The following is a 56350-nucleotide window of genomic DNA, read 5'->3' as shown; positions in this document are numbered from 1 at the left end:
GCGCGGCCGATAGCCAACGCGGCGCCGATACCGCCCCCCAGCGGAGCCATGATTAACGAACTCAGGATATCAAGCATCTTAAAGAATCCGCCGCCTTTGACTTTTTTGGCATCGGGCTGCGTTTCCTGACCAACATCCATATCCTGCTTCGCGGCCTGCGCGAGAGGATCGCTGGAGTGGGTCGGAGCGAGTCTGGCCGGCGGGGCAATCTGATTCGAGCCCTTACTGATAAAGGCGTCCAGATCCCCTTTGCTGATGCTGCGATCGTTCGCTTTGTTAAAGAAGTTCCCGCCCGCGCCATGCTTACCGTTATCCAGCATCGAAAACAGCATGGAATTTGGCTGACTCAGCAAGCTGGCTGCCTCGCGCACGTCCTGACTGTTACTGGAATCGTTGGCAATTTTCTGCAATTTATCGGGCTTAATACTGCCGCCCTTAAAGAAAACGTCCTTATTATTCTTTAAGGTTTCCAGCGCTTTGCTCTCCTGCGGCGAGAGCTTAACGTTGTACGAGGCCAGATCGCATAGCCGGTCGCGTGATACTGAGGCTTTCGGATCATCTTTCCCGGTGAGCTGCTGCCATTTATCCGGGTTATCGACAAAATATTTCGCGGCGGCGGCTACCTGCGGCGGGCATTTCCCCATATCCTGCGTGCCATTGGCGATTTTTTGCAGAGTTTCCATATTGATGTTTTTGGGCAGGCTTTCGGAATAGAGGTAGAGTTCGCGCATGGCGTCATTGTCGGTCATTTCGCGCGCGGGCGATCCCGGTTTAGCATCGGACGGGACATAAGCGTGGGTATAGCTTTCTGCTTTGATATTCGCATACTCCATGATTTCTGGTTTTTTCTGCAGCTCCCGAATATCTTTAGCGCTGATTTTCCCGTCTGACTTGCCATTTTTGGCGCTGTCGACTTCTGCCATCATCTCAGGATTATTTAACAACGCCTGCAGCGCCTGTTGCGCATCGGTTGGCGTGGCCGGGTCGTTGATCAGCTTTTCTATCCCCTTCTGGTCAAGCGGCTTTTTCAGCAGACCTTCATGCCGCCCGAGGGTAGTGACGACCTGCTCAAAAGACATATTGTCGCCGTTCGCCCCCGATGCATCGGCGACCGCCTGTTGATAAGCCGGGCTGGTGAAGGGGGAAGTCGGAGGCGTTAGCGGTTGGCCCGGAGGCAGACTGACAGCCGAAGGCGTAGAGGAAGAGAAGGTGTTGTCGGTATTGATCGTATTGTCAGTGCTGCCGGTAAGGAATTTGCTGATGATGTCGAAAAGCGAGTCATTTTGCGTCAAGCTCAGGGTATCCGTCCGATCCGATGGTCGCCGCAGCCTGTCTGCGCCGCCTGCGCCATCAGAACGGCTGTCGGGTCGCGAGGAAATGGTAAATGAGTCCTGTTGCACTCCCCCTTTACGGATGGTGTAGTGTGGCTGACGGCCCGACTCGGGAGCGTTGCCGGCCAGTTTTTTATGATTCTCGGGCACGGGCACGTTTGACAAGGGTGAACCAGAAACACGCATAAAGGCTCCTCAGTGAATGGATGATAATTAAGCACTGAGTATGCTGAGCGCCTCTGCGGTTCCGCGCGGCGATGAAAAACAGCCTTGCGGCCGTCAGACAGCGACCTTCATCGGCGCGACCACCACATTCACCCCTAACTCCTTCATCCGGCGCAGCGCAGGCACCGGCGTGCCCTGATTCACAATCACCACATCAAACTCGCTCAGATGGGCGAAACGGTGCAGCGCGCGGCGCTCAAATTTGGTGTGATCCATCAGCAGAATACGCTGTTGCGCCGCTTCAAACATCGCCCGCTTGGTTTCCACCATCTCGGCAGACTGATGGAAGACGCTGTCATCCATAATCGCTGACATACTGACAAAAAAGCGATCCGCACGCAGCCCGCCAATCTCATGGCGCGTCATATGCCCCATAAAGGCGTTGCACCAGTTGTGAAACTGGCCGCCAAGCCCAAGCAGCGTAATATCATGCATATCTTTCAGCTCGCTCATTAACGTCAGCGAGTTGGTGATCACCGTCAGCGGCGCCCGGGCGGGCAGCAAACGCGCCATTTGAAACACAGTGGTAGAGTCATCGAGAAAGATCGCCTGGCCAGGCTCCAGATAGCTCGCCGCTTCCGCCGCGATTGCCTGCTTCTCTTCCAGCTGGCGCGTTGCGCGGTAGATATCGCTGGACTCCACCAGGCTGGTAGGGGTCGCTGACACCACTCCCCGGGTTTTATGCAGCAGGCCGCGCTCGGCCAGTTCATCAATATCGCGGTGCGCGGTCATCAGGCTGATACCGAATCGTTCGGTAATATCCTCAATGCGGATCGCGCCCTCGGTCATTACCGCTTCGACAATCAGCTGCCGGCGTGCCAGCTGACGCGCCTGGCGGCTGTCACTGGGCAGCGTTTCGGCCATAAACAGATTAAGAGAGTGATCCTGCGTCGTTTGCGTCATAGTTCGTCCATAAGGAGATCAAAGAGGAGCCGCCATCTATTACACTGCTGAAATGCCGGTTTAGCAAATCGAAGAATCAGTAAAGGGCGCTGACGCGCCCTGGTGTTCTGTAAGCGATTATTCAGACAGAATAAACGGCTGGGTCATTTTGTCGGCATTCTCTTTGGTAATTAATACACAGTCAAACAGCTGTTTTTCTGCGTCTGCGCCGGTCTTACCGGTTTTCAGGAAATTGTCCGCCTGCTCCACCGCTTTCTGCGCAAAGGTAGCGACAGGCTGCATCACGGTATAGGCCAGCGTGCCCTCTTTCACCGCATCAACCGCGTCCGGAGAGCCATCAAACCCGCCGACCGTAACCTGCTTCAGCTTGCCCGCTTCTTTCAGCGCTGCAATCGCGCCCAACGCCATTTCGTCGTTACCGCTGATCACGCCTTTGATATTGGGGTTCGCCTGCAGCATGGACTGCATTTTGTTATAACCCTGAGTACGGTCCCAACTCGCCACTTCAGAACCGACTTTTTTCAGATCGGGATACTGGCTCAGCACGGTTTCAAAACCGTTAGCGCGGGTGGCGGCGTTGTTATCTGACGGCGGGCCTTTCAGTTCAACGTAATCGCCGGCATCCCCGACCTGCTGCACCCACTGCTGTGCGCCCAGCGCAGCGCCCTGCGCGTTATTGGAAACCAGCTGCGCTTTGGCCAGGCCGCTCTGATTCAGTTCGGCGTTAATGACAAACACCGGAATATTGGCGGCGATAGCTTTCTTCACCGAGCCCACAGAGCCGTCAGCGTTCGCCGGGTCGAGGATAATCGCTTTCGACTTATTGGTGATTGCGGTATCAATCAGCTGGCTTTCGGTATTGGTATCCCCTTTATGGGCGCTGACCTTGGCGGTATAGCCGAGCTTCTCGGCGGTTTTTTGCGCCACCTGCCCTTCTGTTAACCAGTAAGGATTCGACGGGTCGTTGACAATAATGGTCATCAATCCCTCGGCCCATGTCGGCGTGGCGCAGACAGCCAGCGCTGCGGCCAGGATAAAACCTTTGCTGTTCTGAAACTTCATGTTATTGCTCCGTTATGTTGGGGGTACAGGTTACGTATAAACATCAGAACGGATACGACCCGGCCTCCGCCCCGGACAAAATAAGCGTTAGCGTGCCCGTCGTCCGTACTGCAGCGTATTAAGCAGTACCGCCAGCACGATCACCGCGCCGGTGAACACCGTCTGCCAGTAGGCGGAGACGCCAATAATCACCAGACCATCAGACAGGAAGCCGATGACGAAAGCGCCCAGCAAGGTGCCGCGTACGTTGCCGCGTCCGCCGGTCAGCGCCGCGCCGCCAATCACCACCGCCGCGATCGCCGTCAGTTCATAAGTGGTGCCGGCCGTCGGGCCTGCGGAGGTCAGCTGTGAAGAGAGCACCAGCCCGGCCAGCGCTGCGCAGACGCCAGACAGAACATAGACGGTGATTTTGACGCGTTTAACCGGTACGCCAGAGAGGTCTGCCGCACGCTCATTGCCGCCGGAGGCATACAGCCAGCGGCCAAAGGCGCTGCGGCTCAGCAAAAACCCGCAGGCCAGCGCGACAACGCCCAGCACCAGCACGCCGACCGGAATATTGAAAATGCGGTTAAAGCCCAGCCAGTCAAAACCGGTGTTGCCCAGCGCGGGATTGCCGGACAGCTTGTTATAGGTCAGTCCATTGGTCATCAGCAGTGCGATGCCGCGCGCCACATACATGGTGCCGAGGGTGGCGACAAAGGCCGGTACGCGACACCAGGCAATCAAAATGCCGTTCACCAGCCCGACCAGCGCCCCGACCACCAGCGTCAGAATCGCTACCGCCCACACCGGCAGATAGAGCACTACGCCGAGTGCTTCAAGATTAATGCCCTGCATCATGAAACCGGCGCAGACACCAGCCAGTCCCAGGGTGGAGCCCACCGACAGATCGATACCGCCGTTAAGGATCACCAGTAACATGCCGATGGCGGGCAGGCCGAAAATCGCCACGTGTGAGGCCATAGTCAGGAAGTTCGCGCCGGAAAAATAGTGGGGCGACAGGGAAGAGAACACCGCAATAATCACCAGCAAGGCGAAGAACGCGCGCCCTTCCAGCAGAATGCGGGTCAGGCTTATCCCTTTGCCGCTACGGCTTTTACCCGCTGGTACCGGGGTGGTACCCAGCGACTGGGTTCTGTCAGTCATGGTTTTCGCTCCAATTTTCATCGTCATGCCACCAGGGACTCGCCAGAGGCCGCCATGATGCGCTCTTTAGTTACGCTGGAATCAAACACTGCCGCAATGCGGCCTTTGCTCATCACCACAATGCGATGGGCGATGCTCAGACACTCGCCCACTTCAGAGGTGGAGTAGATGACCGCCAGCCCTTTGCGCGCGTTATCCGCCAGCAAGCGGAACACCTCCGCTTTGGCGCCGATATCGATGCCGCGGCTCGGTTCATCCAGCAAGATCACTTTCGGCCCGGTGGCCAGCATTTTGCCAATCACCACTTTTTGCTGATTGCCGCCTGACAGCGAGCCGATCTCCGCCTCGCCACCGGCGGTTTTCACCGTGACGTTACGGATACTGTCAGCGACCAGCTGTTTTTCCCGGCGAATGGAAAGCATCAGACCGCGCACAAACTGGCTGATACTGGCCAGGCTGAGGTTTTCCCCCACCGACATGGTTTGCACCAGCCCGTCGCGCTGCCGATCCTCCGGCACCAGCGCCAGTCCGCTGTCAATGCGCTGCGAAATGCTCAGTCCGGAGACATCCTGATCGCCCAGCAAAATCACGCCCGATGCCTGACGCAGGCGTCCGGCCACACACTCCATCAGCTCCGTACGTCCGGCCCCCATCAGGCCATAGATGCAGACAATCTCCCCGGCGCGGACATCCAGCGACAGGTTATCCACCAGTCGGATGCCGGTTTTGCTTTTCACCGTGAGATCTTTAATCGCCAGCGCCGTGTCACCAAAGTCATAGCCCTGCGGCGGCGAGCCGAGATCAAAGTGATCGCCCACCATATTGCGTACAATCCAGGCAAGGTCGATCTCATCGCGACGCGCCCAGGCGGTCATCACCCCATCACGCAGCACCACGGCGCGATCGGTGATCTCCAGCGCCTCTTCCAGATGGTGGGAGATATAGACGATTGCCACCCCCTGACTGGTGAGATCGCGGATCACCTGAAACAGCACTTCGACTTCCGCCGCGCTCAGGGCAGAGGTAGGTTCATCCATAATCAGGATTTGCGAATTCACTGACAGTGCGCGGGCGATCTCGACAATCTGCTGCTGGCCCAGACGCAGATTCTCCACCGGAGTCAGCGGATCGATATCCTCTTCCAGCGCCTGCATCAGATGCGCCGTGATGCGCGCCTCTTCGGCATAATCCACCCCGCCGGGTTTCATGATTTCGCGGCCAATAAAGATGTTGTCGCGCACATTCATGTTCGGGGCGAGGTTCAGCTCCTGATGAATAATCGAGATACCGTGGTCGCGCGCATCGGTAGCCGAGCTGAACACTTTTACCTGGCCGTTCAGCACAATTTCCCCGCTGGTGGGAGTAATCACCCCGGAAAGAATTTTCATCAATGTGGATTTGCCTGCGCCGTTTTCACCAAACAGCGTGGTGACTTCTCCGCGCCGGATATCAAAGTTCACCTCTTTCAGTGCATGGGTCGATCCATACACTTTGCTGATATTTCGGGCGGAGAGCACCACCTCGCCTTTCAGCAACGTCGGATGCAGCGTGGTCTGACTCATTTCACCTCCAGCGTGACCGGTGTGACTAACCAGTTATTGGGCGTCAGTAAGCGGAACACCCCCACCACCATGACCTGTTTGCCCGGCAGGGTGTCACGATCGAGTTTATCCAGCAGTGCAGTTTTCAGCGCCCGGTTGATGGCCGATCCTGCGTTCTGGTATTCAATCTGATTGGTAAAATCGCCGAATTTAATGGTGCCGGTGGCATCACGCAGCTCGGTGCTGGTGAGAACCGGGCCGGTCTGCAGACGTACTTTCATACCCTCCGGCAAACCTTCCACCTGGACGCTATAGATCCCGGACTTCCCTTCTCCCACTACCCCCTGAAAGCGTACCGGTATCACCGGCATCGGCGTGCCCACGCCATATTTTTTTGCCGCTTCCTGCTGGTTCGCCTTTAACGCGGCAGCCAGTTCCGTTGCTTCAACAGCATGGGATTCCACATAGCTTTTGATTGCCGGAAAGGTTTTCTCGCCATAGCTGTCGGCAGAGAAGCCCTGCGTCTGCAGGGCCTGGTCGGCGTCGGTGCTGACCACTTTGCTATCCAGGGCCATGGCGATCAGCACCGCCAGCACGGTAAGTCCGATCAGGGTATAACGCCGTAGCGAACGGCGCGGGTGTCGGGATGAGAGTACGGAAACACCAGACATAAGGTTGACCTCACAGAGAGTTAGCGCTGGCGGCAACAGTCCGCCTTGATGTTATAAATACGATAAATATATGCGATGAGAATTGTGCGTTTGTTATCTTGTTGTCAACGGGGACGGCAGTTTTTTGTGCAGAGCGCGATCTGGATCGCCATTTTCAACCGGAGGGGAGAATTGTGTTAACTCATTATAAAAATAGGTAATAACATGAGTGAATGAGTAGTTTTGGTTAACAACCGCCGCGGCAAAGCGTGATCGCATTCGCGCTGTGAAATGAAATTTATTCCAGGTATAGAAAAATAATACAGAACTGATGTTAACTATGTGAGAGATAGTGTATGACATTAGTCAACAAACCAGACACATACCATTAACACCAGTGGCGGACGGTCAATGAACAGTTTCTCTCTTAGCCAACAAGCAGGCCAGGTCAGCGGAGGTATCGATGGATAGCGGTGACATTATTCTGGGGCTGGATTCCGGCACCTCGGTGGTCAAGGCGGTCGCCTTCAGCCTGACAGGCGAGCAGCTTGACTGCGCCTCAGCTCGTAACCGTTATGTGCGCGGCAAAGATGGATCCGCGCAGCAATCCATGAGCCAGACCTGGCAGGATGCCGCCGCGGCGATTCGCCAGCTTGCGGAACGTGTCGAAAATCTGGCGGCGCGCGTAGTGGCGGTGGCGGTAACAGCCCAGGGCGATGGCACCTGGCTGGTAGGTGCCGGCAACCAGCCGACAGGCGATGCCTGGATTTGGCTGGACGCCCGGGCAGCCCCCACAGTAGAACGGCTGGCGGCGTCACCGCTGGCGCGTGCCCGTTTTGAGGCCACCGGCACTGGGCTGAATACCTGCCAGCAAGGCGCGCAAATGGCGCATATGGATCGCTTTCATCCTGAACTGCTCGATAACAGTGAAGTCGCCCTGCACTGTAAGGACTGGCTCTATCTGAACCTGACCGGCGTGCGCGCCACTGACCCGTCGGAAGCGAGTTTTACCTTTGGCAACTTCCGCCACCAGCGTTATGACGAGCAGGTAATCGCCGCGCTGGGCCTGAACCATCGTCGCCATCTGCTGCCGGAGATCATTGACGGCACGCAAACCACCCACCCTCTGACTGCCGAAGCCGCGCGCATGACCGGTCTGCGTGCCGGAACCCCGGTCAGCCTCGGCTATGTGGATATGGCGATGACTGCGCTGGGCGCGGGCGTCCATACCGGCGAAGCCAATACCGCCTGCTCGATCGTGGGCTCCACCGGCGTACATTTACGCACGCTGCCCACGGAGGCGGTCTGGCTTAACCCGGCGCAAACCGGCTATGTCATCCCGTTGCCCTGGCCGGGCTATGTCACCCAGGTGCAGACCAATATGGCCTCGACCCTGAATCTCGACTGGCTGCTCAAAATGGCCAGCGATCTGCTGAACAGTTTCGGCTGCGATGTTGACCACGCCACGCTGGTACAGCACATCGACCGCTGGCTGAGCGCCGCCAGCCCCGGGGAACTTCTTTACCACCCTTACATTTCCGAAGCGGGCGAGCGTGGTCCCTTTGTTAATGCGGAAGCGCGAGCCAGCTTTATCGGCCTGAGCTACCGCCACGAATTTGGCGACATGGTGCGTGCGGTGATTGAAGGCATTGGCATGGCCGCGCGCGATTGCTATCTGGCAATGGGTAATAACCTGCCCGGCGAACTACGCCTGACCGGTGGCGCCATTCGCTCCCCTCAGCTGCGCCAGATCCTGGCGGCCTGCACCGGCGTGCCGGTGCGCTGCAGTCGTCGTGAAGAAGCGGGGGCGGCCGGTGCCGCCATGATGGCCGCCGTCGCCATCGGAGCTTATCCCTCGATGGCCGACTGCGTGCAAACCTGGGTGACGCCGCTACTGGCAGAGGCGGAAGCGCCCCCGGCGGCGTTAACCGCGCGCTATCAGCAGCTGTTTGGCAGCTATCAGCAGATCCGCAGCGAACTGCCGTCGGTCTGGCACACCTTAAAACAGCCCGTCACAGACCGTTAACCGATTTATGGAGTCGATCATGAGCGAAAATATTCTGGATCTGTTTGTTATTGGCGGAGGGATTAATGGCGCGGGCATTGCACGCGACGCGGCGGGCCGCGGCTTATCTGTCATGATGTGCGAAAAAGATGACCTGGCACAGGGCACCTCCTCCCGCTCCGGCAAGCTGGTTCATGGCGGTCTGCGCTATCTGGAATATTATGAGTTTCGTCTGGTGCGCGAGGCGCTGATTGAGCGTGAAGTATTGCTAAGGGCTGCGCCGCATATCATCTGGCCGATGCGCTTTGTGCTGCCGCACAGCCCCAGTGACCGCCCCGCCTGGCTGGTGCGCCTGGGCTTGTTTCTCTACGATCATCTTGGCGGGCGAAATAAACTGCCCGGCACCCGCTCGCTGGACTTGTTGCGTGATCCGGAAGGCGCGCCGATTCTTGATCGCTATCAGAAAGGATTCGAGTATTCCGACTGCTGGGTGGACGATGCCCGCCTGGTCGCCCTGAACGCACTGGACGCCGCCGAACGCGGCGCAACCATCCTGACGCGTACTCGCTGCGTGGCGGCGAAACGCACGCCGGGCGCCTGGGAGATCACGCTGGAGAATACCCGCAGCGGCGAACAGCGCCAGGTTCGCGCCCGGGTACTGGTCAACGCCGCCGGGCCCTGGGTGCTGGATATCGTCAATCAGGTCACCCACAGTCAGAGTCACCGCAGCGTGCGGCTGGTAAAAGGCTCGCACATTATCGTGCCCAAATTCTGGGAGGGGCAGCAGGCCTATCTGGTGCAGAACCACGATAAGCGCGTCATCTTTATTAACCCTTACGAGGGCGATAAAGCGCTGATCGGCACCACCGATATCGCCTGGCAAGGAGATGCGGACTCCGTCTGCGCCGATGAAGGAGAGCAGCAGTATCTGATTGACGCCGTGAACCGCTATTTCAAAGTTAAGCTCACCGCAGAGGATGTGATTACCCGCTTCTCCGGCGTGCGTCCGCTGTTTGACGACGGTAAAGGCAACCCCTCCGCCGTGACCCGCGACTATGTGTTCGATCTCGATGAGCAGCAGCAGCTACCCTTGCTACATGTATTTGGCGGCAAGATCACCACCTTTCGTAAGCTGGCGGAACATGCGCTGCAAAAACTCGCGCCCTTCTTTCCGCAAATGGGGCCGGACTGGACGCGTGATGCCACGCTGCCCGGCGGCGAGATCCCGGATGCTGATTTTGAAACCTTTCTGCAGTCGCTGAAGGAACAATATCCCTGGCTGCCCGCGCCGCTGCGCAAGCACTATGCGCGCCTGTATGGCGCGCGTCTGCCGCAACTGCTGGGCGAGGCGCAAACGCTGGACGACCTGGGTCAACATTTTGGCGGTCTGTTATATGAAGCGGAAGCCCGCTATCTGGTGGAAAAAGAGTGGGCGCAGCAGACAGATGACATTCTTTATCGTCGCACCAAACACTATCTGCATCTGACACCCGCCCAGCAGCAGGGATTTGATCACTGGTTCAGCCGGACTTACGTGACACTGTCACCTGAGCCGCTGCGCGCACTGGCCCGTTAAGGAGGTTAATGATGGCGCTGACCCTGTCACTGAACACCAACCCGCTGGTTAACCGTTTTGCCGAACCAGAGGATCTGATTTACACCGTGGCGCAACAGATCCGCATTCGCGATTTGCAGCTCACCCATGAATTTATTAATCCCGGCTGGCCTGCTGCGACCATTAATCAGATGACGCGACGCATGAGAAAAGCGTTACAGGCGACCGGGGTGCGCGTCACCTCCGGCATGACCGGTCCCTACGGGCGGCTGAATCACTTTGGTCATCCCGATGCCAGCGTACGCCGCTACTATATCGACTGGTTTAAAACCTTTGCCGATATCACCGCGGAACTGGGCGGTAAGGCAGTGGGTTCGCAGTTCGCGATTTTTACCCAAAAGGATTACAACGACCCGGCGCGCCGCGAGAATCTGATCGCCATTGCTATCGATTGCTGGGCAGAAGTGGCGGAGCATGCGCGCGCCGCGGGACTGGAATACCTGTTCTGGGAGCCGATGAGCGTGGGACGTGAATTTGGCGAAACCATTCCTGCCTGCCTCGCGCTGCAGGAACGCCTGAGTGCCGCTGGCATGGCGATTCCCATGTGGATGATGGCCGATATCGATCATGGCGATATCACCTCTGCCGATCCGCGCGATTATGATCCCTACGCCTGGGCGGAAGCCGTCCCGCCCTATTCGCCGATCATTCATATCAAACAAAGTATGCAGGATAAAGGCGGACACAGACCTTTCACCTTAGCCTATAATGCTGAAGGCCGTATCCAGCCTGCGCCCTTGCTGGAGGCCCTGACCCGTGGCGGCGCGCAGGACAATGAAATCTGCCTGGAGCTCAGCTTTAAAGAACGCGAGCCGACCGATAGCCAGGCGATTGTCGATATTGCGGAAAGTGTCGCCTTCTGGGCGCCGCACATTGATTCCGGGGTTGAGGATTTAACGCTCTGATCCTCTGTGGCCTGCGCGGCTGCGCGGGCCACCTCCCCCGAATCAGCCATGCCATGCTGCTGTTCTGCTGAAAAAGCGGCGCAGGGGTGCCGCTGCTGATATCTCTGTCTGCCCGGAAAGGGTAAAGGCAAGCCAGCGCTGCGCAACGATCTTTTTTCTGCCTGAAACCTGATGAACTGATGAAACTACCCTCTCCCACAGATAATGATGATTCGCTTGGCCTGCGTGCGGCCTGGCTGCACTATGTTGGCGGACTGACGCAGGCCGAGGTCGCCAGACGTCTGGGCCTGCCCTCGGTAAAAACCCATCGCCTGATCGCCCGCGTGGTGGCGGAAGGCGCGGTTAAGGTCACCATTGACGGCGACATTGTCGCCTGTGTGGAACTGGAGGCGCAGTTATGCGCGCGCTACGGCCTGAATTTTTGCCGCGTGGCGCCCGACCTGGCGGAAGAAGGCTTGCCGGTACGCGCGCTGGGCATGGCGGGTGCCGATTACCTGCGCACCGTACTGGTCAACGATCCGGATATCACCATCGGTTTAGGTCATGGCCGTACTCTCTCCGCGGCTATCCATCAGCTGCCGCGCATGGATGCCCATCGGGTACGTTTCGTCTCGCTGCTCGGCTGCCTCACACGCAATTACGCGCTTAATCCCCATGATGTGATGCATCGTATCGCGGAAAAAACCGGGGCACGCGCCTATATGATGCCGGTGCCGTTCTTCGCCAACACGGTGGAAGATCGCGAAGTGCTGTTAGCGCAGCGTGGCGTCAGCGAAGTGTTTAAAATGGCGGCGGAGAGCGCCCTGAAACTGGTGGGTATCGGCACGGTGGAGCCTGCCGCCCAGCTGGTGGAAGCGGGTATGATAGAAGCGCAGGAAATTAAGGATATCTCCGCCTCCGGGGCGGTCGGCGAGCTGTTGGGCCACTTTTTTGATGCCCGCGGTCAACGCATCGAGAATGGCTTAACCGCACGCACCACCGCGGTTTCGCTGGCGAGTGCACGCCGGGATAATATCGTGGCGCTGGTGGGTGGGCGCAGCAAAGTCGCTGCGCTGCGTGCGGTGCTGGCCAGCGGTCTGCTCAGTGGCCTGATCACCGATGAACTTACGGCGCAGGCGCTGCTCAGCGAACCGGACTGAGGCCCTTACTGACTCATACTTAACAGGGTGCGGATATTTCTGGCGCTGGTGGCGATGACATCGATCGCGCCGGTACGCAATGCGCCCATAATGGCCATCGCCTTGGTATTTTCCGCCGCGACCGCAATAACACAGGGAATCTGCCGTAACTCTTCGACGCTCAGGCCAATCACGCGATTATCCATCACGGTGTTCACATGCTCGCCACGCGCGTTAAAAAAGTCATAGCCAGCGATGTCACCGATCACCCCCTGATTCAGGCTGGCATCGTTAATCTCCTGCGGCGTGAACCAGCCCAGCTTCACCATATAGCTCTCTTCGTTCATGTCGCCGATGCCTACCAGCGCAACATCCGCTTTGCGCGCGCGATCCAGAGTCTGCTTGATGGTGCCATTCTGCAGCAGCATCTCTTTCAGATGGATATTTTCCACATAGGCAGGAGCGTAGAGCGATTCGCTGCTGCCGCCAAATTTCTTCGCCAGCAGACGGCTGATATGGTCAGCGTTGATCACATCGCCTGGACGATGCGTGCCGCCGATGCCGCAGATAAAGCGGCAGTTTCTTGGCTGGATTGTCCCGGAAAATTCCGCGACTGCCGCCACGTTACGTCCCTGGCCCACCGCTACCACCATCTCATCTTTAAGAATGTTGTTGAGATAGCCAGAGACCAGCGCCGCAATCTGACGGCGCTGTTCATCTTCGTCGCTGTGATCCAGCGCGATAAGCGCCCGGCTCACCGGAAAACGTTCTGTTAACTGTTTTTCAAGCTGGGTACTGAAAACCGGGTGATAGCGCACATTGATCTCAACGATGCCCTCTTCTTTGGCCCGTTTCAGCAGACGCCCCACTTTAATGCGCGAAAAGCCAAACTTGTTGGCGATCTCTTCCTGCGTCACCTCGTCGCAGTAGTAGGCAACAGCAATCTCAGTAAGTAACTCATAATCCTGGGACGATCTGGATTTATCCATTCAGACTGACTCTCCTCGCGATTGAAGCCCGGTAATGCGTGAAATGTTGGCAACAGCGGGATTCCTGCAACCGGATAACCACGAGGGAGCAAGCCCTCCTGGCGATCAATCCGTCCCGATAATCTGCTGGGCCTCATGAAGAATAGAAGCCATGGCCTCGCTCTGATGCGCAAAGCGCCCAAGAAAAATGCCATCCACATCCGGGTACAGACGGCTCAACAAACCAGGACCGGCGCTGCCGCCATAAATCACCCGCATCTGCGCGCCGTAATGGCTGTGCAAATAAGCGCGCAACGTCGCGCAAACGTCGCGAATGTAATCATCGCTGGCGGGCTGCGGCGCACCGATCGCCCACTGCGGTTCCCAGGCAAAGATCACTGGCGGCAGCGGCTGCGGTGTACGATGGGCGAGCAGCTCCTGCACCTGACCCACCGCAAAGGCGGCGGCCTGCGCCGCGCTCATCTGCTGGTCTTCGCCGATGCAAACCACCGGCGTCAGGCCGTGGGCAAACGCCATATCGATCTTCTGATTGATAACCTCCACCGTTTCACCAAAATGGCGACGGCGTTCAGCATGGCCAATCTCAACGTAACGGCAGCCCATCTCCTGCAGCATTGCGGCGCTGGTTTCGCCGGTCCAGGCGCCTGGCGGCGCGGCGCTGACATTCTGCGCCCCGGTCGCCATCACCGTACCGTTAAAATGGTGTAACGACAGGGCCACGGCAGGCATGGCGGGAAAGGTAAACAGCTCCAGATTTGATGTCAAGCTTTCGGGCAGCCCCTGCAACAGGCCGGCTACCTGCTGGCACCACACCTGAGTCTGCTGGTAACCAAAGTAGGTTTTATGGCTGACGCCAATAATCACTTTTGCGGACATATTTTCTCCTGTGTCCCTGCTGCTACGTCGCCGCCTGCCATCACCTCAGCCACGGCAGTAATGATCATCGCCAGCGAGAGCGCCCCGGCGTCAGGGGTGCCAAGGCTGCGTTCCGCCAGCGGTCGGGCGCGACCGATTTTCGGCAGGAGTTGTGCGGTGCTGTCAGCGCTCTGCCGGGCAACCCTGGCCGCCTGCTGCCAGGCTGCACTCAGGGAGAGACCCGCGTCGGCAGCGGCACGCAGCGCCTGGCTGAAGGGTAACAGCACATCTACCAGCGTTTTATCGCCGGGTCTGGCCTTACCAAAATGCATCACGCCATCATTCGCCTGTTCGATGGCGGCTGCCACCGCAACGGCATCCGGGGTTGCACTGTTGCCGAGCGCCGTGCCCAGGGTATTGAGAATCACCCCCCAGATAGCGCCTGAGGTGCCGCCCCCTTCATCTGACCAGCCATCGGCAGCCATTTGCAGCAGCGTACCCACACCGCCGCCCTGCGCTAACGCCGCCTGCGCCGCCTGACGGGCGGCCGTAACGCCACGCGTCATGCCGATGCCGTGATCGCCATCGCCGGCAATAGCATCGATACGCCCCAGCTCATCTGCATTATTTATCACTGTTTGTGCTATGGCGTCGATCATCTTCATTACCCTGGCCGCCGCCTGTTGTGATGCGGGGCTGCCCTGCGGCACCGGTACGACACTGTTCTGCTCCAGCTGCACCGCATCCAGCGGTAGCTGCGCCAGTACGGAGCCGCGGGTAAACGCGGGCGTCACCGCCGGGGCCAGCCACAGGCTTTCCAGTTCATCATCGAACCAGACAAAGGTCATTGACATCCCCGCCATATTGAAACTGGTGACAAACTCACCGATCTGCACATCCGCCACCACCACATCGGCCGCAGACAACAGCGCCTCAACGTTATGCCAGAAGACAAACAGCTCCTCATATTTGACAGCGCCCAGACCGTTGATAATCACGCCAAGGCGTGCGCCTTTGCTTGCGCCAGTGGCCTGCGGACGCTCCTGCAGCAGCCCGTCAGTGAGCAGGCGCGCAAGCGCTTCTGAGGTAGTAAGCGGCAGTTCATGAATACCGGGTTCGCCATGGATGCCGAGACCAAAGCCAATTTTACCCTCCGGTACGGTGAACAGCGGATCCTGCGCACCGGGTAAGGTGCAGCCGCCAAACGCCAGTCCCAGGGTACGCGTATGCTCATTAGCACGCCGCGCAATGGCCAGCACCTCGGCAAGAGAGTCGCCACGTTCAGCGGCAGCGGCGGCAATCTTGAAGACCACCAGATCGCCTGCCACTCCCCGGCGCTTCTCTTTTTCCGCCAGCGGCGCGCTGGAGACATCATCGGTAATCGCCAGGGTTTCGCAGGGGATGCCTTCCGCACGCAGCCGCTCACAGGCGAGGCCAAAATGCAGCACGTCACCGGCATAGTTGCCAAAGGTCAGCAGCACGCCGCCGCCATTGTGCGCGGCGCGTGCCACAGAGCAGATTTGCTGCGCTGAAGGTGACGCAAACAGGTTGCCCATGGCCGCGCCATGTGCCAGTCCCTGTCCCACCAGACCGGCAAACGCCGGATAGTGGCCGCTGCCGCCGCCAATCACCACGGCGACGCTGCCAGGTTTACTTTGGGTATTACGCACTACGCCGCCCGGTACCTGACGCACCATTGATTTATGGGCGCTGACAAAACCCGCCACCATTTCATTTTTGAAATCAGACGGTTGGTTAAATATCCAGGTCATGTTCTTTTCTCCAGACTGTTTGCACGGTTTCTCCAGCCGCCAGCTGGGACTCACCCTTTCAAATGAACGCTATCAGACCAGATGAGCAAAGCAAACAGCCCCCCGTAAAAATGTGAACAGTGTCAGATTTGTACGATTTCACCGTATAAGTACCCTTTCGCCTCTTTTTATTGGCTTTTTTTCCTGCTATTTATCTAACATAAGTACATCATGTGTTCTTATGTTCAATGAGAGCGGTATAACCAGCGACCTGATAGTGATCATGTGCGATCGTCAGATGAACATAAGTTCAATCCAGACCAGTCAGCCTTAAGGGGATGAACATGTTAAAAGTGGCTATCGGTGCGGATGATGCCGCAACCGCAATGAAAAACCGGGTGAAACAACATCTGCAGGATCAGGGCATTGAGGTGGTCGATTTCAGTCACGACGTGGCAGGGAACGATCAAATGTATCCGGATATCGCCTTCCATCTCGCCTGCGCCATCCGTGACGGCCAGTTTGAGCGCGGCATTCTGGTTTGTGGAACCGGTATCGGCATGGCGATTGTGGCAAATAAAGTGCCGGGGGTACGTGCGGCGCAGTGTCATGACGTCTACTCTGCTGAACGCGCTCGCAAAAGTAATAATGCGCAAATCATGACGATGGGTGCCCGGGTGATCGGTGAAGAGCTGGCGCTGATGCTGGTAGATAGCTTTATGGCGTCTGAATTTGAAGCGGGACGCTCAGGCCCGAAAGTCAGCCGTATTGATCATTATGAAGCGCAGATCCGCGCTGAAACAGCCTCCGGGACGGCACAGTAAATCTCTTCCCTCGCTGCGTGACAGAAGGAACGCCGCGTCTTACTGTTAAGCAGCAAACGGCCTGCGTTCTGACTACGCAGGCCAACCTGTGACCGCTTTTTACCCGCGTGCCATCGCTCTGACGCTTCTTATTCTCAATCTCACCGCCGGACGAAGCTGACAGCACGCCGCTGATTAATCTCTTTTCCTGATAAGTTAATAGTGGTGATTATCGCTAAAGTGTTTCATTAACAGGCCGATAACGTTTGTGGCTAACGCCTTGTTCAATAAAAAGGTATAACAATGAAACTTCGATCCCACATTCTTTTACTCTGCATTATGGCATTGATTGGTGTCACAGCAATCGCGGCAGTTTCACTATCCACGTTAAAGCAGACCATGCTGGAAGAGCGTTCCCGACAAATCACTACGCTGGTTGAACTGGCACGCTCATCACTGAACAAGCTCTACACTCAGGAACAGGCGGGAGAAATTACCCGTGAACAGGCGCAGGCAGAAGCCCGGCGTGTGCTCGGCAGTTTGCGTCACGAACAGCTCTATTTTTGGGCGCGCGGATACGCAAACGATATCAACTACATTCACCCGGATCCCAAACGTATCGGCAGCGTCGATGCGAAAGGCGGTAAAGAGGCAGGCGAACGCTATCGCGCTGCGCTTGAAGGCCATGACGTTGGCTTGTTGACCGCTCAGGGCACCAAACCCGGCGTTACCGGTCCGGTGGAGAAGCTGTATGGCGTTATCTGGTTTAAGCCCTGGGACTGGATTGTCGGCACCGGGGATTATATTGACGATATCGAAACCGAATTCTGGCGCAGCGCTAACGCCCTGCTGGCGATTGGCGTGATCCTGATGCTGGTCATTGGCTTCCTGGGCTGGTCACTGGCGCGTAATCTTTATCGTAAACTGGGTGGCGAGCCCGATTATGCCGTGTCGATTGCGGCTAAGGTCGCCAGCGGCGATTTAAGCTCCTCAGTCGAGTTGCATCGTAAAGATAACAGCAGCCTGCTGTTCCAGCTGAAAGAGATGCAGCTGCAGCTGGCCGGTATTGTCAGCGGCATCAAGCAATCTGCCGACGCCGTTGCCACCGCCTCCAGTGAGATTGTCATTGGCAACTCCGATCTGGCGGCGCGCACCGAAGAGCAGGCTGCAGCCATTGAAGAGACCGCCGCCAATATGACGCAGCTGACGGAAACCGTCAGACAGAATGTGGAAAGCGCGCACGAGGCCAATATCCTCGCCAAAGATGCTGACTCGATGGCGGTGAACAGCGATAAAGCGGTGCAGAAGATGGTACATACCATTAACGACATTCGCGCCGGCTCGACAAAAATTTCTGAGATCACCACTATTATCGAGGGCATTGCGTTCCAGACCAATATCCTGGCGCTGAATGCCGCGGTAGAAGCGGCGCGCGCTGGCGAACAGGGACGCGGTTTTGCCGTCGTAGCGGGCGAAGTGCGTACCCTGGCACAACGCTCCTCCTCCGCGGCGAAAGAGATCAAAGAACTGATCAATACGTCTGTTTCTTTAATCGAGAGCGGCTCTTCACAAGCAACTGAAGTGAGCCAGACGATCGGCGATGTGAAGATGGTGATTAAGAGCGTCTCCGATCTGGTCAGCGAAATCGCGCTGGCGTCGAAGGAACAGAGCAAAGGCATTGAGCAGGTGAGCCAGGCGGTGAATCAGATTGATGAAATGACCCAGCATAACGCCGCGCTGGTCGAGCAGTCGGCGGCAGCTGGCGACTCGCTGCAGGAGCAGGCAACCCAGCTGAACACCTCAGTATCCACCTTTGTGCTGCAGAACAGCCCTTCCCCGGCCTGAGCAGCAATGCACTAAACTGCCCGGGCTGGCGGCACCCTGATGCTGTCAGCCCGGACGCCTGCAAACTGCAGCGCCTCCCTTCCGATCAGCCTTTCTCGCCGCCAATCACGACGCGAATACGTCTGGCGATATGCTCCGCATGGGTTTCCAGCGCAAAGTGTCCGGTATCCAGCATTTCCACCACCGCGTTAGCGTTATCGTGCTGGTAAGCCTGCGCGCCTGCTGGAATAAAGAAAGGATCCTGTTCTCCCCAGATAATCAGGGCGGGCAACTGTGTGCGGCGGAAGAAAGCCTGAAAGTCCGGATAGCGCTTCAGGTTGTTGGCATAGTCAAGGAACAGATCCAGCTGAATCTCTTTGTTGCCGGGACGCTCAAGCAGTAAGGCGTCCAGATAGTAACCTTCCGGTGCGACTTTTTCCGGTTCCTTCACCCCATGCAGATACTGCCAGCGCGTCCCTTCCAGATGGAGGATAGCGTCATGCACCGCCTGGCGGTTTTCCGCCGAGGGGTCTGCCCAGTAAGCCTGTACCGGTGCCCAGGCCTCGCCTAATCCTTCCCGATAAGCGTTGCCGTTCTGGGAAATCAGGCCGGTTACCCGCTCCGGATAGTTCAGCGCCAGACGCAATCCGGCGGGTGCGCCGTAATCGAAAACATAGAGCGCATACTGTTCCAGCCCCAGCACATCAACGAAATCAGTCAGGGTTTTACCCAGCGCATCAAAGCTGTAGCGATACTGACGCGCCGCCGGAACCTCGGTAAAACCGAAGCCGGGCATATCTGGCGCAACCAGATGGAATTTATCCGCCAGCAGCGGAATCAGCTGCCGAAACTGGTGCGAGGAGCTGGGATAGCCATGCAGCAGCAGCAGGGTCGGATTACCAGGTTCGCCCGCTTCACGATAGAAAATGCGCACGCCATCTGCGTCGGCGAAACGATAGTGCACAGGGTAAGTGGGGATCATGCTCATAAGGGCACCTTTTGTAACTGGTTAATTAAGATTTTAAGGGTTACTTGCTTTTCAGTATGCAGGATTCATGTAACCATTCAAGATAATTTTTAATAGTTACATAGCGGATGAGCGCTTAGACAGGTAACTGTCTATCTGTTGTTTTATCGGTTACAATGGCGGCCTGTATTTCAGTTTTTGGGGTGATCCGTGCCGCAGAAGAGTTCTTCTCATACCAGCGATGCGCCGTTGTTTCTTGCCGATCACGGTGCGCTCGATTTCATCAACACGGTGGCGCAAGTGGATGGCGCAGCGCATGACAGCTGGCAAGGCGATGAAGATGTACAAGCCTGGCTGCACGCGGCGCGGCTGCCGCTCCAGCCGCCAGCGCTGACCGCTCAACCGGGCGAGTTACTGTGTGAAGCGCGCGCGCTGCGCGAAACGATCAGGCGTCTGGTAGAGCAGAAAAAGGCGGGTGAAGCTGTGGATGCCGCGGCGCTTAACCGCTATCTGGCGCAGGCCAACAGCTATCAACAGCTGGTCAGGAATCAGCAGGGGGCACTGCAGCTCAGGCGCATCTATGGGGCTGAAACGCCACTACAGTTGCTGGCACCTGTGGCTGAACTCGCTGCAACGTTGCTTACTGATGAAGCCTTTGATCGGGTGCGCGAGTGTGAACATCCGCAGTGTACGCTGTGGTTTTATGATCGCACCAAAGCCCATCGCCGTCGCTGGTGCAGTATGGCGTTATGCGGTAACCGGGCCAAAGTGGCGCGTTTCCGGCAGCAGAAATAACCCTGCCGGAGGGGGAAGTTTCCCGCCGGAAAAGATATACAAATCTTATGCGTTGAGCTACGCTTTTGCGCCCGCAATAACAGAGAGCATGACCCATGAGGAAAGTACTGATTTCAGCGTTAATGGCAACCTCGGTATTCGTGTTATCCGCCTGTTCGCCTGATAACGATAATAAAGTTAAAGTGGCCATTAATACCGGGCCTGATGAAGCCATCTGGCAGGAAGTGCAGCGCGTCGCGAAAGATAACTACCAGCTCGATGTGGAAGTGATTTCATTTAACGATTATGTTCTGCCGAACGAAGCGTTAAGAAATAAAGACGTGGATGCCAATGCGTTCCAGAGTCTGCCCTATCTGGAAGATCAGTCGAAAGAGCGCGGCTATCAATTTGCCGTGGTCAGTAAAACCTTTATTTTCCCTATCGCAGCCTATTCCCATAAGCTGAAGAAGATCGATGAACTCGAAGATGGCGCGACTATTACCCTCTCCAATGAAGCGACCACACTGGGACGCAGCCTGCTGTTGCTGCAGGCGCAGGGACTCATCAAACTGAAAGAGGGCGTAGGCTATTTACCCACTACGCTGGATATCGTCGCCAACCCGAAAAACCTGAAGCTGGTAGAAGTTGATACCCCACAGTTGACACGTACTCTTGACGATCCCAACGTTTCGCTCTCGATTATCAACACCAACTTCTCCGCCCAGGCTGGCTTATCGGCCACGCGCGATGGCTTGTTCATGGAAGGAGCGGCTTCACCTTACGTGAATGCCCTGGTAACGCGGCAGGAAAATAAAGATGATGAGAAAATCAGGAAATTAATTCAGGTGTTCCAGTCAGATGCCGTGCTGAAAAAAGCGCAGGAAGTTTATAAAGGCGATGCCATTAAAGGCTGGTGATGCGCACTGCCGCAGCGTCAGGTTTATTGCTGATGTGCAAAATCCACGCTGCGGCGTGGATTTTTTTGCGTAAATTTCCGCGATGGCGGTGAGCAGAACCAGGCAGCACGCCTTCTGCCGCTTACCAGGCGCTATGGCGCGCTTCCAGCTGACGCACCGCTTCCTGCTGCTGCGTCCAGTGAGCCTGATGGGCTTGCAATGTCAGTGCGCTGTTACGATCGTTCTGCGATTCCGGCAGATTCACCGCGATGATGCTCTCTTCTACCGCATCCAGTACTTCATCGTGCAGTTTTATATTGTCGTAAAATGGGCGCATTTTCAGTCTCCTTTTTTCGAAGGTCACTGCAGTGTAGAAGTCAGGAAGTCTGCCCGAAATAAGATGTGCCTTATTTCACTGCAGGAAATATCCTCATTTCCGCTGGCGCGCTACCCGATCCGTCATTTGTGTATTGATGGCAATCTTAACACCTCCGTAGTCGATGAGATCGCCCGAATAAGGCACAATTTTAGGCCTTTTCCCGGCAGAATGTGAAATCGCCTGGTTAAATCAGTGGCTAAGAATGATCACAGGTGCGCATGCCGACCCGATGCACAGACCCGGCCCGACAGCCAGGTCTGTGGCATTATTACCGCACTCAGAAGAAACCGAGCGGTTGCGTACTGTAACTCACCAGCAGGTTTTTGGTCTGCTGATAGTGGTCGAGCATCATTTTATGCGTTTCACGGCCAATGCCCGATTTTTTATAACCGCCAAAGGCAGCGTGTGCAGGATAGAGATGATAGCAGTTGGTCCAGACGCGACCGGCTTTGATCGCCCGGCCCACGCGATAAGCGCGGTTGATATCCCGCGTCCAGACGCCTGCGCCCAGGCCATAGATGGAGTCGTTCGCGATGGCGATCGCCTCCGCCTCATCTTTAAAGGTGGTAATTCCCACCACCGGCCCGAAAATTTCTTCCTGGAAAACACGCATATTGTTGGTGCCTTTCAGCAGCGTTGGCTGGATGTAGTAGCCGCTGGCAAGCGCGCCCTCCAGTTTTTCTACCTCGCCGCCGTGCAGCACTTCCGCGCCCTCCTGCCGGGCAATGTCCAGATAGGAGAGAATCTTATCGAACTGCTGCTGTGATGCCTGGGCGCCCACCATGGTTTCCGTATCCATAGGATTGCCGCGCTTAATGGTTTTCAAACGCTTCATCACGGCAGCCATGAAAGGCTCATAGATCGACGCCTGCACCAGTGCGCGGGACGGACAGGTACAAATTTCCCCCTGGTTCAGGAAGCCCAGCACTACCCCTTCGGCCGCTTTTTCAATAAAGCTCTCTTCCGCCTGCATAATATCTTCAAAGAAGATGTTGGGTGATTTGCCGCCCAGCTCGACGGTTGAAGGGATGAGGTTTTTGGCCGCCAGCTCAAGAATATGCCCGCCGGTCGCGGTGGAGCCGGTAAAGGCCACTTTGGCAATCCGCGGATGGGAAGCCAGCGCTTCACCCGCCTCTTTGCCGTAGCCATGAATCACGTTCAGTACCCCTGGCGGCAGCAGGTCTTTAACCAGTTCGGCAAACAGCGTAATGGAGAGCGGCGTCTGCTCCGCCGGTTTCAGCACCACGCAGTTGCCTGCGGCAAGCGCCGGTGCCAGCTTCCAGGCAGCCATCAGCAGCGGGAAGTTCCACGGGATAATCTGCGCGACGACCCCGAGCGGTTCATGAAAATGGTAAGCGGCGGTAAATTCATCAATTTCCGCGGCGCTCCCCTCCTGTGCGCGTATGCAACCCGCAAAGTAGCGGAAATGATCGACAGCCAGCGGCAAATCCGCGGCCAGGGTTTCACGTACCGGCTTGCCGTTATCCCAGGTTTCGTTAACGGCAATGTATTCCAGATTTTCTTCCAGACGATCGGCGATTTTCAGCAGCGCCAGTGAGCGCGCCTGCACGGAAGTTTTGCCCCAGGCCTCAGCAGCAGCATGCGCGGCATCAAGCGCTTTTTCCACATCCGCCAGATCGGAGCGCGGAAACTCGCCAGCTGGCGATCCGTCAACCGGCGAGGTATTCACAAAATATTGCCCGTTGACCGGCGGCACAAATTCACCGTTAATAAAATTGCCATATTGCTGTTGCAGCGTAATCAGAGAACCGGATTCTCCGGGAGCAGCGTAACGCATGGGAAATCTCCTTGCTGAGGGATATTGTTTTAACAAACATGAAACCAGTTATTAACATGACTGAAAGATGTCAGCCTGTCAGATCGCAGCGCGTGAAACTGTGACCGCCTCGAAGGAAAATATTGTCAGGCTAAGGGAAAGGAAATATTCAGTTTTCTGCCAGACAAGGGAATAAAGCGTTACAACCTGCCGCCTGCGGCGGCAGTAAAGGATTCAGGCGCCCCGGGCGCACATTGTCTGCTGGCGCGTCTGCTGCCAGAAACGCATCAGCAGCGAACGTGCCCAGTCAACGTCCGCCATCTCCGCCCCATCGTCCGTACTGCCTGCCGGCAAACAGACATTCATAATGTGGTGGGTAAATTCCGGATGGAACTGCACCGGGTAAGCCTGGGGCGTATAACGCAGGATCTGGCAGCCATCCTGGCGTGAGGTGGCCAGCACCTTCGCCTGCGGCGGTGGGGCGATAACCGTCTGGCGATGCGAGAGCCAGGCGTTGAACTGCGCCGGAAAAGCGCTCAGCAGCGGATCGTTTTCTCCCTGTGACGTGCGTTGCAACAGGGTTAAACCGCGCTCCCAGCCGTGCGGATTATCGCCCACCTTACCACCCAGCGCACAGGCCATCAGCTGGTGCCCATAGCAGACGCCAGGCAGCGGCAGTGCGTGTTCGATGGCGGCACGTATCCAGGCGGCAGTGCGTTCGCTCCATTCGGCATGATCGGTGACCATGGCCCAGGAGCCGCTCAGTATGGCACCGTTGATATGCTGAAAATCGGGCAGCACCTCGCCCAGATGCGGGCGAACAATCAGGTATTCATCAGGCTGCAGCGACAGCGCCCCGATAAATCAGGCGGGCTGTTCACCAATTTGTGCACTGACATGGGACGGTGGAACTTCAAGCTGAATAAGCGCAAGGGGCAGTGTGCGGATTAATGTCATACCGAATCGTATCCTGTCCGGGTTGGCGGGGCGAAATAGCACTCTGACAGCAAACTGACGCAAAGTCTTACATTTTTTCATGCTAATAACCGGCAAAAATATTCCGCCGTTGCGTCCTCTCCACCCTCGCTTCATGCCATCATTACAGCAGCACGAGTCAATCAGCTAAGGATAATATTGTGGCATTGCGGCATTTTTTTCTGGTTTTAATGGTGGTTTCAATATGGGCATTCAATAACGTGGCGATTAAGTGGGGCTTACTTGAGCTGCCGCCGCTGTTTTTGACCCTGATGCGCTTTGTGGTGGTGGCAATCGTGCTGGTGCCCTTTTGCCGGATTACGCGCCAGCAGCTTCCCTGGCTGCTGTTGCTCGCCTTTACCTTTGGTTTTATGCACTTCTCGCTACTGTTCGTGGGTATGCGCTATACCGATGCCGGTACCGGGGCGATAGTGGTTCAGCTGGGAACGCCAATTGCCATGCTGCTGGCCAGAGTGGTGCTGAAGGAGCGGCTTTCCGCGGTGCAGCTGCTCGGGATTATGATTTCGTTAAGCGGCGTGGTGGTGCTGTCGGGTAGCCCGACCATTCCTGCCTGGTGGGTGCTCTGTATTCTGCTCAGCAGCGCAACGGGCTGGGCGGTAAGTAATATGATTGTAAAAAAATCGCCCTCCATTAAGCCGCTGACCATGACCGGCTGGATCTCTTTTCTGGCGATTCCGATTGTCGCCCTCGCCTCCTGGACTATGGAAGCGCACCAGGTTGATGCTCTGCTGCAGGCGGGCTGGCGCGGCTGGTTTGCCATTCTCTACAGCGCGCTCGCCTCATCGATTGTCGCCTATTCGGTCTGGTACTGGCTGCTGAAAAAATACAACGTCAATCTGATCCTGCCCTACTCTTTGCTGGCCCCGGTGCTGGCGGTGCTGATGGGGATTGTGGTGCTGGGCGACAGCCTGAACAGCTTTAAAATCTTCGGTGCGCTGCTGGTGATCCTCGGCACTGCCATTGCGGTGATTAACCTGCGTAACCTGCGTATGCACGCGCGTTTCCCGCATTTGCGCCGCCGTTAACACCCTGAGCAGGGAGTTGCTATGCTTCAGAGAAGGTTATTTCTGGAGCTATTGTATGGATCATCAGCTGGCCTCTTCTCTCTGGCAGCAGATGTGGCAAGGATTGCGCGGTTCTGCCGCTTCCCTGCCTGATCTGCACTTTTACGATACCGCTACTTTTCCCGCTGTCTGCGCCGTCAGTGAACTGGCGGCCACCAGTATCGGCCTGGCGACCCGGGCCGCCGCCGATCTTATCGCTTCTCCCGCACCGGTCAGCGTCAACGTTCGCCTGGCCTCGCGCTGGTTTCAGCAGAGTTTCCGGCCACGCAATCGCCCTGCGCCTGTACTCTGGGATGCCTTTGCCGGCGATTACGCCACGGCAGATGGCTGGATACGGCTGCATACCAATGCGCCCCATCACCGCGCGGCCATGGAATCGGTGCTCGGGCAGCATGCGGATCGTGCGGCGTTAAGCCGTACGCTGCTTAACTGGAAAAAAGTGGCGCTGGAGCAGGCGATCGTGGATGCGGGTGGCTGTGCCACCTTTATGCGCAGTGAAGCGGAGTGGCAGCAACATGCGCAGGGCCAGGCGATTCTTCAGGAACCGCTGATTGTCGCCAACGTCGGAGCGCCGGGCCCGCCGCCTGACTGGCCGTTACCGCAGACGCGCCCGTTACACGGTATCCGCGTGCTGGATCTGACACGCGTCATCGCCGGTCCGGTTGCCACCCGCTTTCTTGCCAGTCTCGGTGCTTCGGTGCTGCGTATTGACCCGCCGGACCAGGCAGAACCGACACTGGAAGAGGAGATCAACAGCGGCAAACGATGCGCCCGTCTGGATCTTAAATCGCGTCACGGCCGCGATACTTTTCTTCAGTTGCTGCAACAGGCGGATGTGCTGGTGCATGGCTATCGCGCGGACGCGCTGGAAAATCTGGGGCTGGATGCACAAACACGCCAGCGGGTCGCGCCTGGTCTGGTAGATGTCAGCCTGAACGCCTGGGGCTGGCAGGGACCGTGGCGCAACCGGCGCGGCTTTGACAGCCTGGTGCAGATGGGTTGCGGTCTGGCGCATTCCGGCATGCAGTGGCAAGGCAGCCCTACGCCGACACCGCTGCCGGTGCAGGCGCTGGATCACGCTACCGGTTATCTGATGGCGGCGGCAGTACTGGAAGGATTGCGCCAGCGGCGGCTGCACCATAGCGGCTGGCAGGCACAGCTCTCGCTGGCGCGTACCGCACTGCTGCTGCAACAGCACCGTTATCCGGCAGGCGCAACGCAGAGCGGCATTCAGGCTGCGCGCGAGGATGTTCTGGCTCCCATGGAACTTACCCGCTGGGGACTCGGGGAGCGCCTGCGCGCAGCTGCCTTTCTGCCGGGCACTGCGCTGATCTGCGCCTCGCCCGGCGTGCCTGCCGGCAGCAGCCCGCCATGCTGGTAACGGTTATTCGCTCTCTTCCGCCAGCTCTTCGCGCATCGCCTGAATGGCTTCACGGCTCAGCTCAGCCAGCGTACGGTAAAAGGCGCTGGTAGCGTGCGCTTCCACTTTACCAAGGAAAGCGCCGCACCAGGGCAGCAGCAAGTCATCAAACAGCGTCAGCTGCGCGGCGGATTCATCTTCCGCGGACTGATCCTCCAGCCAGGAGGCCGCCAGCAGCAGCACGCCAAAATGGTCGGCAGGCGCCTCGCTCAGCGGCATGCCACGGGCGCTCAGAAATGCCCGTACCTCCGCTTCCTGTGGACCGTTCTCCCACTGCGAGGCGTAAGGCGGCACCTTGCAGTCGCTGCCGACAAATAAAGCGTTATAGTCTGTCGACAGCGCCTGCGGCTCGCAGTTATCGCGCAGCCGGTTTAACAATGCATCCTGCTCCAGTGGCCATTGCGCCTGAAGTTTTCCCTCCCGCAGCAGAGTAAACAGCGGTACCAGCAGCGGATCCTGCGGCTGACGATTAAACAGCGAGCCGATGACCCGGCAGAGGATAGAAAACTCGTTCATGCAACAACCTTCCTTGCGGTGTAATGATTAAAAATCAGCAAATTCTTCAATGCGCTTGCCGGTACGCTTTTCGAGAAAATCAAGCAGGCGACGCGGCGTGACATTTAACACGCGATCTTCCGGAAAATCCACTTCGCGCATAATGCGCAGGCAGTGTTCAAAATTGCCCAGAGTAAACGCGGTATGGGAGTCGGACCCAAAGGCGAGACGTCCACCGGCGTCGCGTACCGCCGCGGCGATAGCGCGACAGTTTGGCTCGCTGCCGGGGCGCGAATGCGTAAAGGAGGAGTTGTTAATCTCCAGCGCCACATCGTAACGGGCAGCCGCTTCAGCAATCGCCGGGATATCGACCGGGAATTTGGGGTTACCCGGATGGCTGATAATATGTACCAGTCCGCTGGCCATCGCAGCGATCATCGCTTCGGTATGCGCCGCTTTATCTTGCGGGGCAAACACCGGCTCATGAAAGCCCGCTACGATCAGATCCAGCGCATCGAGCATCGGACCCGAGCAGTCAATCTCGCCCTGCACATTTTTAATATTGGCTTCGATGCCGCGCAGCACGCCCACGCCATCAATCATACGCGGCCAGATACGCATATTCACGAAATGCCAGTAGTGCGGCGCATCAGCCATATCGGGACCATGATCGGTAATGGCAAACAGCTTCAGGCCATTCTGCTTCGCCTGCACTACATAATCATGCAAAGTGCTGTAAGCGTGGGTACTGGCGACGGTGTGCATATGTAGGTCAACGGGATACATGTTGTTCTCCTGATAGCGGACAGGTAACGTCCTGCCCGGTTGAAAAAATCAGTAACCGCGCGCCAGATCAACGCGACCAGCAGGCATTTTACCTGCTTCAAGCTGGAGAATCGCGCCGGCAATATAATTCATCGCCTCTTCCGGCAGGGTAACCGCCGCATTATGTGGCGTGATGGCAACACGCGGGTGTGTCCAGAAGGGATGATTGTCCGTCAGCGGCTCCTGCTGAAACACATCCAGCGCCGCCCCTTTGATTTTTCCGCTGTTCAGCGCGGCCAGCAGATCCTCTTCAATAACATGAGCACCGCGCGCCAGATTCAGTACAAAGGCGCCGTCCGGCAGCTGCTGCAACAGTTCGCGGTTGATGATGCCTGCCGTTTCTGGCGTGCTGGGCAGTAAGTTAATCAACACGCGACTGCCGGCAAGAAACTCGTGCAACTGCGCCGCGCCGGCAAAGCTGGTGACGCCCTCGATCTGTTTCGCGCTCCGGCTCCAGCAGCGCAGCGGGAATCCCCACGGTCGCAGGCTGGCTGCCACGCTGGCACCGAGTACGCCAGCGCCCAGAATACCGATGCTGAAAGTGTCGCGCGCGTAGCCTGACAGATGTTGCCACAGAGAACGCTGCTGCTGTTGCTGATAATCATCGAAGCGCCGGAACCAGCGCAGCACGGTGTAGACCGCGTATTCCTGCATCTGCAGGCTCATCCCGGTATCTTCCAGCCGGAACAGCGGTACGCCGGGGGCGAGCATATCGGGATAGTGTTTCAGCTGCAGCAGGATATCATCAACCCCGGCGCCAATGGCAAAGACCGCTTTTGGCGTGCGGCCCTGCAGCATCTCCGGCGGCGGCGAGCGCACCAGCGCATAATCCGCCGGCGCATTGTCGCCGGGCTGCCAGCGGCGAACGCGCGCCCGGGGCAGGCGCTGCTGTAAGCCTGTAATCCATTCCTGCTCATCAAATGTAGGGTGATACCAGACGATCTCCATTACTGCCTCCTTTTTTCTGTCAAGACTCCGGTAAAACGTTGTTCAGAGCAAGAAAAACGTAACGCAGCCTCTGGGAAATAAAACAGTAACTATCGTCACTAAGCCGGATTAATCCCGACCGCTTCACATTTCCAGGTCCATTCACGACTAAATGCGCAGATTACGACTAAAGTTGTTCGGGTGGTCAACGAGTTATCAGACCATGTTTTCGGACAAGGAGAAAAACCGATGGTAAAAAATGTCGTAATACCCCAAAGCAAACATCATGGAATTGCGCCGCTGTTCCTGGCTGCGCTACTTACCGCGCCAGCAATGATGGCGCAGGCAGCGGATAATGACCGTATGCTGAGCAGCCAGCCACAGCCGCCAGATGTGCGTTTGGGGCCATTGTTTCACGCCGTGCAGCAGGCGCAGTTCTTCCCGGATCAGAAAACCTTCGCCGATGCGGTGCCGAAATATAATCCCTCTTCTATCCTTGCCGACTGGCAGATGCAGAAGAACCAAAGCGGTTTCGATCTGAAACGTTTCGTCTATACCAATTTTACCCTGCCTGCCGAAGGCGAGAAATATGTGCCGCCCGCCGGGCAGAGTCTGCGTGAACATATCGACGGTCTGTGGCCGGTGCTGACGCGCACCGCCAAAACCTCCGGTCAGTATGATTCCCTGTTGCCGCTGCCGAAACCCTATGTGGTGCCGGGCGGACGCTTCCGCGAAGTCTATTACTGGGACAGTTATTTTACCATGCTGGGCCTGGCGGAAAGCGGGCACTGGGATCGCATTAAGGATATGGTCGATAACTTCGCCTGGGAACTGGATACCTATGGCCATATTCCCAATGGCAACCGCAGCTACTACCTGAGCCGCTCGCAACCCCCCTACTTCAGTCTGATGGTCGATCTGCTGGCCACCCATGAAGGTGATGAGGTTTATCGTCGCTATCTGCCGCAGTTGCAGAAAGAGTATGACTACTGGATGGCGGACAGCGACACCATTGCCGCCGGTAGCGCCAGCAAACGCGTGATAAAACTGGCGGATGGTACGGTGCTGAACCGCTACTGGGATGCGCGCGATGTACCCCGTACCGAATCCTGGCTGGATGATATCAAAACGGCGGAAAAAGCGCCGGAGCGCAATAAGCAGGTGATGTACCGCGAGCTGCGCGCCGGGGCCGCTTCCGGCTGGGATTTCAGTTCACGCTGGTTCACTGAGGCGAAAAACCTCTCCACCATTCGTACCACCGAACTGGCCGCCGTGGATCTCAACAGCCTGCTGTTCCATCTGGAACAGACGCTGGCTAAAGGATATCAGCTGCAAAAACAGAATGATAAAGCGCAGCAGTTCAGCGCGCTGGCCCAAAAGCGTCAGGAAGCGATTAACCGCTATCTGTGGGACGACAAACAGGGCTGGTATGCCGATTATGACTGGCAGAAAAAACGCGTGCATAACCAGCTGACGGCCGCCACCCTCTACCCGCTGTTTATGCAGGTGGCGACCGCTAAACAGGCGGATCGGACGGCCGCGGCGGTAGAAAAACAGCTGTTGAAACCGGGCGGGCTGGTGACCACCACCATCAATACCGGGCAGCAATGGGATGCGCCGAACGGCTGGGCACCGCTGCAGTGGGTCGCTGTGCGCGGACTGGAGAATTATCAGAAACCACAGCTGGCGCAGCAGGTGGGGATGCGTTTCCTGAATAACGTACAGACCACCTATGACCGGGAACATAAGCTGGTCGAGAAATACGTAGTGGAAGGTAAAAATCTCGGCGGCGGCGGCGGCGGTGAATATCCGTTACAGGATGGCTTCGGCTGGACCAATGGCGTAACGCTGATGTTGCTGGATAAGTATTGTCCGAAAGAAAAAACCTGTAACAGCGTCAAAGATCTGCCGCAAACCGCGCAGGTTGACAAGGCGATCGCGGTTCAGTAACGCCGCAGGACAGGTTACAGGCAAAACAAAGGGGGCATATGCCCCCTCTTCTTTATTCTGCCTGTACCAGACGCAGACTTAGCTGCGTACTTTACGATAAATAAACAGCACCACAATGGCACCGATTACCGCCACGACAAAGCTACCGAAGTTAAAACCGTCTACTCTGCCAAAGCCGAAAAAGGTACTGATCCAGCCACCCACCACGGCACCGATAATCCCCAGAATGATGGTGACAATAAATCCACCTCCATCTTTACCAGGCATAATCCATTTGGCGATGATACCGGCGATTAAGCCAAAAATAATCCATGAGATGATCCCCATTTACCGCTCCTTACTTTTTCGTGATTAACATTCCGACAACCAAACCAAGCGCAATACCGACTCCCACGCCTGCCCACGGATTTTTCTTCATCCATGCACAGGAGCAATGCGCGACATTCTCCATTTCATCGCGTACCTCATCGCTCCAGTCCCGGGATCGCGCCTGTTCGTGCTTAGCGTTTTTCACTTCACGTTTCGACCACATACTCCCACTCCTGTCGTGAAAGCCTGAAGAATCAAGCTGTTTACAGCGCTAAGTATAGACGGGAATTTTTACTCTGCCGTTTCTGGCCCGGAGATAATAAATTTATTTGCGGGCTAAAGTTCTGCGCTGCCGCGCCGATAACGTTCCGGTAACAATGGAACGGGTGGTGATGGCAAGCGAATAGTGTGGAGCAGGATGTGAAAGAAGCCGATAATGAACAATATCTTAAACGAGGCACGCTGGCAGTCCTTGGCGTAATGAAAGAACTGCTGCGCTATCAGACGCCTTTGATGGTGAATTTTTCGCAAGGACAGTTTCTCAGTCATATGCTGGCTGCAGACAATGAACAGCTGATTTTCGATCTCGGCAGCAATACTTCGATGAACCAGCAGGTACTGGAGTGCGGTGAGGTAACAATTTGCGCCGATACCCAGGGTGCCAGAGTGGAATTTTCTCTGGCCGCGCTGACACGCATCGAACATGACGGGTTACCCGCCTTCAGCGCCCCGTTGCCGGATGTGCTGTGGCAAATCCAGCGCCGTGAGTTCTTTCGTGTCAGAGCGCCGTTAGATCCGGTGTTCTGGTGTCACAGCCAGTGGCCGGACGGCAGCAAGGCGCGCTTTCGCCTGCAGGATCTCTCGCTGGGCGGCATCAGTGTGCTGGCGGACGACGCGCTGCCGGAAGGCCTTGAGCCGGGCGCAATGTTCAAAAATTTGCGTGTTGAGCTGGGGGAGTATGGTCAGTTCAGCGTCGAAGCGCAGCTGCTGCATATTGGCGAGCACAGCGTGGTGAACAGCAAGAACGAAACGCGCGTCAGGCCGCGTCTCAGCTTGCGTTTTAGCGCCATTGAGCCGTTACAGGCGCGACAGCTGCAGCAGATCATTTTTGATCTCGAACGTCTGGCGCGCGATAAGGCCCGGCGCTTTCAGTAATTCCCTTCTTTACCTGAATGCGTGACGCGTGTCGCGCATCCAGGCTATCCTTTTTCTTTCCTGTTACACCCTTTTTAAACCGGCTCACCAGCAAGGAGTACTTCCCCAATGGAAAACTGGCTCTCGTCACGCAATATTACCCGTCTGTTTTTAAATGAAAGTTTCTGGATTAACATCGCCATCGTCGTGGTGGCCACGCTGGTGGTTTACTGGCTGTTGCGCAGCGCTATCCGCTTTATTTCAAACCGTCTCGCCCGCTTCAGCGCAAACCGTCACGCCCCGTTTTATACCATTGCCGTAGAAATCCTGCGCAGTACCAGTCAGCTGTTGCTGCTGATCTTTTCGCTGCTGATTGCGATCAAGTTTATCGATCTGCCGCCCTCCTGGCGCGCCACCGTCTCCCATGGCTGGTTTATTGCGCTGATCGTACAGATGACCATGTGGATCGATTGCGGCATCCGCCTCTGGTTCCAGAGTATTCTGCGCGACCCGCATCAGGTGCGTAATCCGGTGACTACCGTGATTCTTGGCATTATGCTGCGCACCATCGTGTGGGTGATGATGTTTCTCGCCATTCTCTCAAACGTGGGCATTAACATTACCGCACTGGTGGCAAGTCTCGGCGTCGGCGGTATCGCTATCGCCCTCGCGATTCAGACCGTGTTGAGCGATGTGTTCGCCTCGCTGTCGATTGGTTTTGATAAGCCGTTTGAGATCGGTGATTTTGTGGTGTTTGGCGATATTGCGGGCTCGATTGAACATATCGGTCTGAAAACCACGCGCATACGTAGTCTGAGCGGCGAGCAGGTGGTCTGTTCCAACACTATCCTGCTACAGCAGACCATTCACAACTACAAACGTATGCAGCAGCGCCGTATTGTGTTTACCTTTGGTATCAACTACAACACGCCTGCGGAAAAGGTGCGCAAAATCGGCGGTCTGGTGAAAAATATCATTGAAGGCATTGAGCTGACCCGCTTTGATCGCGCGCACTTCCTCTCCTTCGATGAATCTCAGCTCACGTTTGAAGTGGTCTACTTTGTGCTCGATGCCGACTACAACAAATATATGGATATTCAGCAGGAGATTAATCTCCAGCTGATGGAGGAACTGGAGCAGAGACAGATTCGCTTTGCTTTCCCGATGCGTCGCATTGAGTTTACCGGCGGTACCCTGCCCAAAATCAACCTGACGAGCGCCTCCAACGAAAGCGATGCACCCGACAAGACAGCGGCATCGTCGGCCCACTGATCAGCCGGGCGGCCTTGCCGCCCGCTTTTTTTTGCCTCAGCGATGGTGATAACAGCTGACGCCCAGATAGTTACTGAACGCTTCCTGCAGCACTGCGGCGGTTGAGGAGTGGTTCATCGCCACGTGATGTTCAAAGCCGTTTTTGCAAATCCAGGCCAGCAGCGACTCCAGCTGCGGCACGCGGATCACCGCGCGACAACCCACGGTATCCAGCGCATCCTCCACCGATTCCCCCTCGCCTACATACGCTTTGATCTCGCCAGTGAAATCATCGGTTGAGAGGCGGAAGAAGGTCAGGTTGCCCGCTTTGAGTCGCCCATGTACCGCGCCGCAGGTGTTCTCTTTCCCTACCGTGGTGCCGATAATATCCGCCGTGCCCATGGTCGGTGTTTCAAGGCTGGCACTGGGGAAGTTACCGCAGTGAAACAGCACGCATTTGTCACGATCGTCGCCAAAGTTGTTGTTCCAGTCCGCCAGCGAAGCCGGGCTGAGGGAGCAACTGGCCAGCGCATACATCGACAACGCCCCCATCACATCCACTTCACAGGCGCTGGGCATCAGCTGACCTGACATCACGCTCATAATGGAGCAGACGTTGATCCCCAGATTCTCCTGCAGGGAGGTCCAGCACTGAATGGCGGTGGTATCGATATCGTTCGCCTGTACCCATTCGCTGATCACCACAAACAGCTTCGCCATGGTCTGCAGCTTCTCCGGCGGGATGGCACGCGCATCGGCATTGCCTTCCAGAATCTGACGCTTCTCCACCACACGCAGATCGTCATCGCGCAGCAGCTTAATACGGCTGAAGATTTCTGACAGGTCCAGGGTCTCTACTGCAATGCCCATTTTCTCCAGCAGTTTTTCGCTGTAGCGCACAGTATTAAAGCCCGCCGGACGTGCGCCGATAGCGCCGACACGCACGCTACGCATCGCTTTCACCACCCGGCAGAGCTGGCTGAAGCGCTGCAGATCCTGCATAAAAATTTCACTGCTCAGGGCACAGACGTGCTGGCTGGTCAGGGTAAACGGAATTCCATACTGACGCAGGTTGTTGCAGAGTGAAATCTTGCCGCAGAAACTGTCACGGCGCGTCGCCAGCCCCATTTTGTCGAGGTTATCTTCTTCCGCCTGAATCAGCACCGGCACGTTCAGGCCGGAAAGGCGGATCGCCTCCGCCACCGCTTTCTCATCGCCGAAATTGGGCAACAGCACCACAATGCCATGGATTTCATCCCGGTGCTGGCGGAACAGCGCTGCACAGGTTTTTGCCTCCTGACGGGTTTCAACGCCGCCCAGATTGGTTTGCGTTTCATCCAGCATCAGGGTGCGGATGTTCAGTTTTTCAAACAGCGCGACCGCCTGCTGCCGGGCTTCCCCTACCAGGTAGCTGGGAAAGAAGCCGCGGTTGCCGATGATGACGCCAAAGGTGAGTTGCTGAGGATGGTTTGACATTGCTTTGCTCCACGAAGGGGTTATTGCGGCTGATAGCGGCAGCGTGCTACCGCGTCCAGCCAGCCTTTATAGTTGTCTTGCATCTCCCTGGCGCACGTCTCACGTGGCGTAATGACGCTGCTGCCCTGCAGCGCCGCCATATCACTGCCCTGCTGCCACCAGCTGAGCATTTTTCCCGCCAGCAGCGCCGCGCCCAGCGCAGAGACCTCCGCCGTGGGCGCACGCAGCAGTGGACGCTGCAGCACATCCGCCTGCAGCTGCATCAGCCACGGATTTGCCGTGGCGCTGCCATCCACGCAGAGTGCGGGCAGGCGCAGGCCGCTCGCCTGCTCCATAGCAAAGAAGACGTCGGCGATCTGGAAAACGATCGACTCCAGCGCAACGCGAGCCAGCACGGCGGGGGTCGCGGCATCGGTCAGGCCGCATACCATGCCGCGCGCCTGCAAATCCCACCAGGGCGCGCCCAGCCCCGACAGCGCAGGCACAAAATAGATGCCCTGATTATCGGCGCAGCTTTCCGCCAGCGCGGTCAGACGGAGCGGGTCATCGATCCCCAGCATGCGTCCCAGCCAGGCGGCCCCGGAGCCGGTATGGGTAATATTGCCTTCAAAGGCGTAACGGATTTCACCATCATGCCAGGCGACGGTGGTGCTGAGGCCATTTTCCGTCAGCAGCGACGTCGCCATAGACATCATCAGCGACGAACCGGTGCCATAGGTCGCTTTCACGACCTCCTCGCTGCCGCGCCGCTGCGCCTGCAACGCGGCATGAGAGTCGCCAATGCGCGCCAGGATCGGCGTTCCCGGCGCTAATCCGGTGATATCATCGCAAGCCACCGCGCCCTGCGCACTGGCAGAAGGCACAATCTCCGGCAGCGCAGCGCGCGGGATCTGGAACAGGCCGAGCAGTTCGTCATCCCAGCTGTTGCTGTGCAGGCTGTAAAGCTGCGTGCGGGCAGCGTTGGCATGATCGGTAACAAAACAGGTTCCGGCGCTCAGCTTCCAGCTCAGCCAGCTGTCGACGGTGCCGATACAGAGCTCTCCCGCTTGCGCGCGCGCCAGCCCGTTGGGGATTGCCGCCAGCATGCCGGTGAGTTTGGCGGCGGGAAACATCGGATCTACCGCCAGCCCGGTCAGTCCGGTAATGCGCGGTGCTTTGCCTGCGCTGCGCAGATCGCGGCAGAACGCCTCGGAGCGGCGATCCTGCCAGCTCACCAGCGGCGTGAGCGGTTTGCCGTCATGGCGCTGCCAGATCAACACCGATTCACGCTGGTTACTGATGGCTATCGCCGCCACCGGCGCACCGCTGCAGCCCGCCAGACAGCGTGCCACCGCTTCTCTCACGGCCCGCCAGACCGCCTCCGCGTCCTGCTCCGCCAGCCCCGGCTGCGGATGATGCAGCGTCAGGCCACAGCTGCCGCGCGCCACCACCTGGCCCGCACGGTCAACGGCGATCGCCTTCGCATTGGTGGTGCCTTCGTCTATTGCCAGAATTACCGGGCCCACCATGGTTAGCCTCCCGCGCAAATACGCATGGCACTCTTCACGATGCTGCTGGCATCAATGCCGTGATGCGCCCGCGTTGAGGCGCGATCGCCCGCGATGGCATATTGCCCATCCGGGATCCCCAGCCGCAACAGAGGAATGCCGCAGCCACCCTCCGCCAGCACTTCTGCCACCAGACTTCCTACGCCACCGTTCACGTTATGCTCCTCAACCGTAATCACCGCCGGATAGTGATTTAACAGGTTGCGCAGCTGTTGGGTATCGCAGGGGCGAATCGATGGAATGGCGATCACACCCGCTGAAATCCCCTGTTCAGCGAGTTGCGCCGCAGCGTTAACAATCTCATGAACTGTCGATCCCATTGCCACCAGCGCAATATCCTCGCCGGCACGCAGCAGATCGATAGCGCCCGGGGTGAAACGGTAGTTCTCGTCATGCAGCTGCGGCAGCTCTTTGCCATCAAGGCGGATATAGACCGGGCCGATATGCTCAAGGGCGTAATCGATAATCTGACGGCACTCCAGCGGACAGGAAGGGGCATAGATTTGAATGTTGCCAAAGCCGCGCATAATGGCGATATCGTCAATGCTGTGATGGGTACTGGCCAGCGGCCCGTAGCTGGCACCGGCATTCAGCCCAAACAGTTTCACGTTGGTGTCGTTGTAGCAGACATCCACTTTGACCTGTTCATTGGCTCGCGAGATGAGAAACGGCGCCGCGTTGCAGGTTGCCGCCACCTTGCCGCCAATCGCCAGGCCTGCCGCAGTGCCCACCAGGGTTTGCTCGGCAATGCCGACGTTCACCAGACGATCCGGAAAAGCTTTGATAAAGGGCGCGATTTTTGCTGTTGAGGTGGAGTCCGCTACCACCGGGACCAGATCAATGCCGCGATTGACCGCGTCGATAAAGGCCGTGACCATCACACTGGCCAGGTGTTGTGCATTACTCATCTTTTAACTCCTCCAGTGCCAGCGTCACTTCTTCGCCTTTCGGCACGCGGTGATGCCACTCTGCTTTGCTCTGAATAAAGGAGATGCCGTAACCTTTTTCAGTATGGGCGACAATCACCTGCGGCTTGCCATTAGCAGGCAGGTTCTCCAGGGTTTCCACCACCGATACCATGTCGTTGCCGTTACATTCCGTCACCTCCAGACCGAACGCGCGCCACTTCTCGGGCAGCGGATCGGTGTTCATGATCTCCTGAGTACTGCCCGCCAGCTGCAGCTTGTTTTTGTCATTGATGATGATCAGGTTGTCGAGACCGTAATGGGCGGCTACCAGCGCCGCTTCCCAGTTACTGCCCTCGGCCAGCTCGCCATCGCCGGTCAGGACAAACACCCGGCGCTGACTGTTATCTTTTTTCGCCGCCAGCGCGATGCCCACCGCGACAGGCAAACCGTGCCCCAGCGCGCCGGTATTCAGTTCAACGCCCGGCGTTTTCTGCCGCACCGGATGGCCCGGCAAATGGGAGTCTGCATGCTGGTAAGTGGGCAGCCAGCTTTCGGGAAAATAGCCCGCTTCGGCCAGTACGCAGTAATAACCGCCTACCGCATGCCCTTTCGACTGTACATAAATGTCACGGTCAGGATCGCCGGTACGGTCCGGCGCGCAGTTCAGGATACGAAAGTAGAGCGCGGTCAGGATCTCTACCTGGGAGAGATCGGCCCCGGTATGTCCGCCAGCCGGGCTACCCGCGTTCAGTTGAATGATGCGGCGCCGTATTGAACGCGCCGTGCGTTCCAGCTCTGCCAGCGACAGTTTAAAAGGATTCATAAGCACACCTCTGAATTTTAAAGCATTCATGAATATTTATTCATGCAGGGTAAAAAAAAGGGTGCAGGCAAAATGGGCCTGCACCGTTACCGTTAACTTTTCACCATACCCTCCTCCATCAGCGCCTTTTGCGCCACCACGGCAGCCTTTTGCTGCATACGGTTCTGCATCTGGTCAATGATGACGGCAATGATGATGACAATCCCTTTGATCACCATCTGCCAGAACTCACTGACACCCATCATAATCAGGCCGTCAGCCAGGAAGCCGATGACAAAAGCGCCTACCAGCGTACCGAGGATAGTGCCGCGTCCGCCAGCCAGGGAGGTACCGCCCAGCACCACGGCTGCGATAGCGTTCATCTCAAACGCGGTGCCGTTCGCGGGATGACTGGCCACCAGCTGCGATGACACCACAATACCGGCAATCGCGGCACAGAAGCCGGAGAGGGTATAGACGAGGATTTTGACCTGCCTGACTTTCACGCCGGAGAGTTCGGCCGCACGCTCGTTATCACCGATGGCATAGACCTGACGGCCAAACGGCAGGCGGCGGGCGATATAAGCGATCACCAGCGCCAGCAGTACCATCAGCCAGATGGCATAGGGCAGACCGAGCAGATAGCCCGAGCCGATTCTGTCGAAGCCGGTATTGCCCAGCAGCGGGTTGCCCTGCAAGCCGGGAAAGGTTTCGCCGCCGGAGGTCAGCATCGCCGCCCCGCGCAGGATATACATGGTGCCCAGCGTGCAGATAAAAGGCGCGACGTTGTACCGCGTAATGATCCAGCCATTGGTTGCCCCGACCAGCGCCCCGATCAACAGCACCAGCGGGACGATGACCCAGACGCTGGGAAAAATAGCGATGCCGAACATCGGCAGCACGATGCCTTTGGTGATCAGCCAGCCTGCGACCATGCCGCACAGTCCGAGCGTGGCGCCGATAGAGAGATCGATCCCGGCGGTGATAATGACAAAGGTAATCCCGAGCGCGAGAAAGGCGTTGATGGCGATATGCTTAATCATGATCACCATGCTGCCCAGCGCGAGAAAATCGGGCACGGTGATGGCAAAAAAGCCCACAATCAGAATCAGCGCGATAAAGGTGCGCATTTTCAGCAGCAGTAAAATCAGGTTTTCCCGCGAGCTGAACGCTTTGCCTGGCCGGGTGGCGAGCGCCACGGAACCGTTGCTTTTCATCTTCAGAACCCCTGTGCGCTTGCTTTAACCAGCGCTGCCTCTTCCGCTGCGTCGCGCGGAAGATCAGCCGTCAGTTTGCCGCCGGACATCACCAGAATACGGTCCGATACAGCCATGATCTCTTTCAGATCGGAGGTGGAAAACAGGACCGCAATGCCCTGTTCGGAAAGCTGTACCATCATGCGAAACACCTCCGCTTTGGCTCCCACATCGATGCCGCGACTCGGTTCATCCAGCAGCAGCAGACGCGGACGGGTCAGCAGCGAACGGCCAATCACCACTTTCTGCTGATTGCCGCCGCTCAGGGCGTTAATCGCCACCTCGGGCGAAGAGACTTTGATTGCCAGGTTGCCTACCGTGCTGGCGACCGCCTGTTGTTCTTCCTGCTGCGCAATGGCGAAACGGTGCGACAGCCGCCGCCAGAGGCTGGCGATCGTCAGATTGCTGGCTACCGAGGACAAGGGAAAGATCCCGGCGCGCTTGCGATCTTCCGGCACCAGACTCATCCCCATGCGGATGCGCTCCGCAGGTGGCAGACGCGTCGGCACCGGTTTGCTGTCCAGCCAGAGCTTGCCGAGATAGTTACGCTGGCTGCCGAGCAGACACTCAAACAGCTCGGTGCGCCCCGCGCCCATCAGACCGTAGATGCCGACAATTTCACCGGCGCGTACCTGAAAACTGACATCATTGACCACCGTATTGCCGCTGGCGCTGACGCAGGTAATGTGCTCCGCCTCCAGCACCGGCGCGCCAAAGGTACGACCCGGCGGCAAAAAGGTGCCAACCGGCTCGCTGCCCAGCATTTCACGCACGATCCAGGGCACATCAATTTCACTGACCTTTGCTTCCGCCTGAAAACGGCCGTCGCGCAAAATGGTGATCACATCGCCGATCGCCATCAGCTCTTCCAGGCGGTGCGAGATATAGATGACAGAGACACCCTGACGGGTCAGCTCGCGGATGACGCGGAACAGAATCTCCACCTCAGTTTTGCTCAGCGCCGAGGTTGGCTCATCCAGGATAAGAATGTCCGCGTTCTCCGCCAGCGCTTTGGCGATCTCCACCAGCTGCTGCTGCCCCACCTTGAGATTCCCAACCAACTCGCGCGCAGAGATCGGCTGGTCAAGGCGCTGCATCAGCGCGGCGGCGCGCCGTATCTGCTCCGCCTCGTTGATCGGCATGAGGCCTTTTTGCAGCTCACGTCCGAGAAAAATGTTTTCCGCGACCGAGAGGTTCTCAAACAGGTTCAGCTCCTGATGCACCATGCCGATCCCGTGCCGGGCGGCATCACGCGTGCTGCTGAAGGTCACCTCTTCCCCGTTAAGGAAAATTTTGCCGCTGGTGGGCTGCTGCACACCGGCAAGGATTTTCATCAGCGTTGATTTACCCGCCCCGTTTTCGCCGATGATAACGTTTACTTTGCCGCGCCAGACGCGGTAATCGACGCGATCCAGCGCCAGGGTGCCGGGAAAGAGCATTGAGATATTTTCTGCCTGCAGGACAATCTCATCGCGCATCAGGGATCCTCCCGCGTCAGACTCACCGCCACCACGCTCTCAACGCTGTTGTGCCCCATAGTGACGGCCAGCAGCGCCTGCACCTGCTGGTTAACCCAGCTGGCGTCCAGCGGCGGCAACTGTTTCACTGCATGGCGGTTCAGCGCCCGGGTAAGCTGGGCGTATTGCACCTGATTGGTGAACTGCTCAAAACGGAAACCGGCAGCATCGCGAATGGCGTTACCGCGTAACAACGGGCCCACCAGCACTTTCACCGGTTCGCCGTTAATGGTCATGGTCAGGCTGCGCTCACGACCATTGCCCTCATCAAAAGCGGTCACCTTGCCGCTGGCCTGTACGAAAACGCTTTCGTTACTGTCTGCTGGCACCGTGGCGCTTTTGGTTTTCATATCTGCCCAGCTCAGTCCCTGTTGCCGGGCCGCGTCAATGACTTTGCTCTGCCAGCTGGATTCAGCAATCTGTTGCGGCGTCTGGCTGCTGAAACTCGCTTTGGCGTTGGGATCCTGCGGCATGACAGGCTTGCCCTCCGCATCCAGATCCACCACCGTGCAGGCAGCCAGCAACAACGCTGCCATTACCGTGATCACTGCCCCGCCTGTTTGCGTTGTTTTCATGCCGCATCCACCCTATTTTGCCAGGTTGAAGTTTTTCAGCTTCGCTGCGTTAGTTTCATCAATCAGCACGCAGTCCATCAGCTGCTTCTCGCCCTTCTGCGCTTTACCGTTTGTCAGGTAGTAATCCGCCTGCTCGACCGCCATCTGCGCCTGATCCCAGCCCGGCTGGAGTACCGTGGCCTTGATATTGCCGTTATTGAGAATGGAGTCGCGGGTGTAGTCGCTGCCGTCAAACCCCACCACAATCACATCCTTTTTCCCGGCCGCCTTCAGCGCCGCTTCCGCGCCCAGCGCCATGGTGTCGTTGCCGGAGATGACACCGACAATGTTGGGATGTTTCTGCAGGATGGTTTCCATGCGACTGAAGGCTTCGGTCTGGCTCCAGTTCGCGCTTTGCTGCGCTACCATCTTCATGTCGGGATAGTCATCCAGCACATCGTGATAGCCCTGAGAACGTACCCCGGCATTGGTGTCAGACTCTTTACCCAGCAGCTCGACATATTCGCCTTTACCGCCCAGCAGACTGGCGAACTTCTCCGCGCCAAGCTGCGCGCCCTGATAGTTATTGGAGACGATTTGCGCCACCGCCACGCCGGTTTTATTGATTTCCCGATCGATCAGGAAGGTGGGAATACCGGCATCTTTCGCTTTCTGTACCGGACCGACGGTGGCATCAGCCCCGGCATTGTCCAGGATGATCGCTTTCGCTTTGCGGCCAATGGCCGTTTCAATCAGCTGGTTCTGCTTGCTGACATCATCATCGTGTGACGCCACCAGCGTGCTGTATCCCAGCTCTTTCGCCTTCGCCAGTGCACCATCGGCTTCCGCTTTAAAGAACGGGTTATCGTGTGACGGGGTAATGATCGCCAGCAACCCTTTTTCCGCAGACAACACCGATCCGGACAGGGTTAACAGCGAGGCCAGCAGGGTCACTTTTAACAGGGAAGGCTTCATGAGTTATTCTCCGCTTGAATAAATATTCAAATGCGATTTTATATGCATAATGACTATGCGCCTCTGCCACTCTGCCGTCCAATGACAGATCGCGGAAAAGCGAAAAGGATCACAAATTGTGCTGCGTTGTTATTTCGCGCCCCCTGGTTAACAATACCGGGCAGAATCAGAGAGGGAAAAACCATGGCAAAACAGGATGAGCAGCGGCTGATGGTGAAAATCGCCACGCTTTATTACACCGAAGGCAGGAAACAGTCGGAAATCGCACAGCTGCTGAAACTGTCGCAATCTTTTGTCTCGCGGATCCTTAATCGCTGCGTCAAAGAGGGAGTGGTAAAGATTAGTGTGGTTCAGCCCGCGACGATTTTTCCACAACTGGAAAAAGAGATTGAAGAGCGTTACCAGATCCCACAGACAATTGTCGTGGATGTGCCGGAGAATGCGTCTGAGCAACAGATTAAACAGGCGATCGGTTCGGCGGCGGCGCACTATCTGGAAACGCGTCTGCGTGCCAATGAGCTGATTGGCATCTCTTCCTGGAGCGGGACTATCCGCGCGATGGTCGACGCGTTGCATCCGTTAACCGTGCCCTGTCGTGGCGTGATTCAGTTGCTGGGCGGGGTGGGCGCCAACGGTAATGTGCAGGCGACCATCCTGACGCAGAATCTGGCGGCGCTGCTCAACGCGCCGGCCTGGCTGCTGCCATCACAGTCGATTGAGCGCTCGGTAGATGCGCGGCAGCGGCTGTCTGCCAATGCCGAGGTGGCGGAGGTGTTGCAGAAGTTTAATGAGGTTGATCTGGCCATTGTCGGCATCGGCGCGCTGGAGCCGTCACCGCTGTTGCGTAATTCCGGTAACTATTACGATGAAGAGATGCTGCGCACCCTGACGCAGCGCGGCGCGGTGGGCGATATCTGTCTGCACTATTTCGATGCTGCCGGGCAGCCGGTGCTGCAGCCGCACGAGGATCCGGTGATTGGCATGGAGCTGGCGCAGGTCAGGCGCTGCCCGCAGGTGGTCGCCCTCGCGGGCGGGCAGGACAAAACGCACGCGATTCGCGGCGCTCTGCGCGGCGGTTATGTGAAGGTGCTGATTGTAGATTACCCCACCGCGCGAGCGCTGGTGGGGGCTGGCGGCTGATAGCCGGATATGTTCCGCTGATCGCGGGGAAAATTTTGTTCGCCAGTGCAGCGGGCTGGCCGCTGAGAAGGTTTCGTTCGCCAGGGCGGCGGGCTGGCTGCTGAGAAGGTTTCGTTCGCCAGAGCGGCGGGCTGGCCGCTGAGAAGGTTTCGTTCGCCAGGGCGGCGGGCTGGCCGCTGAGAAGGTTTCGTTCGCCGGTACGGCGGGCTGGCCACGGAGAAGGTTTCGTTCGCCAGAGCGAACCGGCAGTTTCAGCCCCGCCTGCTGCGGGCGACCGACAAGGGGGCGCCAGTCGCCGCGCCCCCTTGACCCCGGGCTTGCGGCCACCTTCATCGCCGCTGCGCGGTCCCTTCGCGTCTTCAGGATTTCAGCCGGAACGCTCGGGACGCGCCCTCCCTGGCGCGGCCCGTCGCTCTCGCCGACGTCCTGTCGGCTCGTCCTGAAATCCTTCCTCCGCTCAGCGATGAAAAGGCCGCACCACGACCCCGCTGCACGGTCAGCAGCCGTTCTTTCGACTGCGTCATAGCTGAAAGATTGAAGGGAAGCAGTCCTGTTACTGCCGGGGGCGCACTGTTTTCTCCTGCTTCATTCCTCCGCGGTGTGGAAAACTGTACTGACTCAGTTCGTTAATAACTGTCAGGCCATTCCATACGCTAAGAAAATAACGAGGACTTACAGACGGCTCCCCGGTTCCGGCTTCCGGGGCGCTGAGGAGGGAACGACGGCCAGGACGAGCCGCAGGGATGCGGCGAGAGCGAAGGGCCGCGTCGGGAACGCGTCCCGAGCGGTCCGTGGGGCGGCGTGAGTGACGAAGGGACAGCGCGCAGCGCTGCGCCACGGCAGCCGGTCGCGGGGATTGTTAAGGGGCCGGCGAAACGGCCCCTTAACCCGGCCGCGTGTGGCGCAGCCACTGAAACTGCCGCTCGCCTGGCGGGCGGAACCTTGCGCAGCAGAAAAGTTACTTCCGGGTTCGCACTGCGTTCTCCTTCTTTATTTCTCCGGAGTGGGGAAAACCGCACTGAATCAGCCTGTTAACAACTTCCAGACGAGCCCATACGCAAAGAAAATAACGGGGACTTACAGGCGGCTCCCCGGTTCCGGCTTCCGGGGCGCTGAGGAGGGAACGACGGCCAGGACGAGCCGCAGGGATGCGGCGAGAGCGAAGGGCCGCGTCGGGAACGCGTCCCGAGCGGTCCGTGGGGCGGCGTGAGTGACGAAGGGACAGCGCGCAGCGCTGCGCAACGGCAGCCGGTCGCGGGGATTGTTAAGGGGCCGGCGAAACGGCCCCTTAACCCGGCCGCGTGTGGCGCAGCCACTGAAACTGCCGCTCGCCTGGCGGGCGGAACCTTGCGCAGCAGAAAAGTAACGCTTTAAAGTACTCACCTTCCCCGAAGGGAAAAATGCCCGCGTAACGCGGGCTTAAATCGTCCGGTAAGCGGTGGTGACTTTCCACAAATAACGCGGCGCCTGAGCAGCCGGATGTTTCTTCTGCACATGCTGATAAAACTCATCCGGCGTCATGGCATTAATCATCGCAATGGCACGCTCACGATCGCGTGAAAAAGTGCGTAACAGCGCGCCGGCACCGTTGGCGTAGGAAACGATGGTGGCGTAGCGCAGCGTCAGCGGATCACGAATGCCCGCCAGCACGGAATCCTGTAATAACTTAAGATAAGCGGTACCAATATCGATATTTTTGGCTGGATCGCGCAGTTCATGGATGGACGGCTGCCCACGACGCCCCTGCTTACGATACACCTCGCGTCCGGCGGTGGAGGCTTTAATTTGCATCAGACCAACCGCATTGGAACGACTCACCACCGTCGGGTTGCCACCTGACTCAACGCTGATAATGGCGCTGATTAATTTCTCATCCACACCATAATGCGCGGCGGCATCTTCAGTAAACAACGCCCAGGCATCATTGACCTTTGACGGCGGCGCCTGCGTCAACGGGGTGTTTTTCTGTGTGGCAACGTGTTTTGTCGGTTCATCGGCACAGCCAGCCAGCAACAGGGCTGAGAGCGCAAACCATCGAATTTTCAAACGTTTCTTCCCGGAAAGTGATTCACACTGCCCATCATACCTGGCCTGCGTAACGGCAAAATTACCCTTAATCTGAAATGCAGAAAAAACCGGGCCGATTCGTGACTTCAGCTACGCTTTTCGTCATCATCAGGGCAGCACAGAACCGGTTAACAGCAGGAAAGCGTTATGATCGAACCCCGTACGATACGGCTGATTGCCCCGTCAGGTTATTGTCACAATCAATCCGCCGCGCAACGTGGCGTCGCACGCCTGCAGGATGCGGGGCACAGGCTGGAGAACCTGAGCGCCATCTCGCGCCGCTTTCAACGCTTTGCCGGCGATGACGCGGAACGCCTTGCAGACATTAACGATCTGGCTCAGCTCCCTGCTCTGCCAGATATTGTGCTGGCGGTGCGCGGCGGTTACGGTGTCAGCCGTCTGCTGGATCGCATCAACTACAATGCGCTGGCACGCCGTCTGCTTAATCAGCCAGTGGCGCTGTGTGGACACAGCGATTTTACCGCCGTTCAGCTGGCGTTACTGGCGCAAACGGGCTTGATCACCTTCAGCGCACCGATGCTGGCCGGTAATTTTGGTGCGGAAACACTTTCTGAATTTACCTGCCATCATTTCTGGCAAACGCTGACCTCGCCTGACGTCAATATTCACTGGCAAAGCCAGACGCCCGATAACGGCGAATGGCAGGGCACTCTCTGGGGCGGCAACCTGGCGATGATCTGTTCGCTGATCGGCACCCCCTGGCTGCCACAGATTGAGGATGGCATTCTGGTGATCGAGGATGTTAATGAGCACCCCTTCCGCATCGAGCGGATGCTCATTCAGCTACAGCAGAGCGGTATTCTTGCCCGCCAGCGCGCCGTTATCGCAGGCAGCTTTACCAGTACTACACTTTCTGATTATGACAATGGCTTCGATTTTTTCTCTGTCTGGCAATATCTGCGTGATATCAGCCAGCAACCGGTGATCACGGACCTGGCCTTTGGCCACGCCAGCGATACCGTTACTCTGCCGCTGGGTGCCTGTGCACGGCTGCAGGTCAGCGAGGGCGAAGCGCAATTGCATATTACCGGTCACCCCACCCTGCGCTGATATCACCTTATTGACAGGAGATCCACCATGAAGCCGCTGTATGACGATCTGTGGATCTCTACCCCGGAATTTCCGGTAGAAGAAACCATTAACGACCTGATGATGCACGGGTTTATGCTGCGTCATCCACGGGGCAATCTGCTGATTGGTCGGGTGGAAAACCTGCTCGATCATGAAGTGCTGGCGGATGAAGGCGGCATCATTCGCCACTATTTCACACACTGGCATGAAGCGGCGCCCGGCGCGAAAATTATTCAGCAGCGCTTTAATAATGCGCTCTATTGCCATGCGCGCGCCATCGGCCCCGTCAGCCAGGTGCTGGAGCCGGATGATGTGTTTACCACGGCAGATGTGCATTTCGGCGACTTTCATCTGCTGCCCACACCCGGGCATACACCAGGCAGCAGCAGTTTTCTTTATGCCTCCCCTGCAGGCCTTACCTATCTGTTTGTGGGTGATACCCTGACCCGGGCCTACGACCAGTGGGTAACGGTGCTGGTTCCGGACAGTAATCTCAGTGAACTGCAGCAGTCGCTGGAGTTCTACCGTACACTGCGCCCGGATGTGATTTTAATGTCTACCACCCGTGGACACCTCCCCTGGCAACAGGTCACCCTGCCGGAATGGCTGGCCGCTATTGATGAAGCGGAGCAATCACCGCTGGACCTGCGTGAGCGGCCGATTTTCTGACTATTTTATTCAGACATCTGTTGAGTTACCGACGTTGCAACGACGGGATCATGATCCTTGCAGGTGATATGATTAAATAGCCTTTACAGGCAGTAGAACATGCAATTACAGACAGTAGAACATGCAATAGCGCGAGGCAGGAGGAAAAATGGACAGAGAAGATGCACTGTTTCAACGTCTGGCCCGCTCGTCGTTTCGCAGCCGGTTTCATTTGGGTAAAAAAGAACGACGTTACTGTCTGGAAAAGGGACCTGAGGTGATTGTTCGTCACGCGATGGATTTTATCGCAAAGCGGCTCGCTGATGCTCAACCATTAAATGATGGCAAGCAGACGCCAATGCGCGGTCATCCGGTATTTATCGCGCAACACGCGACAGCCACTTGTTGCCGTAATTGTCTGGAGAAATGGCATGGCATTGAGAAGCAGCAGCCACTGAGTGCCACGCAACAAACCTACATTGTGGGCGTGATTCACCGCTGGTTGGTGACCGAGATGAATTCAAAAACAAGCTAAAAGTGAAAGCATCGCATCCTGCGATGCCCGGCTTCAGGCTTTTTGCCCTATTCTGCAGCGACTTCTGCAGCCACCAACATCAACGCCAGCCCAGCGTCTTCTGGATCGAATTTCTGCATTACTACATGGATCGCATTTACGCAGGCGTTAACCTGCTGCTTCTTTTCTAGCTCAAGCTTTTCAATCGCATGACGTATAATCATAAGACTGGCTTCTTCTTCTTTCATCCTCTGTCCTTCGGTTTGCTTGTCTGGTGCGCAACGCCAGCAAGAATAACGTTTATCAGCCATGAAAGTCACCTTTTTACATGACTACTGCTTAATGATTAAACAAAAGGGAAACAGGAAGCCGTCCGGAAGCTGCTATGATCAAAATAATCAGGGTACATGACCTTAAAATCAGTACCAGTAAAAAACCCAGGGAATGCGTCAGGTACAGGACCATGCTGCGACTTTTATTAATCACTCTGCTTCTGCTGCTAAGCGGATGCTCATCAACACCTGAGGGTGTGGTATGCCCCGGTGAAGTCGCGACCATTTATGGTCAGCCGCTGGGCCGGACCCAGGGGCGTATTTTTGACCTTGTTACTTCGTTCTCGGTCAGTAAGGACGACGTCAAAGTAGAAAGCGGTGCGCTGCAATCGCTTGATCGCTTTCAATATGCGCCTTCTGCGGTGACGCGGGAAGGTTATTATGCCCAGCGCTTGTCTGCGCAGCAGTTCCGGCTGATTAACCCTTATCAGAACGTGATGATTACCTGGACATGTCCGTAAAAGGTGATTCCTGACGTCAGATGGTTTACTGTCAGAACACGCAAGGTGACAGGGGTCCCACAATGGAAAAGAAACTGGATAACAACGGCTATATCGACTTCCCTTTTCCGGCGACGGCCAATGCTGATGGCTCGATCAATCCCTGCGCTATCGATCTGACACAGGAACCTGACCGTATCGATGAAGTTGCAGTCTGTCACCACTCCGCTAATCTGCGTCGCCTGCTGGAAGAGGTCAACTTACAGGACGGGCTGTTTATGACCCTGACCAGCGACTGGCAACAGCGTCCGGATGCAGTGTGTGGCTTTCTTGATATCGCGGTCCGTCCTGATTTGCCTGACAGCGTGAAAGCGGAAGCCCTGACGCTGGACCGCGCTTTCTGTTGTTATCTTGGCGAGCAGGAAACAGAGCACCATATGGAACCGGATACACTGGTCAACTATGCCCGTTCGGTACTGGACTGGAGTCATTCACCGCTGCATATGCATCAGCAACAGCACTATGACAAAATCACCATTCAGTTCTACTGCCAGCAGGCAGAAGATGCTGAATGGTGTTTCGATCATCTGCGTCATTTCCTGGTGAGCTGGTATCCTGCCTGGCGCGCTGCGCATTCCCATGCCTGAGAAAGCGTAGCTTTTATGGCGTATCCGGTTTTACCAGCCGAATCGCATGTTCCAGCATCCGCTGCTCATCCCGCTCGCTGTTGTGGGCGCGCTGCAGGCGGGTCCGTTTCAGTAAGCTGGTGATTTCAGCGCGACGGGTTTCATGTCCACACTCAGCGAGCACAATCACCGCATCGCCAATCACCCGGCATACCTCGTCATAATCATCTTCGTTCAGAATATCGCGTTTCATCTTTCCTCCGCTGTGTGGTTTAGTTGGCCGTAAAAAGAAGCCTGGACAGAAAACGCGGCAACTGCAATGTTACTGACCCGGTCAGTAATAATGCCATCAAGGCTATAAACTGCAGAATTGTGCTCTGGTTAAGATTTACTGCGTCAGTCACCAGGATAAGCCTGTTCCACTATGTTAAAAAAACCCGTCAATTTATCTTTTTCATAAACTTCAAAAGTCGAATTATTTTTTCTAAAAAACAAAAATAGGATTACAGACAGGTCATTGAATATCCCAAAACAGGTCCAGCACCTGTGTTTTATTGAGATGGCATAATTTCCATTCTGAACGCTGTTCAGGACCTTTTTTAACCCTGAGTAACGTCATGGTGTCGCACTAGCCCTCTGTTCCCTTTGCCGCCAGCTATTCCGTATGTTATCCGACACCGCACTGGCAAAACCTGCTACAGGCGCTCCCCTGTTCAGTTTTTTCGCCGCTTTTGTCGGTTATCCCGGCAGTACGGCCACGCTTTGCTATGCTTTTAGTTAACTTTCAAACGCGAAGGAGATAATGATGTACGGAAAAACTGAAGATAAATTGAAAGAAGCCACTGGCGAGGCGCAAGAAACCTGGGGCGAAGCGGTCGACTCACCAGAGCATAAAGTGAAAGGTGCAGCACGTAAGTATTCTGCCCAGGCGGGTTATGCTGCCCGTGATATGGCTGAAAGCGTGAAAGATCAGGTACAAGCCAGCCCATTTGCTGGTCTGGCGGTGGCAGCAGGTATTGGCGTCTTTATCGGTTATTTGTTAGGTCGTAAATAAGCCAGCGATCCTGTCATACGAAACGGGAGCCACTGGCTCCCGTTTTTCCAGTCATTCGCTCTCTGCGCTTTCCTCCGGCTCCCTTCTCAGTACGTCTCATTGTCTGAGCAATCCGCTTTTGTGTCCGGAGCGAACGGCCCCGGGATACGTCAGGCAGCCTGAGCCGGTCTGCTGCCATAAAAAGCAGTCAGCCAAAAGGAGAGCGGGAAGGATATGCACAAAAAAGCCCGTATAAATACGGGCACTTTTTACGTCGCGAGAAGAAGTAATCTTTGAGAAGCTTTAGATTTCCTGTCTGTTGGCTCTGGTATTTCACAAAGCCTCTGCCTGCATTATCACAGCACTATGAAGCACAAAGAGCTGGCAGTAAATCTTCCCTGTTTTATGAGATAGCTTTTTCTCTCTGTGGGTTACAGGGACGCAAAGTAAGCTTCGCTGTCCTGTCCCCTATTGTTATAACTGTGTGTAGTCTTTCTTTTTTGCCGAACAAGGTCACTATAAAGGTTTATTAAGCTTAATCAATCGAGATAATCAATGGTTACGATAACCAAAAAAATCAACCCCTCCTTACGGCAGCGAGACTCATAAGTTGATCCGCGCTTCACATGGCCTCAGATAAAGGGCTGATTAACGGTGTACTTAAGGTATATCTCAATCCCTTCACAGCATCACACTTTGTTTTAGGTGCTTTTTCATGAAGTAAAGCGGCTTAAATGCGCCGCGACAGGCTCTCACTCAAATACAGAGTGCAACTTTCATTAACTGTGCTTCTGTAAGTGAAGATAATGCCTCTCATTTGCCCCCTGTCGGTGAAATTTTATTCAAGCTTCGTCAGCAAACCTGTCCTTTAGCAAAAAGTGCGGTTCTCGTTTTTCAGCGGGCGTTGTTAAGCAGGTAAGCGGCAGAGATGTAACCTCCGTTGCCAGCCACGGCAAACAGACGCCGACAGATCGTCAGGACGCGGGCAACATCTGTAATGTCTGCAACCGCATCTCCCCTTTGGGCTTTAACGCTTTTTGTGTTCGCCCAGGTCGGCTGATGCTGAGCTATCCTTAAACGCCTTTTAACCCCGGAGATTATCTCGCCCGTTTCAGGGTCTTAAGCGCCATGCCATACATAGCCTGAGTAAACCAGTAGAGAGACTGTAACAGCTTCTTCTGTGACAGCAGTTTGCGGGAGTAATGATAAGCTTCAAAAGGTTTCTTGGGCGGCAACAACGGCAGGCTTTTCCAGGGAGTATTCCGATAGAGATCCAGGTATTTCTTATTATATCCGGACTCATCAATAGATATGCTCCAGGGTTTGGTTTGTCCGGCATAATGGATAAAGACCGGTTTTTTTGTTGTCGACCTGTTTTTCGGGATATAATTATAGGCATTATCAAGGCTTAGCGTTTCCCCCTTTAAAATTTCATTGAGACAATCCTGATCCGGATAGAGATATTTTTTGCTGTTTATTTTTTCGAAGAAAGTTGTTGTTATCCCTTTATCCAGCCACAAAGCAGTATTTATTAACATTACGCCGGAGTTAAAATACTCACCTTTTTTTAAGTTAAGTTGCGTGAGGTAAGCTTCATTGATGCCAGCATCTTTTACCGCTGCGACTATGTTAGTGCCCATATCTAATGTGATAAGCGCTGTGATATCACCATCACAAAGGATGTCACAATCCAGGTAGAGTATTCGCTTCGCCTCATGCCCCAGGATTTCGGGTGCCAGAATACGATAGTATATTGAAACAGGAAAGAAATCATGAGTTTGCAGCCCTGCCAATGATGCATCATCAATCAAATAAACCGTTAATGACACATTACTGCCGGGTTGTTCCGTAAAAGCCCTGTCTACCATGGCCTGGGTGATAATATGGAAGTTTATCTTCAGATCTTTATTGCTGTTTATAATGGAATAAATACAGACACCACAGTAAGGTAAGTATTGTTTATCTGCAGTCAACAAAATATCTATTGCGGCATCATGCTGTTTAGGTTCCCAAAGGCTATGCTCACTTTTGATAACATTTACAGTATTCATTCCCACTCCTGGCATTAGCAGGTTCGTCGAATTATGCGTTACTGACTTTGCTTCTGCGGATTACACTGGCCCTACTCTTTCAACAATAAAATTCCGGAAACCTTTTTAAAATACCTGTTGAAAGCGGTTTGTCTACTTTTTTGTGCCAGACACACCGTTTAAAAGAGCAAATGAGATGATTCCTGGTATTGCTTTTTTATTAATTTGCTTATGTGAAATTAATTTCTGGCACTACCTGAGAATAATAAAATTTTCCCGTGTTCTGTATTATCTCTATTGCAATAACACACTACTGTTATTTACCTGTCCTTATTCTTTACCAGATTGACAGATAACGAAAAGAAAAATCATTTTACTACCGGAAGATCGGTAAACCTGGTGGTGTAAGCGGGTGATAGCATCTCCCGTTTCATCGCCCATGCCTTTTCAATGCCCTGGCCGGCAAACCACAGCTTACTCTTTCCACTCTGATTGATGCTATCCACGACCTTCATCAGCGCTTCGCTGTTAGCATGAGGGCGTTTTTCGTCAAACAGATTCAGCTGAGCCACCCCCTGGCTGAAAAAATCACTCAATACCACGCCCGCTTTCATATAACGATGCCCCTCGATCCAGATTCTGTCCAGCGCCTCAGTTGCGACTTTGATGATGTCCCGCGTGTCGCAGGATGGCGTCAGCAAATTTCCCGTTGACTGATTTGCATAAAAATTTTCCCCGGGCGCATGGGGGCTGGTACGCACGAATACGGTTATCTGGCGACAGTACTGTTTTTCCTGTCTCAGCTTCTCCGCGGCCCGTTCGGCATAGGCACAAACCGCCTGACGCATCTCTTCATAATGGGTGATGCGCCTGCTGAATGAGCGGGAACAGACCAGCTGCTGTTTCGTCGGCGCAAACTCTTCCGGGGCCAGGCAGCTCTCGCCACGCAATTCACGCACGGTTCGCTCCAGTACCACATTAAAATGTTTGCGAATAATCCAGGTACTCTGTTCAGCAAGATCGAAGGCTGTCATCACGCCCATTGCATTCAGCTTTTTACTGATGTGTCGCCCTACGCCCCAGACATCTTCAACCGGTACCAGGCGCATCAGTTTCCGTTGTCTGATTATGTTCGACAGGTCAACTACGCCACCGGTTTGAGGCCATTGTTTCGCGGCGTAGTTTGCCAGTTTGGCCAGCGTCTTTGTCTGAGCAATACCTATACCTACTGTCAGATGGATTTCATTCTGGATCCGCTGACGCACCTGATGTCCAAAGGTTTCCAGCGGCATGTAGTTTCGTATACCGGCCAGATTCAGAAAGGCTTCGTCAATAGAGTACATCTCGATGGATGGTGCCATCTCCTCCAGGGTGGTCATTACCCGGTGTGACATATCTGCATACAGGCAGTAGTTTGAGCTGAACACCTGGACATGGTGTCGCTGCAGTTCATCACGCACTTTAAAATAGGGGGCACCCATTTTTATTCCGAGCCGTTTCGCCTCGGCGTTGCGGGAAATCACACAGCCATCATTGTTGGAGAGCACTACCACTGGCTTTCCCTTTAAGTCGGGCCGGAAAACGGTCTCGCAGGAAGCGTAGAAACTGTTGACATCAACCAGGCCGAACATGGTTAATTCGCCGCTTTGATGATGAAGTTAACCACGCCGAAGATTTCCAGCTTATCCTCGCTGCCGATGATAATGGGGCTATAGGCCGGATTCATCGGGATAAGCTGGAGCGAGGGACGCAATTGCAGTCGTTTGACAGTGAACTCCCCTTCCACGGCGGCAACCACGATATGTCCATGCTCCGGGGTAACGGAACTGTCAACCACCAGCATATCGCCATCGCTGATGCCCGCTTCCGTCATGGAGTCGCCACTGACGCGCACAAAATAAGTCGCGCTGGGTCGCTGCACGAGAAGCGCATTAAGATCTATTCGCTGCTCAATGTAATCCTGCGCAGGGGAAGGAAAGCCGCATGCTACACGCTCTATGAACAATGGCAGCTGCATGACGGCACGGATTTCTACGGGTCTGATGAATTCCATAACAAACGACCTGATGATATTACTGTATATATTTACAGTAATATCAAAAGCTAACAGTTATCAAGCGAAGCGTAGGACGAAATGGCTATATTATTGATTATATTGTGATTTTATTTCATAAAATTTTGCAGCAATAACAGGCAGATGGAAGAGATAAGCCGGGCAGGACATCATTCACTCATCTTACAAATGTTCAGAAAGGAAATAATGCGCTGTATGTATTGTCTCTTTTTACAGCAATATGAAAATAAAAGTGTCACCGGAGCGAGCCTCTGTCAGGAACTTCATAGTTACTGCTCACCTGATGCCGTGTTGACGTCCTGACCACAACGCTCGCTCTGCTTTCAGCTCTGGTACTCCCGCAGCCCTGAGACAGGCTTTGCATACTGATATCCATCGGGATAGCACGCTTCTGTTAATCGTTATTGTATTGCCCGGCTGAAAATAGATTTGAATGGGTGCTTAAGATCATGAGCCCGACAATAAACGGCGGGGAGATACTCTTCCCCACCTGTCGCCCTTACCTGGGTTCGTAATCCATGAAGGCAGCGACCTCCATTAATATGCTGCTAATATGTATTTCACATACGTCCTTTCGTGAAATGAGCACCGCAGCAAAAACGGCGGTTAAAATAACAATGGCGATGAATATCGCCCTGTACTGCTTCATGGTTAGCTCCTTGCCTTCCGGCTGGTAAGAGGCTAACATATGAATTGTTCAGGTTCATGCGTTGGCCTCGGTTGATTTATGTCAATCGGGGCTTTCGTCTTTCTGAACTCCTGCGATGGCCTGAGACCAGAAAATCTCAAGCACCCGGCGCTATTCTACTTATTCTTTAAATGATATTCACCGCTTTTCTGCCGTTAAATATATAGCCAATTAATATTATTGGCACCGAAATACTTATTCGGTTAATTAATTTCCCGGATATAAAAAATTTCTTTGCATGAGCCAATAAAGAATGGAGTGCGGTTTTGAAATAAACAATCAGACTGGGTGCATTGAGATTATGCCACAACAATAAAGAGTGGCGGGGATTGCTCCCCGCCGGTTGCTCTTACTTAACGGGCTCGCAAGCCATGACCGCAGACAGTTCTGCTTGATCGGTTCGGAATCGAATCTCGCAGAGATCTTTTCTCATTATCAGCATCGCGACAACAGCCGCAATAATAACGAGCGTAGCGATAATTATCGCTGCCTGCTGTTTCATGGTTGCTTCTCCTTGCTTTTCAGCGCGTAAGAGGCTACCTTTATGTTGTGATGCATAAAGAGCTGCCTCAGGTTGTACTGACCCCAAAAAGTTGGACAGTTAAACACGAGGCATATAGGTCTGGGTTCGATATTCAATTGGACTCAGACCTTTTAATTTCAGGCTAATTCTTCTGCTGTTGTAGTATTCAATATATTCCGTAACAGCATCCTTCAGTTCGCTTATATTACTGAACTCGTCAA

53 protein-coding genes and 2 pseudogenes (1 of these 55 cut by a window edge) are annotated in these 56350 nt (G+C 55.9%); 20 read left to right on the top strand and 35 right to left on the bottom strand.

Features of this window, described 5'->3' with window-relative positions; translation table 11 throughout:
- The 6 genes from E0E17_RS15135 to E0E17_RS15110 form a co-directional block, all read right to left on the bottom strand.
- On the bottom strand, positions 1–1517 hold the 5' portion of the coding sequence (locus E0E17_RS15135; RefSeq protein WP_237680797.1) for an HrpF/NolX family T3SS translocon protein. The gene continues 238 nt to the left of window position 1, outside the view; 1517 of the gene's 1755 nt are visible here — the first part of the coding sequence; the start codon lies at positions 1515–1517; its stop codon lies beyond the left edge, outside the window.
- Between the two features lie 93 nt (positions 1518–1610).
- Positions 1611–2459 carry a DeoR/GlpR family DNA-binding transcription regulator gene (locus E0E17_RS15130; RefSeq protein ID WP_130834837.1) on the bottom strand — a complete coding sequence of 283 codons (849 nt, stop codon included), beginning with the start codon at positions 2457–2459 and terminating at the stop codon, positions 1611–1613.
- Positions 2460–2576: 117 nt separating this feature from the next.
- On the bottom strand, positions 2577–3521 hold the full coding sequence (locus E0E17_RS15125; protein WP_130834836.1) for a D-ribose ABC transporter substrate-binding protein: 945 nt from the start codon (positions 3519–3521) through the stop codon (positions 2577–2579).
- An 87-nt stretch (positions 3522–3608) separates the two neighbouring features.
- The gene (locus E0E17_RS15120; RefSeq protein ID WP_207302092.1) at positions 3609–4667 is read right to left on the bottom strand and encodes an ABC transporter permease; all 1059 of its coding nucleotides are present in this window, start codon (positions 4665–4667) and stop codon (positions 3609–3611) included.
- Positions 4668–4690: 23 nt separating this feature from the next.
- Complete coding sequence (locus E0E17_RS15115; protein ID WP_130834835.1) at positions 4691–6229, bottom strand: sugar ABC transporter ATP-binding protein; 1539 nt, start codon at positions 6227–6229, stop codon at positions 4691–4693.
- Positions 6226–6879, bottom strand: coding sequence for a DUF2291 family protein (locus E0E17_RS15110; protein ID WP_130834834.1), 654 nt, complete (start codon positions 6877–6879; stop codon positions 6226–6228). The genes E0E17_RS15115 and E0E17_RS15110 overlap by 4 nt, the downstream gene beginning before the upstream one ends.
- Positions 6880–7321: 442 nt before the next feature.
- On the opposite strand from E0E17_RS15110, the gene E0E17_RS15105 reads away from it, so the two are divergent.
- The 4 genes from E0E17_RS15105 (at position 7322) to E0E17_RS15090 (ending at position 12522) form a co-directional block, all read left to right on the top strand.
- Positions 7322–8884, top strand: coding sequence for an FGGY-family carbohydrate kinase (locus tag E0E17_RS15105; RefSeq protein ID WP_130834833.1), 1563 nt, complete (start codon positions 7322–7324; stop codon positions 8882–8884).
- Between the two features lie 19 nt (positions 8885–8903).
- A complete protein-coding gene (locus tag E0E17_RS15100) occupies positions 8904–10439 on the top strand; it encodes a glycerol-3-phosphate dehydrogenase (protein ID WP_130834832.1) in 1536 nt (511 codons plus the stop codon).
- 11 nt (positions 10440–10450) lie between these two features.
- Positions 10451–11383 carry a TIM barrel protein gene (locus tag E0E17_RS15095; RefSeq protein WP_130835573.1) on the top strand — a complete coding sequence of 311 codons (933 nt, stop codon included), beginning with the start codon at positions 10451–10453 and terminating at the stop codon, positions 11381–11383.
- 179 nt (positions 11384–11562) lie between these two features.
- Complete coding sequence (locus tag E0E17_RS15090; RefSeq protein ID WP_130834831.1) at positions 11563–12522, top strand: sugar-binding transcriptional regulator; 960 nt, start codon at positions 11563–11565, stop codon at positions 12520–12522.
- A 5-nt stretch (positions 12523–12527) separates the two neighbouring features.
- On the opposite strand, the gene E0E17_RS15085 is transcribed toward E0E17_RS15090, so the two are convergent.
- The 3 genes from E0E17_RS15085 to E0E17_RS15075 form a co-directional block, all read right to left on the bottom strand.
- On the bottom strand, positions 12528–13490 hold the full coding sequence (locus tag E0E17_RS15085; protein WP_130834830.1) for a sugar-binding transcriptional regulator: 963 nt from the start codon (positions 13488–13490) through the stop codon (positions 12528–12530).
- Between the two features lie 105 nt (positions 13491–13595).
- Positions 13596–14366: a triose-phosphate isomerase family protein gene (locus tag E0E17_RS15080; RefSeq protein ID WP_130834829.1), complete on the bottom strand. Its 771-nt coding sequence runs from the start codon at positions 14364–14366 to the stop codon at positions 13596–13598.
- Positions 14351–16117 (bottom strand): dihydroxyacetone kinase family protein, encoded by a 1767-nt coding sequence (locus E0E17_RS15075; protein ID WP_130834828.1) that lies wholly within the window; start codon positions 16115–16117, stop codon positions 14351–14353. Before E0E17_RS15075 ends, E0E17_RS15080 begins: the two co-directional genes overlap by 16 nt.
- Positions 16118–16440: 323 nt before the next feature.
- Here E0E17_RS15075 and E0E17_RS15070 point away from each other — a divergent pair, with 323 nt between their 5' ends.
- Positions 16441–16920 (top strand): RpiB/LacA/LacB family sugar-phosphate isomerase, encoded by a 480-nt coding sequence (locus E0E17_RS15070; RefSeq protein WP_130834827.1) that lies wholly within the window; start codon positions 16441–16443, stop codon positions 16918–16920.
- 282 nt (positions 16921–17202) lie between these two features.
- Entirely contained in the window at positions 17203–18744 is a 1542-nt protein-coding gene (locus E0E17_RS15065) for a methyl-accepting chemotaxis protein (RefSeq protein ID WP_130834826.1), read from the top strand.
- Between the two features lie 85 nt (positions 18745–18829).
- Here E0E17_RS15065 and E0E17_RS15060 read toward each other — a convergent pair whose 3' ends face one another.
- Positions 18830–19711, bottom strand: a complete 882-nt coding sequence (locus E0E17_RS15060; protein ID WP_130834825.1) for an alpha/beta fold hydrolase — start codon at positions 19709–19711, stop codon at positions 18830–18832.
- Between the two features lie 189 nt (positions 19712–19900).
- Here E0E17_RS15060 and E0E17_RS15055 point away from each other — a divergent pair, with 189 nt between their 5' ends.
- Complete coding sequence (locus E0E17_RS15055; RefSeq protein ID WP_130834824.1) at positions 19901–20485, top strand: CGNR zinc finger domain-containing protein; 585 nt, start codon at positions 19901–19903, stop codon at positions 20483–20485.
- A gap of 95 nt (positions 20486–20580) precedes the next feature.
- Complete coding sequence (locus E0E17_RS15050) at positions 20581–21381, top strand: MetQ/NlpA family ABC transporter substrate-binding protein (protein WP_130834823.1); 801 nt, start codon at positions 20581–20583, stop codon at positions 21379–21381.
- A gap of 121 nt (positions 21382–21502) precedes the next feature.
- Here E0E17_RS15050 and E0E17_RS15045 read toward each other — a convergent pair whose 3' ends face one another.
- From E0E17_RS15045 to E0E17_RS15035, 3 genes and pseudogenes are all read right to left on the bottom strand, one after another.
- A complete protein-coding gene (locus E0E17_RS15045; protein WP_130834822.1) occupies positions 21503–21697 on the bottom strand; it encodes a hypothetical protein in 195 nt (64 codons plus the stop codon).
- Between the two features lie 319 nt (positions 21698–22016).
- Entirely contained in the window at positions 22017–23537 is a 1521-nt protein-coding gene (gene exaC / locus E0E17_RS15040) for an acetaldehyde dehydrogenase ExaC (protein ID WP_130834821.1), read from the bottom strand.
- A gap of 213 nt (positions 23538–23750) precedes the next feature.
- Positions 23751–24473, bottom strand: a pseudogene (locus E0E17_RS15035) (glutamine amidotransferase).
- A 179-nt stretch (positions 24474–24652) separates the two neighbouring features.
- On the opposite strand from E0E17_RS15035, the gene E0E17_RS15030 reads away from it, so the two are divergent.
- Positions 24653–25537, top strand: coding sequence for a DMT family transporter (locus E0E17_RS15030; RefSeq protein WP_130834820.1), 885 nt, complete (start codon positions 24653–24655; stop codon positions 25535–25537).
- A 55-nt stretch (positions 25538–25592) separates the two neighbouring features.
- Positions 25593–26957, top strand: a complete 1365-nt coding sequence (locus tag E0E17_RS15025) for a CoA transferase (protein ID WP_130834819.1) — start codon at positions 25593–25595, stop codon at positions 26955–26957.
- Between the two features lie 3 nt (positions 26958–26960).
- Here the strand turns inward: E0E17_RS15025 and E0E17_RS15020 are convergent, their stop codons facing one another.
- Genes E0E17_RS15020 through ghrA form a run of 3 tightly spaced genes read right to left on the bottom strand, consistent with a single transcriptional unit; the run spans position 26961 to position 29264 of the window.
- Positions 26961–27512: a TorD/DmsD family molecular chaperone gene (locus E0E17_RS15020; RefSeq protein WP_130834818.1), complete on the bottom strand. Its 552-nt coding sequence runs from the start codon at positions 27510–27512 to the stop codon at positions 26961–26963.
- Between the two features lie 27 nt (positions 27513–27539).
- Positions 27540–28277 (bottom strand): phosphatase, encoded by a 738-nt coding sequence (locus E0E17_RS15015; protein ID WP_130834817.1) that lies wholly within the window; start codon positions 28275–28277, stop codon positions 27540–27542.
- Positions 28278–28325: 48 nt separating this feature from the next.
- Positions 28326–29264, bottom strand: coding sequence for a glyoxylate/hydroxypyruvate reductase GhrA (gene ghrA / locus E0E17_RS15010; protein ID WP_130834816.1), 939 nt, complete (start codon positions 29262–29264; stop codon positions 28326–28328).
- Between the two features lie 228 nt (positions 29265–29492).
- On the opposite strand from ghrA, the gene treA reads away from it, so the two are divergent.
- The gene (gene treA, locus E0E17_RS15005) at positions 29493–31193 is read left to right on the top strand and encodes an alpha,alpha-trehalase TreA (RefSeq protein WP_130834815.1); all 1701 of its coding nucleotides are present in this window, start codon (positions 29493–29495) and stop codon (positions 31191–31193) included.
- A 78-nt stretch (positions 31194–31271) separates the two neighbouring features.
- Here treA and E0E17_RS15000 read toward each other — a convergent pair whose 3' ends face one another.
- Positions 31272–31520, bottom strand: a complete 249-nt coding sequence (locus tag E0E17_RS15000; RefSeq protein ID WP_130834814.1) for a GlsB/YeaQ/YmgE family stress response membrane protein — start codon at positions 31518–31520, stop codon at positions 31272–31274.
- A gap of 10 nt (positions 31521–31530) precedes the next feature.
- Positions 31531–31725 carry a glycine zipper domain-containing protein gene (locus E0E17_RS14995; RefSeq protein ID WP_130834813.1) on the bottom strand — a complete coding sequence of 65 codons (195 nt, stop codon included), beginning with the start codon at positions 31723–31725 and terminating at the stop codon, positions 31531–31533.
- A gap of 197 nt (positions 31726–31922) precedes the next feature.
- On the opposite strand from E0E17_RS14995, the gene E0E17_RS14990 reads away from it, so the two are divergent.
- Both E0E17_RS14990 and E0E17_RS14985 read left to right on the top strand, forming a co-directional pair.
- Positions 31923–32657, top strand: a complete 735-nt coding sequence (locus E0E17_RS14990; protein ID WP_130834812.1) for a flagellar brake protein — start codon at positions 31923–31925, stop codon at positions 32655–32657.
- 108 nt (positions 32658–32765) lie between these two features.
- Positions 32766–33908: a mechanosensitive ion channel family protein gene (locus E0E17_RS14985; protein WP_130834811.1), complete on the top strand. Its 1143-nt coding sequence runs from the start codon at positions 32766–32768 to the stop codon at positions 33906–33908.
- A gap of 36 nt (positions 33909–33944) precedes the next feature.
- Here the strand turns inward: E0E17_RS14985 and E0E17_RS14980 are convergent, their stop codons facing one another.
- The 8 genes from E0E17_RS14980 to E0E17_RS14945 all read right to left on the bottom strand — a co-directional run bounded on the left by E0E17_RS14980 (position 33945) and on the right by E0E17_RS14945 (position 42922).
- Entirely contained in the window at positions 33945–35363 is a 1419-nt protein-coding gene (locus E0E17_RS14980) for an L-fucose/L-arabinose isomerase family protein (protein ID WP_130834810.1), read from the bottom strand.
- A gap of 20 nt (positions 35364–35383) precedes the next feature.
- Complete coding sequence (locus tag E0E17_RS14975; protein ID WP_130834809.1) at positions 35384–36871, bottom strand: FGGY family carbohydrate kinase; 1488 nt, start codon at positions 36869–36871, stop codon at positions 35384–35386.
- 2 nt (positions 36872–36873) lie between these two features.
- Complete coding sequence (locus E0E17_RS14970; RefSeq protein WP_130834808.1) at positions 36874–37818, bottom strand: transketolase family protein; 945 nt, start codon at positions 37816–37818, stop codon at positions 36874–36876.
- Positions 37811–38641, bottom strand: coding sequence for a transketolase (locus E0E17_RS14965; protein ID WP_130834807.1), 831 nt, complete (start codon positions 38639–38641; stop codon positions 37811–37813). The genes E0E17_RS14970 and E0E17_RS14965 overlap by 8 nt, the downstream gene beginning before the upstream one ends.
- A gap of 92 nt (positions 38642–38733) precedes the next feature.
- A complete protein-coding gene (locus tag E0E17_RS14960) occupies positions 38734–39837 on the bottom strand; it encodes an ABC transporter permease (protein ID WP_130834806.1) in 1104 nt (367 codons plus the stop codon).
- Positions 39838–39839: 2 nt separating this feature from the next.
- Entirely contained in the window at positions 39840–41354 is a 1515-nt protein-coding gene (locus E0E17_RS14955) for a sugar ABC transporter ATP-binding protein (protein ID WP_130834805.1), read from the bottom strand.
- The gene (locus E0E17_RS14950; RefSeq protein WP_130834804.1) at positions 41354–41968 is read right to left on the bottom strand and encodes a DUF2291 family protein; all 615 of its coding nucleotides are present in this window, start codon (positions 41966–41968) and stop codon (positions 41354–41356) included. The genes E0E17_RS14955 and E0E17_RS14950 overlap by 1 nt, the downstream gene beginning before the upstream one ends.
- Positions 41969–41980: 12 nt before the next feature.
- Positions 41981–42922 carry a D-ribose ABC transporter substrate-binding protein gene (locus E0E17_RS14945; RefSeq protein ID WP_130834803.1) on the bottom strand — a complete coding sequence of 314 codons (942 nt, stop codon included), beginning with the start codon at positions 42920–42922 and terminating at the stop codon, positions 41981–41983.
- A gap of 183 nt (positions 42923–43105) precedes the next feature.
- On the opposite strand from E0E17_RS14945, the gene E0E17_RS14940 reads away from it, so the two are divergent.
- The gene (locus E0E17_RS14940) at positions 43106–44062 is read left to right on the top strand and encodes a sugar-binding transcriptional regulator (RefSeq protein ID WP_130834802.1); all 957 of its coding nucleotides are present in this window, start codon (positions 43106–43108) and stop codon (positions 44060–44062) included.
- A gap of 1419 nt (positions 44063–45481) precedes the next feature.
- Here the strand turns inward: E0E17_RS14940 and emtA are convergent.
- Positions 45482–46108, bottom strand: a complete 627-nt coding sequence (gene emtA / locus E0E17_RS14930; RefSeq protein WP_130834801.1) for a membrane-bound lytic murein transglycosylase EmtA — start codon at positions 46106–46108, stop codon at positions 45482–45484.
- 168 nt (positions 46109–46276) lie between these two features.
- Here emtA and ldcA point away from each other — a divergent pair, with 168 nt between their 5' ends.
- The 3 genes from ldcA to E0E17_RS14915 all read left to right on the top strand — a co-directional run bounded on the left by ldcA (position 46277) and on the right by E0E17_RS14915 (position 48404).
- Positions 46277–47200, top strand: coding sequence for a muramoyltetrapeptide carboxypeptidase (gene ldcA / locus E0E17_RS14925; protein WP_130834800.1), 924 nt, complete (start codon positions 46277–46279; stop codon positions 47198–47200).
- A 27-nt stretch (positions 47201–47227) separates the two neighbouring features.
- On the top strand, positions 47228–47890 hold the full coding sequence (locus E0E17_RS14920) for an MBL fold metallo-hydrolase (protein WP_130834799.1): 663 nt from the start codon (positions 47228–47230) through the stop codon (positions 47888–47890).
- 148 nt (positions 47891–48038) lie between these two features.
- A complete protein-coding gene (locus E0E17_RS14915; protein ID WP_130834798.1) occupies positions 48039–48404 on the top strand; it encodes a DUF4186 domain-containing protein in 366 nt (121 codons plus the stop codon).
- Positions 48405–48451: 47 nt separating this feature from the next.
- Here E0E17_RS14915 and E0E17_RS14910 read toward each other — a convergent pair whose 3' ends face one another.
- On the bottom strand, positions 48452–48631 hold the full coding sequence (locus E0E17_RS14910; RefSeq protein ID WP_130835572.1) for a hypothetical protein: 180 nt from the start codon (positions 48629–48631) through the stop codon (positions 48452–48454).
- A gap of 215 nt (positions 48632–48846) precedes the next feature.
- Here E0E17_RS14910 and E0E17_RS14905 point away from each other — a divergent pair, with 215 nt between their 5' ends.
- Positions 48847–49176 carry a hypothetical protein gene (locus E0E17_RS14905; protein ID WP_130834797.1) on the top strand — a complete coding sequence of 110 codons (330 nt, stop codon included), beginning with the start codon at positions 48847–48849 and terminating at the stop codon, positions 49174–49176.
- A 62-nt stretch (positions 49177–49238) separates the two neighbouring features.
- Positions 49239–49802 (top strand): hypothetical protein, encoded by a 564-nt coding sequence (locus E0E17_RS14900; RefSeq protein ID WP_130834796.1) that lies wholly within the window; start codon positions 49239–49241, stop codon positions 49800–49802.
- A gap of 13 nt (positions 49803–49815) precedes the next feature.
- On the opposite strand, the gene E0E17_RS14895 is transcribed toward E0E17_RS14900, so the two are convergent.
- Positions 49816–50034 carry a DUF2767 family protein gene (locus E0E17_RS14895; protein ID WP_130834795.1) on the bottom strand — a complete coding sequence of 73 codons (219 nt, stop codon included), beginning with the start codon at positions 50032–50034 and terminating at the stop codon, positions 49816–49818.
- 552 nt (positions 50035–50586) lie between these two features.
- On the opposite strand from E0E17_RS14895, the gene E0E17_RS14890 reads away from it, so the two are divergent.
- Entirely contained in the window at positions 50587–50835 is a 249-nt protein-coding gene (locus E0E17_RS14890; protein WP_130835571.1) for a glycine zipper domain-containing protein, read from the top strand.
- A 1076-nt stretch (positions 50836–51911) separates the two neighbouring features.
- Here E0E17_RS14890 and E0E17_RS14885 read toward each other — a convergent pair.
- The 6 genes and pseudogenes from E0E17_RS14885 to E0E17_RS20345 all read right to left on the bottom strand — a co-directional run.
- A complete protein-coding gene (locus E0E17_RS14885) occupies positions 51912–52865 on the bottom strand; it encodes a glycosyltransferase family 8 protein (RefSeq protein WP_165446236.1) in 954 nt (317 codons plus the stop codon).
- A 347-nt stretch (positions 52866–53212) separates the two neighbouring features.
- Positions 53213–54475 carry a translesion error-prone DNA polymerase V subunit UmuC gene (gene umuC / locus E0E17_RS14880; RefSeq protein ID WP_130834793.1) on the bottom strand — a complete coding sequence of 421 codons (1263 nt, stop codon included), beginning with the start codon at positions 54473–54475 and terminating at the stop codon, positions 53213–53215.
- A gap of 2 nt (positions 54476–54477) precedes the next feature.
- Positions 54478–54897 carry a translesion error-prone DNA polymerase V autoproteolytic subunit gene (umuD, locus tag E0E17_RS14875; protein WP_130834792.1) on the bottom strand — a complete coding sequence of 140 codons (420 nt, stop codon included), beginning with the start codon at positions 54895–54897 and terminating at the stop codon, positions 54478–54480.
- Between the two features lie 520 nt (positions 54898–55417).
- Positions 55418–55567 carry a Hok/Gef family protein gene (locus tag E0E17_RS14870; protein ID WP_130834791.1) on the bottom strand — a complete coding sequence of 50 codons (150 nt, stop codon included), beginning with the start codon at positions 55565–55567 and terminating at the stop codon, positions 55418–55420.
- Between the two features lie 388 nt (positions 55568–55955).
- On the bottom strand, positions 55956–56108 hold the full coding sequence (locus E0E17_RS14865) for a Hok/Gef family protein (RefSeq protein ID WP_130834790.1): 153 nt from the start codon (positions 56106–56108) through the stop codon (positions 55956–55958).
- A gap of 99 nt (positions 56109–56207) precedes the next feature.
- A pseudogene (locus tag E0E17_RS20345) lies at positions 56208–56348 on the bottom strand (IS3 family transposase); the annotation flags it as partial.
- Positions 56349–56350 lie beyond the last annotated feature (2 nt).

The organism is [Erwinia] mediterraneensis (assembly GCF_900604315.1).
In the GTDB taxonomy this organism is placed as follows: domain Bacteria; phylum Pseudomonadota; class Gammaproteobacteria; order Enterobacterales; family Enterobacteriaceae; genus Pantoea; species Pantoea mediterraneensis_A.
The sequence above is the reverse complement of the archived record's forward strand: the minus strand, read 5'-3'. Positions and strand labels throughout refer to the sequence as shown.

Excerpts from the sequence above, each read along its gene's own strand:
- E0E17_RS15130 (WP_130834837.1), bottom strand. The coding sequence starts at position 2,459 with ATGACGCAAACGACGCAGGATCACTCTCTTAATCTGTTTATGGCCGAA.
- E0E17_RS15125 (WP_130834836.1), bottom strand. The coding sequence starts at position 3,521 with ATGAAGTTTCAGAACAGCAAAGGTTTTATCCTGGCCGCAGCGCTGGCT.
- E0E17_RS15120 (WP_207302092.1), bottom strand. The coding sequence starts at position 4,667 with ATGACTGACAGAACCCAGTCGCTGGGTACCACCCCGGTACCAGCGGGT.
- E0E17_RS15115 (WP_130834835.1), bottom strand. The coding sequence starts at position 6,229 with ATGAGTCAGACCACGCTGCATCCGACGTTGCTGAAAGGCGAGGTGGTG.
- E0E17_RS15110 (WP_130834834.1), bottom strand. The coding sequence starts at position 6,879 with ATGTCTGGTGTTTCCGTACTCTCATCCCGACACCCGCGCCGTTCGCTA.
- E0E17_RS15105 (WP_130834833.1), top strand. The coding sequence starts at position 7,322 with ATGGATAGCGGTGACATTATTCTGGGGCTGGATTCCGGCACCTCGGTG.
- E0E17_RS15100 (WP_130834832.1), top strand. The coding sequence starts at position 8,904 with ATGAGCGAAAATATTCTGGATCTGTTTGTTATTGGCGGAGGGATTAAT.
- E0E17_RS15095 (WP_130835573.1), top strand. The coding sequence starts at position 10,451 with ATGGCGCTGACCCTGTCACTGAACACCAACCCGCTGGTTAACCGTTTT.
- E0E17_RS15090 (WP_130834831.1), top strand. The coding sequence starts at position 11,563 with ATGAAACTACCCTCTCCCACAGATAATGATGATTCGCTTGGCCTGCGT.
- E0E17_RS15085 (WP_130834830.1), bottom strand. The coding sequence starts at position 13,490 with ATGGATAAATCCAGATCGTCCCAGGATTATGAGTTACTTACTGAGATT.
- E0E17_RS15080 (WP_130834829.1), bottom strand. The coding sequence starts at position 14,366 with ATGTCCGCAAAAGTGATTATTGGCGTCAGCCATAAAACCTACTTTGGT.
- E0E17_RS15075 (WP_130834828.1), bottom strand. The coding sequence starts at position 16,117 with ATGACCTGGATATTTAACCAACCGTCTGATTTCAAAAATGAAATGGTG.
- E0E17_RS15070 (WP_130834827.1), top strand. The coding sequence starts at position 16,441 with ATGTTAAAAGTGGCTATCGGTGCGGATGATGCCGCAACCGCAATGAAA.
- E0E17_RS15065 (WP_130834826.1), top strand. The coding sequence starts at position 17,203 with ATGAAACTTCGATCCCACATTCTTTTACTCTGCATTATGGCATTGATT.
- E0E17_RS15060 (WP_130834825.1), bottom strand. The coding sequence starts at position 19,711 with ATGAGCATGATCCCCACTTACCCTGTGCACTATCGTTTCGCCGACGCA.
- E0E17_RS15050 (WP_130834823.1), top strand. The coding sequence starts at position 20,581 with ATGAGGAAAGTACTGATTTCAGCGTTAATGGCAACCTCGGTATTCGTG.
- E0E17_RS15045 (WP_130834822.1), bottom strand. The coding sequence starts at position 21,697 with ATGCGCCCATTTTACGACAATATAAAACTGCACGATGAAGTACTGGAT.
- exaC (WP_130834821.1), bottom strand. The coding sequence starts at position 23,537 with ATGCGTTACGCTGCTCCCGGAGAATCCGGTTCTCTGATTACGCTGCAA.
- E0E17_RS15025 (WP_130834819.1), top strand. The coding sequence starts at position 25,593 with ATGGATCATCAGCTGGCCTCTTCTCTCTGGCAGCAGATGTGGCAAGGA.
- E0E17_RS15020 (WP_130834818.1), bottom strand. The coding sequence starts at position 27,512 with ATGAACGAGTTTTCTATCCTCTGCCGGGTCATCGGCTCGCTGTTTAAT.
- E0E17_RS15015 (WP_130834817.1), bottom strand. The coding sequence starts at position 28,277 with ATGTATCCCGTTGACCTACATATGCACACCGTCGCCAGTACCCACGCT.
- ghrA (WP_130834816.1), bottom strand. The coding sequence starts at position 29,264 with ATGGAGATCGTCTGGTATCACCCTACATTTGATGAGCAGGAATGGATT.
- treA (WP_130834815.1), top strand. The coding sequence starts at position 29,493 with ATGGTAAAAAATGTCGTAATACCCCAAAGCAAACATCATGGAATTGCG.
- E0E17_RS15000 (WP_130834814.1), bottom strand. The coding sequence starts at position 31,520 with ATGGGGATCATCTCATGGATTATTTTTGGCTTAATCGCCGGTATCATC.
- E0E17_RS14995 (WP_130834813.1), bottom strand. The coding sequence starts at position 31,725 with ATGTGGTCGAAACGTGAAGTGAAAAACGCTAAGCACGAACAGGCGCGA.
- E0E17_RS14985 (WP_130834811.1), top strand. The coding sequence starts at position 32,766 with ATGGAAAACTGGCTCTCGTCACGCAATATTACCCGTCTGTTTTTAAAT.
- E0E17_RS14980 (WP_130834810.1), bottom strand. The coding sequence starts at position 35,363 with ATGTCAAACCATCCTCAGCAACTCACCTTTGGCGTCATCATCGGCAAC.
- E0E17_RS14975 (WP_130834809.1), bottom strand. The coding sequence starts at position 36,871 with ATGGTGGGCCCGGTAATTCTGGCAATAGACGAAGGCACCACCAATGCG.
- E0E17_RS14970 (WP_130834808.1), bottom strand. The coding sequence starts at position 37,818 with ATGAGTAATGCACAACACCTGGCCAGTGTGATGGTCACGGCCTTTATC.
- E0E17_RS14965 (WP_130834807.1), bottom strand. The coding sequence starts at position 38,641 with ATGAATCCTTTTAAACTGTCGCTGGCAGAGCTGGAACGCACGGCGCGT.
- E0E17_RS14960 (WP_130834806.1), bottom strand. The coding sequence starts at position 39,837 with ATGAAAAGCAACGGTTCCGTGGCGCTCGCCACCCGGCCAGGCAAAGCG.
- E0E17_RS14955 (WP_130834805.1), bottom strand. The coding sequence starts at position 41,354 with ATGCGCGATGAGATTGTCCTGCAGGCAGAAAATATCTCAATGCTCTTT.
- E0E17_RS14950 (WP_130834804.1), bottom strand. The coding sequence starts at position 41,968 with ATGAAAACAACGCAAACAGGCGGGGCAGTGATCACGGTAATGGCAGCG.
- E0E17_RS14945 (WP_130834803.1), bottom strand. The coding sequence starts at position 42,922 with ATGAAGCCTTCCCTGTTAAAAGTGACCCTGCTGGCCTCGCTGTTAACC.
- E0E17_RS14940 (WP_130834802.1), top strand. The coding sequence starts at position 43,106 with ATGGCAAAACAGGATGAGCAGCGGCTGATGGTGAAAATCGCCACGCTT.
- ldcA (WP_130834800.1), top strand. The coding sequence starts at position 46,277 with ATGATCGAACCCCGTACGATACGGCTGATTGCCCCGTCAGGTTATTGT.
- E0E17_RS14920 (WP_130834799.1), top strand. The coding sequence starts at position 47,228 with ATGAAGCCGCTGTATGACGATCTGTGGATCTCTACCCCGGAATTTCCG.
- E0E17_RS14915 (WP_130834798.1), top strand. The coding sequence starts at position 48,039 with ATGGACAGAGAAGATGCACTGTTTCAACGTCTGGCCCGCTCGTCGTTT.
- E0E17_RS14910 (WP_130835572.1), bottom strand. The coding sequence starts at position 48,631 with ATGAAAGAAGAAGAAGCCAGTCTTATGATTATACGTCATGCGATTGAA.
- E0E17_RS14905 (WP_130834797.1), top strand. The coding sequence starts at position 48,847 with ATGCTGCGACTTTTATTAATCACTCTGCTTCTGCTGCTAAGCGGATGC.
- E0E17_RS14900 (WP_130834796.1), top strand. The coding sequence starts at position 49,239 with ATGGAAAAGAAACTGGATAACAACGGCTATATCGACTTCCCTTTTCCG.
- E0E17_RS14895 (WP_130834795.1), bottom strand. The coding sequence starts at position 50,034 with ATGAAACGCGATATTCTGAACGAAGATGATTATGACGAGGTATGCCGG.
- E0E17_RS14890 (WP_130835571.1), top strand. The coding sequence starts at position 50,587 with ATGTACGGAAAAACTGAAGATAAATTGAAAGAAGCCACTGGCGAGGCG.
- E0E17_RS14885 (WP_165446236.1), bottom strand. The coding sequence starts at position 52,865 with ATGAATACTGTAAATGTTATCAAAAGTGAGCATAGCCTTTGGGAACCT.
- umuC (WP_130834793.1), bottom strand. The coding sequence starts at position 54,475 with ATGTTCGGCCTGGTTGATGTCAACAGTTTCTACGCTTCCTGCGAGACC.
- umuD (WP_130834792.1), bottom strand. The coding sequence starts at position 54,897 with ATGGAATTCATCAGACCCGTAGAAATCCGTGCCGTCATGCAGCTGCCA.
- E0E17_RS14870 (WP_130834791.1), bottom strand. The coding sequence starts at position 55,567 with ATGAAGCAGTACAGGGCGATATTCATCGCCATTGTTATTTTAACCGCC.
- E0E17_RS14865 (WP_130834790.1), bottom strand. The coding sequence starts at position 56,108 with ATGAAACAGCAGGCAGCGATAATTATCGCTACGCTCGTTATTATTGCG.